Here is a 56,504-nt window from a genome sequence, read left to right as displayed (position 1 = left end):
CCGCGGCGACGTGATCGACGTCGAGGCTCGCGAGATCCGCTAAGCGCGGTTTCGCAGGCGCCCAGCCGGCGCGCCTTGCGCGCACCGGCCGCCGCGCCGCATCCGCCTGCCCGGCCTCGGTCCGGCCCCCTGACCGGCACCCGGCCCGTTTCTCGCTGCCTTCCCCCAACCCGCCTGGCGCCTGTCCGCGACCATGCGGGTTGTGTCGTTTCAAGCACGCGCCCCGGCACGTCGCCGCCGTTGCCCTAAAATGGCCGGCCAACCCCTCTTTCCCCTCAACCTCTATCGACAACCATGTCTCGCACCCTTTTTGTCACCACTGCGCTGCCCTACGCCAACGGATCTTTCCACATCGGCCACATCATGGAGTACATCCAGGCCGATATCTGGGTTCGTTCGATGCGAATGGCGGGCCACACGGTGCACTTCGTGGGTGCGGACGACGCGCACGGCGCGCCGATCATGTTGAAGGCCGAAAAAGAAGGCATCACGCCGCAGGCGCTGGTCGCCCGCTACGCGGCCGAGCGGCCGCAGTACCTGAATGGCTTTCACATCCGCTTCGACCACTGGCACAGCACCGATTCGCCCGAAAACGTGGCGCTGTCGCATGACATCTATCGCAAGCTCAAGGCCCAGGACCTGATCGAGACCCGCTCCATCGAGCAGTTCTACGACCCGGTCAAGGGCATGTTCCTGGCCGACCGCTACATCAAGGGCGAATGCCCCAAATGCCACGCCAAGGACCAATACGGCGATTCCTGCGAGGTCTGCGGCGCGGTCTACGCGCCCACCGACCTGATCAACCCGTACTCGGCCCTGACCGGCGCCACGCCGGTGCTGAAGTCGTCCGACCATTTCTTCTTCAAGCTGTCGGACCCGCGCTGCGTGGAATTCCTGCAGAAATGGACCAACGGCAGCAACGTCAACGGCGGCAAGCACCTGCAGCCTGAAATGCTGGCCAAGACCCGCGAATGGCTGGGCGCCGAAGACGGCGAGGCCAAGCTGGGCGACTGGGACATCTCGCGCGATGCGCCGTACTTCGGCATCGAGATCCCCGACGCGCCGGGCAAGTACTTCTACGTCTGGCTGGACGCGCCGGTGGGCTACCTGGCTTCGCTGAAGTCGTACTGCGACCTCAAGGGCCTGGACTTCGACGCGCTGCTGGACCCGGCCGGCACCACCGAACAAGTGCACTTCATCGGGAAAGACATCGTCTACTTCCACGCCCTGTTCTGGCCTGCGATGCTGAAGTTCGCCGGCCGCAAGACGCCGGACGCGGTCAATGTGCACGGCTTCATCACCGTCAGCGGCGAGAAGATGTCCAAGAGCCGCGGCACCGGCATCTCGCCGCTGCGTTACCTGGAAATCGGCATGAACGCCGAATGGATGCGCTACTACATCGCCGCCAAGCTGAACGCCCGGGTCGAAGACATGGACTTCAACCCCGAAGACTTCATCGCCCGCGTCAACAGCGACCTGGTCGGCAAGTACGTCAACATCGCCAGCCGCGCGGCCAGCTTCATCACCAAGCACTTCGACGGCGCCCTGGCCTATTCGGGCGACACCGCCGCGCTGTCGGCCGAATACGCCGAACAGGCCGAGTCGATCCGCGCCGCCTTCGAGGCCCGCGAGTACAACCGCGCCATCCGCGAAATCATGGCCTACGCCGACCGCATCAACCAGGCGTTCGACACGGCCCAGCCGTGGGTACTGGCCAAGGGCATCGCCACCGCCGACGACGCGCAGAAGGCCGCCCTGCAGGACATCTGCTCGCGTTCGCTGGCCGGCTTCAAGGCCCTGTCGGTGATGCTGGCCCCGGTGCTGCCGGCCCTGGCCGAGCGCGTGGCGCGCGAACTGTTCGCCGCCGACGCCAACTTCACCTGGGCTGACGCCGCGGTGCTGCCGCAGCGCGTGGCGCCGTTCAAGCACCTGATGCAGCGCGTCGAACCGCAGATGCTCGAAGACCTGTTCGAACCGCCCGCCGCCCCCGTGGTGGTGCCCGGCGGCGAGCCGCTGGCCGAGACCATCTCGATCGACGACTTCGCCCGCGTCGACCTGCGCATCGCGCAGATCGTCAATTGCGAGCACGTCGAAGGCTCGACCAAGCTGCTGCGCCTGACGCTGGACGTGGGCGAAGGCCGACACCGCAACGTGTTCTCGGGCATCAAGTCGGCCTACAAGCCCGAAGACCTGATCGGCAAGCTGACCGTCATGGTGGCCAACCTGGCCCCGCGCAAGATGAAGTTCGGCGTATCCGAAGGCATGGTGCTGGCCGCCAGCCACGCCGATGAAGCCGTGGACGCCGGCATCTACGTGCTGGAGCCCTTCCCCGGCGCCAAGCCCGGCATGCGCGTGCGCTAAGCCGGTTTTCGGCGCCCGCACCAACGACAAGCCCGCCATCCGGCGGGCTTGTTGTATTTGGGGCGGCCCGCGCAGGGCGGCCCGCGTAGGGCGGTCAGCGTGGCAACTGCGGCCCCAGGGTCAGTCCTTGCTGGGCGCCAGCGCCGGGTCCAGCGAGATGCGCTCGTCGAACACGAAGCACTTGCCGTCAAAGCCCGGGCCGCCGGTTTCCTCGAAGTACTTGAGAATGCCGCCGTCGAGCTGGTAGACGTTCGGAATGCCGGCCTCGTTCATGTAGATGGCGGCCTTCTCGCAGCGGATGCCGCCCGTGCAGAAACTGACCACGGTCTTGCCGTCGAGTTCGGCGCGATGCGCCTGTACGGCGGCGGGAAACTGGGTGAAGCGGTCGATGCGCCAGTCGATGGCGTTCTTGAAGGTGCCTTCGTCGACCTCGAACGCGTTGCGAGTGTCCAGCATGACGACGGGGCGACCGTCGTCGTCGACGCCCTGCTCAAGCCAGCGGGCCAGCGTGCGCGCATCCACGCCCGGGGCACGGCCGGCCTCGGGCCGGATCGTGGGGTGGTCCATGCGGATGATCTCGCGCTTGATCTTGACCAGCAGCTTGCGAAACGGCACCTGCGCGCTTTGGCTGAACTTGACTTCCAGGTCGGCAAAACGCGCGTCGGCCCGCAAGGCCTGCAGAAACGCGTCGATACCGTCGGCCGATCCGGCCAGGAACAGATTGATGCCCTCTTCGGCCAGCAGCACGGTGCCCTTCAGAGCGGCCTCGCCCGCCTGCGCCAGCAGCCGGGCGCGCAGCTCGGGCAGGGCGTCCAGCGAGACGAATTTGTAAGCGGCGATATTGACGACGGAAGACATGGCAAAGCGGGGCGTAGGACGGCGAAGGCCGTAATAGTAATCGCTGCCCCGCCCTGCCCGCTTGCCGCAGGTCAAACCGGGCGGTCAGCGCCGGACAATTTCCTGTTCCACCACGGCGTCCAGCACCCAGCGCAGGCCGGAGGTGTCGGCAGGCGGATTCGGGTCCTTGATCTCGACCACACGCAGGCGGTAGCGGATGCCGGGCTGGAAGTTGAAACCGGTGATGTCGCCATACCAGAGCTGCCAGGGCTGCGACTGGCTGTCGCGCACCTGGTAGCAGGTGGTGCGGCCGGCGCCGGCATTGCAAGGCACGCGTTCGGCGTTGACGTACACCAGCTTGGTCGGCCCGACCTGGCCGCCCGCGACGGGGTCGATGCGGCGGCCGAAGTCCAGCGTGTCGCCGGTGCTGAGCACCCAGCTCATGCGCTGCGGGTTGTTGGTGTTGTCGAACGACGTGGCGGTGATGCGCGTCAGGCTGGCCAGGAATTCCTGTTCAAGCTGCATGTTCACGGGTGCGCACGCCATCATCGTCGCCACGGGGTTGGACGTGATGATCAACTGGCCGTTGGCCACGGTATAGGGCGCGTTGTACGCGTTGCAGCCCGAAAAGCCGCTGGCGCGCGTGGCGCCCTGGTCGTGGATGAAGCTGATGGTGAGCGGACGCGAATTGGACGACGGGTGCGGGATTTCACGCAGCGCGCCGCCCGGGCGGGTCCAGCGGGCCAGGTCCCAGCTGGTCTGCGCCAGCACGTCCGAGGCCGAGGCAGGCTGGAAGCGCGGGTCCCGTCCATCCGCGGTGCGCTGCGGCGGCGCCGCGCAGGCCGCCAGGCCAAGACTGAGCACGCAAGGCGCGATCCAGCGCAGGGATGAAGACAAGGGCATGGGATTCTCCCGCAAGAAACTAGGGCTTGGTCAAAGCCGGCGGCCCCTTGCACGGTGCCATGGCGGCAGTCGGCCGGGGCCCCGGGCAGCGCCCATTGTAGGCGCGCCCCGGGCGGGCGCCGCGCCGTGCAAAACAGACTGAAACACCTGGCCCGGCGGGCCTCAGGGCGTGGGCGGGTCCTGGCGGCGTTCGAATTCCAGCACGTCGCCGCCGCGCAGGTTGAAGGTCAGGTGGCGCGGCGCGCCGCCGCTGTCCAGCGTGAAGGTATCGATGGCGCCCAGACTGCGCAGGTAGTCGTTTTCAAGGGCCGCGCGCTCGGCCGGCACGCAGGCCATGCGGGTGGCGCCGCGCGCCTCGATGAAGAGCTTGCCGGCCTCGAGCTTGTACGTGCCCATGTAGCGATTGCAGCCCGAAAAACCGCCCGCGCGGTATTCCTTGCCCTGCGCCAGGAAGGTCAGTTGTATCGGTTCGCCGTTGTCGCCATGGGGAATGTTGCGCAGCCCGCCCGAGGCCTGGGTCCAGCGCACCAGCTCCCAGCTGGTCTGGGCCAGCGAATCGGCGCTGCTGGCCGCGTTGGCCGCAGCCGCACCCTGGGCGCGCGCGCCCCCTGTGGAACCGGCGCAGCCCGCCAGCGCCGCGGCCAGCAGCCCGACGCCCAACAGGCGGCAATGCGAAGACAGGAAGGAAGACATGGAACAGCACTCCTGAATAGACACACCCCCAACTGTAACCGCCATGGGGCCGGCGCGTCCCGGGGCCTCCCCCTGACAGCCGAATCCGAAAGCGGCAAGCGGCGTCCTCCCTGCGCAGGGGGGGCCTGCATCGTACGCCGCATGGCGGCGGCCCTTTGCGGCGCGCAGAATCGGCTGACCCCCGTACGCGTCTGGCGTGAAGCCGGCGGCGGGCCCGGCAGCACATAACAACGACGACCGGAGACACGGCGATGGGCTTTTTGCGAACCTTGCTGGCGCTGTCCGTGGTGCTGGACCACCTGGGCGGCGGCACGACCGATTGGCTGGTGGGCGGCCGCCTGGCCGTACAGCTTTTCTATGTGATTTCCGGCTTCCTGATTTCCTATGTGCTGACCGCCACCGACCACTACCAGGGGTCGGTCGGACGGTTCTATGCCAACCGGGCCCTGCGCCTGTATCCCGTGTACCTGGCGGTGGCGGCGCTGACGCTGCTGGCGCATGCGGCGGGCGGCGGCGCGTTCTGGCGCTTCTACGACCATCTGCCCTTTGCGGCGGAATTGTTCCTGGGCGTGTCGAACCTGCTGATCCTGGGGCAGGACTGGCTGATGTTCTTCGGCATCGAGCACGGTGCGCTGGCATTCACCGGCAGCTTCGCCCACAGCGAGGTGCCGCTCTACCAGGGCCTGTTGGTGCCCCAGGCCTGGACGCTGGGCGTGGAGATGAGCTTCTACCTGATCGCGCCCTTCGTGCTGCATTCGCCGCGCCGCCTGCTGGTGCTGCTGGCGGCGTCACTGGCGCTACGCGCGGTGCTGGTGGCCACCGGTGTGGGCCTGGCCGATCCGTGGACCTATCGCTTCTTTCCGACCGAACTGGCGCTGTTCCTGATCGGGTCGCTGTCGCACCAGGTGCTGCTGCCGCGCTGGCAGGCCTGGACCCACCGCCTGCCGCGGCTGCCCGAGATCGGCACCGGCGTGCTGCTGCTCTACGCGCTGGCCCACTTTTCCATCGGCCTGCCGCACACGGTGCGCGATGCGCTGGCAGTGGTGCTGTTTGCCGCCCTGCTGCCGCTGGCCTTCCTGTTCCAGTCGCGCCATCGGCTGGACAAGGCCATCGGCGAACTGAGCTATCCGATCTACATCTGCCACGCGCTGGTCATCCTGTTCTTTGGCTGGCTGCTGGACGGCGCGCAGACACGCCAGCCGGTGATGTTCACCGTGCTGGTGGTGGTGGGCTGTATAGGCTTTGCGGCGCTGCTGAACGCACTGATCGCGGACCCGGTCGAACGGCTGCGGCGGCGGTTGCGCGCCCGCGGCGAGGCGGCCGATTCGGCAGTGGCCGAAGGCAGCCGCGATGGGCGTGCGGATACCATCCACCCTCCCGGCAAGGCGGAAACGGCGCGCAGGATGACGCCCGCGTCGCACGCCCGCGCGGTCCCTTCCGGGCGCACCGTGGGGACTATTCGCCGCGCGCCTTGATGTAGGCCGCCAGCACCTGCTCGATCTGGCGCTTTTCCTGCAGGCTCAGGCGGGCATAGGTGGCGTAGGAGACGGTTTCGAAGGGCCAGGGAGGCGGGGGTGCGAGGCACTCCCCCACAGTGGACGGCGGTTCGGCATAGGCCGGGCTGGCCATCGGGCCTTCGCCGGTGCTGAGCCACATGGGATTGACCCGCAGCGCCCGGGTCAGCTTGATGAGCGCATCGCTGGAAGGCTGCAGGCGCTGGCCGCTTTCGTAGTTGCCGATGGCGCTTTGCGACAGGTTGCTCGCGACTGCCAAGTCCTTCTGTGTCCATCCCTGAAGCATTCTTGCGTTGCGCAGACGATGGCTAAACGTGTCCAATCGATCAACCTGAGACATTAATATGAATTTATTTATTTGATTAAAACATCTCAATACTGCCGTCAAATAAACGGATTACACCCCAATTCCCGGGCTAATCCGTAAATCGCGGCGCGCACGCCCACCCGCCTGCCACGGCGCGGCCGCGGCCTCGCCGAGCACACCGGGCATCTTGCAAAAAGACCATTGCTATCATCGGCTTGCGGGCTACGGCGGGCGCTTGGCCTGTCGCCCCGGCCCTGAGCAGGCCCGGTCGACCGTGCCATTAAAGCCCGCCCGAGTTTATGTCGCCTCGCCATAAAAAATAAAAAATAATGTATCGGTAATACTTAATATCTTATGGTCGCAAACACGTGAACGAACAGCGTTTCAGGCGCTTGCCATCGATTGGCCTTGGCACGCGTGTTACTACCAGAAACTACAGAAACGTATCTTCACAAAAAAACACGCCCGTGTTTAAATGAAACACGGGCGTGACTTCCATGCGGAATCGGATCATCGGCGGCCAGAGCGCAACACGCTTGAGCCAGGCGCCGCCCCAGACCCCGACCGCGGCCTCGACCGGCCGCGGCCCAGACGCTGATCGACAGTCCAGTTCATTTCAGGGCGGTCGACACTGAAAGCCCTAGCCCGCCACCAACAACACCGCCAGATGCCGCCACATCATGGCGCGCAGCAAAGGGAGAGGGGCATGATACGCAATGATCACGCTGTGGTTGGCGCAGGCGGGCATCCATGAACAACACGCTGGATGTCATCTTTCTCGGCCAGGACGACGCCCGGCATGCCCGGCTGGTCGAGGCCTTGTCCCATCTGGGTTTCAGCGTGCGCCGCTGCCATGACCTGGCCGACGTCTACGACCGCTACTCGCGCCGCCCCAGCCCCCTGGTGATCCTGGAAGCGCCCCTGCCCGACATCCACAACGCCGCGGTGCGGTTGCGCGCCATCGACCGCAGCCTGGGCATCGTCGCCATCGCGCCCTTTGGCGCCGAGGAAAATCGCATCCGCACGCTGCTGTGTGGCGCCGACGCCTGCCTGCCGCCGGAAGTGACCGGGCTGGAATTGGCCGCCGTGCTGCAGGCGCTGGTGCGGCGCGCGGTGGGGCTGGACGGGGCCGATAACGTCGTGGAGCCGCCGCTGCCCGACGAGCCGCTGCTGGAATCCTGGCGGCTGGCCAACAAAGGCTGGACGCTGATCAGCCCCACCGGCCGCCAACTGGGCCTGACCACGGGCGAGCGCGACTTCCTGACCAAGCTGGTCAAGGCGCCCGACCGCAAGGTCAGCCGCGACGCCTTCTACCCGGACGGCGCCGAAGATGCGGACGGCGCCATCACCCGGCGCCGCTTCGTCGACGTGATGATCAGCCGGCTGCGGCGCAAGGCGACCGCCAACCACATGACGCTGCCGATCCGCGCCGTGCATGGCTGGGGCTATATGTTCGCGGCGGATATCGCGCTGGAACTGGACAATCGGGAGGGGGCTGAAGAGGGGCGTCCGGACGGACTGGAAGATTCGCGGCGTTATGCGCTGGATGCCAACGCGCCGTCTTACTGATACGCTACGGGCCAGGACGCTGGCGCCAGACGAAAAAAACGCGGCGCTGCCCCGAAGGTAAGACGCCGCGCTAAAACAACACGTGAGCCTGGAGTCATCAGCCGGCACTGATGCCTTCTACCTAGATCACGCGATTCCAACATTCGTGCCTCATACTACTCACGCACGGACTGGCCGTGAGCCCGGGCGGGGTCTCTAGTCCCCACTCAAGCTGCAGCGTGATCAACGCCCGGGTGATTCGTCCGCCCTAGCAGCTGGCGGGCTTGTCGCCCGTATCAGCGGTGTTCCTCTCGGATAGCCGCGTGATGAAAGAAGTTTAGGACGTCGGGCGCAATTCAAGTAATTCTTTGTTGATAGCCTTCTATACATATTGGATATAGGAAGCCCACCGCGCTGCCCTATAGAATGAGCGGCAAAGGACGCCCCTGCCATGCCCCATTCCCTGTCCGGCCTTGCGCGCCGATTGCGCCTTGTGCTGACCCGCATTCCCCCCAATTGGTGCCTTGCCATTCTCGTGGCGCTGGACGGCTATGCCTTCATGCATCCCGTGCTGCGCGAAGTGCGCGCGCGCGAGTATTCATTCTGGCTGGCGCTGGATAACTGGCACGACGTGATGCAGGTGGTGGGCCTGCTCGAGATTCCGCGCCTGGTGCTGGGCGTGGGCCTGCAGGTCATCGCGCTGGGCCTGATCCTGAAGGCGCGCATCGCGTGGGCCTTTTCGCTGGTGCTGCTGATCGGCGTGGGCACCTTCGCCATCCTGGGCGACAGCGGGCGCGCGGGGCTGGGCGTCTATACCCTGGTATTGGTGATCGCGCTGATCGCCTATTGGCGCCGCTTTGACCGGGCCAGCGTCACGGCCGGCTCGCTGTTCGCGCTGGTCAGCATGGCGTCGCTGCTGATCTACGCGATCTTCGGCACGCTGTACCTGGGCGAGGAATTCAATCCGCCCATCAAGGACGCGGCAACGGCGCTGTATTTTTCGATCGTGTCGATGTCCACGGTGGGCTATGGCGACATCACCCCGCACAGCAACGCGGCCAGGCTGTTCACCGCGTCGATTATCATTCTTGGCATCACCGTCTTTGCCACTTCCATCAGTGCGATCGCCGGCCCGGTGATCGGCGGCAACCTGAAACGGCTGGTCAAAGGCCGGTTTTCCAGCGCCATGAGAAAAAACCACATCATCATCGCCGGCGCCACGCCCCTGGCCATGAGCGTCTACGAAGGCTTGCGTCGCCGCGGCGACGAGGTCACCGTCATCGTGCCGCCCGGCGCGCCGCAGGAATACCCGGCCGCCACCGACCTGATCGAAGGTGACCCGTCCAGCGTGGAAGTGCTGCGCAGCGCGGGCGTGACTCGTGCGCGTTATGTGCTGGCGCTGCGCGAGGACGACGCCGAGAACGCCTTCATCGTGCTGGCCGCCAAAGAAGCCGTGGGTGACCAAGGCGCCAAGACGGTCGCGCTGGTCAACACCAGCAAACACCTGGAAAAGATCCGCCGGGTGCAGCCCGACCTGGTGTTCTCGGTGCAATTGCTGGGCGCCGAACTGCTGGCGCGCGCCATCAACGGTGAAGCGCTGGACAGCCAGTCCATCACGGACCTGTTCTTCGCCAAGGCGGCGCCCCAGGCCAAGACCTGATCAGGCGGCCCTGCCAGGTTGACAGGCCCAGGGCCCGTCAACCCGCCACGGCGCCTCGCACGAACCCTAGCCGCAGCGATAGACGTTGCCCGAGAGCGTGACGTTGGTCTGCTCCAGGTGATCCTTGCCGCCCGTCTGCCCCGCGCGCTGCGTCAACAGGTACACCACGTTGCCGCCCAGCGCGGCGGCCTTGTTCTTCAGGTCGTTGCGCGCCCCCGTTTCCAGATCCGCATTCGAGGTGATCACGCCCGCCAGGAAATTGCCCTGGCTGCCGGTCACGTCACCCAGGAAGGCGCAGTCCTTGCCCGGTTCGTTGTGCGTGATGCGCACGTTGGAGGAAGCGCCGGGCGACAGCGCCGTGGGCGCGCAGGCAGCCAGTGCGCAGGCCGAGGCCAACAGGGAAGCGACACGCAATGCATCGCGGGAGATCGCAGGCAGGTAGTGCATGGCAAGCATCCATCAAAGGGACGTGGGAACCCGGCGCGCGGGCGAACCCTGCGCGACAGGCAGTGAAAAAAAGAAGGTCGAATTGCGGCCGCCGCGCGGAGGTCGGGCGGCCCGATGCGGGTCACGCGACGGCCGCCCGCCGCGAAAGTGGTTCGACGCGGCGATCGAGGCCGGCCGCGACGCCTAGTCGACGCCGGTGCCCTCGCTGGCCGCGGGCTCGCCGGGTTGGTACTCGAGCAGGTCGCCGGGCTGGCATTGCAGCACTTCGCAAATGCGCTCCAGCGTGTCAAAGCGCATGCCCTTGACCTTGCCCGATTTGAGCAGTGACAGGTTCGGCTCGGTAATACCGATTTCCTGGGCCAATTGGCGCGCCTTCATCTTGCGCTGGGCCAGCATCACATCCAGCCTGACCACGATCGCCATCAGATGAATCCCCGGTTTTCTTCGGCGACCTGGGCCGCTTCTTCCATGGCCCAGGCCAGCGTGAACAACAGGCCGCCGAGCAGGCCGAGCAGGATGTCGCTGATGTCGATGCCGATCATCATGTGGCGCTCGCCCGGCCCATTGGCCAGCGTCAGGGCCAACATCAAGACGGTCTTCAAGGCCGGCACCGCGACGCTGAACACCGTGATCAGCAAGGCAATGCCGCGCAGGCGCCTGGCCGTGGCCACGGTCAGCACATCGCCGCGGCTGAAGTCGGAAAACATCGCGTGGGCATGGGCGATGGCGCGCAACGCCAGCGCCGCCAACACCCCGAACAAGGCGAAACCCAGCACCCGATACGCGGGCCCCAGGTTCAGGCGCGGCAGGGTGACGGGCGCGGCGGGTTCGGCATAGGCCGGCGCCGTCACGCCAAGAAAGGAATACAGACCGCGGGCCAGCACGGGCTCGGACGTGAAGAACCACATGCCGACCAGTGCGGCAATGAGGATCACCGCGGCCACGACCAGCAGGCCGCGCATCCAGCGCGACAGCCCACGGATGCGGGCCAGGCGCCGGGCGCCGCTCGCGGGTGGCGAAGTCTCGTGGACGGATGAAAAGGTCGGTGCGGCTGCCATGGCGGTCTCCGGATGGCGTTGCTAGGGCTATGAAGTTGCTGTAGTGTAGCAACAAATTATCGTTTTACAATAATTTTTTATCCCGATGAGGAAAGTCATGCGGATCACCCTGGTGGTCGCGTCGCTGCTTGCCGCGCTGTTGTACTTCATGCTTTCAGACCCCTGCGCATGCGCCGCCGCCCCCGGTGAACGGATCTGCCGCGACACGACATGCCCGCAGGCGGCGCGTGGCGCCAGCCTGTGGTCGCTGGGCAACCGCTTTTCGTTGTTGAACCTGCCGCTGCGCGCGCTATGACACCGCGAGCACCGGCGGCTGCGCCGCCTTCTCGGCATACCAGCGCACGAAGTCGGCCGACGGCATGGGCCGGGCAAACAGATAGCCCTGGATGAACGCCACGCCGCGCTGCGCCAGGTACGCGAACTGCTCGGGCGTTTCGACGCCTTCGGCCACCACCGCCAACCCAAGGCGATGCGACAGCGTGATGATCACGTCCAGCACCGGCGCGTCTTCACCGGTGGGCTGGATGGCGTGAACGAAGCCCTTGTCGATCTTCAGGTAATCGACCGGGAATTTCTGCAGGTACGACAGCGAGCAATGACCCGTGCCGAAATCGTCGATGGCCACGAACACGCCCTCGGCCCGCAGCGCGTCGATGTTGCGACGGGCCTGGCCATTGTCGGCGATGAGGCTGCGCTCAGTGATTTCCAGCACCATCAGCGAGGGCCGGATGCCGGCGCGAAAGGCCTGCACGTCGGCCAGCAACGTCGGGCTGGACAGGTGTGCGGGCGCGAAGTTGACCGCGATATGGAATTCGGGCGGCGTGGCCCAGTTGCGCATGTCGCGCTGGATCAGCTTGAGCAGATGCTGGGTCAGCGGCACGATCATGTCCTCGACCTCGGCTGCCGCAATGAAGATGTCCGGACGCACCGGCCCCACGCCAGGACGGTTCCAGCGCATCAGCGCCTCGACGCCTTCGCAGCGGCCCGTGGCCTTGCCATAGACCGGCTGGTATTCGACGTGGAATTCGTCGGCCGCCATGGCGCGGCGCAACTGCTCTTTGAAGGACTGCCGGTTCACCTGCAAGCGGTAGGCCCCGAAGGCCAGCAGCGCGCCGAGCAGCAAGGCCACGGGCAGGTAGGTCACCAGCAATTGCTGCCAGGCCCGCACGACGGCCTCTGGCGGGGCCAGCACCCGCACGTCCAGATCGGCACGATCCGCCACCCTGTCGGCCTGCTGGAACAGCAGCGCCGGCGTCGCCGAGGCATGGCCCCAGGAATCGCTGCGGATGGGCGCGCCCTGCCCCAGCGTGACTTCCAGTTGGTATTCGCCCAGCGAGGCCACCGAATTGAGGATGTCCTGCACATAACGCCCATCGATGGCGACCACGCCGCCGCGGCCGTCAGCAGCCGGCATGCCCAGCAGCAGCGCCGGCCGCTCGGGCGCCATGGGTGTGCCCGCCACGCTGAAGAACCACTCTGCAGGCGGAACGTCCACCGGCCACTTGCGGAATTCACCCGTGAGGTAATCCACTTCACCCAGCACCGACGAGCAATAGATGTGGTCGCGCTCGACCAGGATCAGCGCGCGGAAGTACGGGTTGAGCGTGCCCCAGCGGTACAGGTCGGGCAGCGCCTCTTCACAGGACTTGGCGGTCAGCGCTGCCACGCGCGGCAGGATGTCGACCGCGCGATCCACGATCTGCTCGGTCTGGGCCCGGACGATGCGTGCCACCGTGGCCGCTTCGGCGCGTTCGGTGGATTGAGCGTGCAGCCAGGTCCACGCGACGCAGCCCAGCACCGGCAGCATCAAGGCCAACGCCACCGGAAAATATCGCCAGGAGGGTACGCGGACGGTCATTCCGGAGTTAGGCAAAGCGCCCTCGCTGCGTGAGTCGTGGAAGTGACGCAAGAATACAGGGCGGCGCGCAGACGCGGATACCGTCCGCGACGGATAGCCTGGGATGCCATTTTTCCCATATACTGAATGATACTTATTCCTATTTTTCTACTGCTCGGTATGGTCCGCATGGGCAAGCACCCCGCTTTTTCCACTCTCGCTGCCCTGTACGTGGACTATCGCCCCTGGCTGGTGAGCCGCCTGCGCTTTCGGCTGCGCAACCATGCCGACGCGGAAGACCTGGCGTCGGAGACTTTCCTGCAGGTGGCCACGGGCCGCGAGCCCGCTGACATCGCCGAGCCGAAGGCGTATCTATCCACCATCGCGCGACGCCTGCTGTTCCATTTCTGGCGCCGGCGCGAGCTGGAACAGGCCTATCTGCACTGGCTGGCGCTGCACGCGGCCGACACCGCCCCGTCGCCCGAGGCCCAGGCCCTGGGCATGGAGATGCTGCTGCGGGTGGACGCCATGCTGGCCGGGCTGCCGCCCGCCGTGCGCGCCGTGTTCCTGTACAGCCAGTTGGACGGCCTGGGCTATGCCGAGATTGGCCAGCGCATGGGACTGTCTGTGCGCACCGTGCAGCGCCATTTCGCGCTGGCATTGGAGCGCTGTCTGCGGCTGCAACGCGAGGACCGCGCATGACGCCCGACGCCGACCACCAGGCCATCCAATGGATGGTGCGGCTCAGTTCCGGCAGCGCCAGCGCTGCCGACCAGGCCCAGTTCCAGCAGTGGCGCGACGCAGCGCCTGCCCATGCGCGGGCCTGGCAAACGTTGCAGGCCGGTATCGGCGCGCCGTTGCAGGCGTTGCGCGCCGCGGGCCTGTCCGCCGCCGACGCCACGCCGATCCGTGACCTGCTGGCGCGCGGACCGTCGCGGCGCCAGTTCCTGGGCAAGACCCTGATGCTGGCCGGCGCGGGCGTGGGCAGCGCGTGGCTGGGCGCCCGTTTGTGGCGTGACCGCAGCGACTGGAGCACGACCACCGCGCAGCGCCTCGCAATCGGCCTGGAAGATGGCAGCCGCCTGCTGCTGGACGCCTGCAGCAAGGTGCGCCTGGAATTCACGGACGCCGTGCGGCGGGTGCGGCTGCTGCAAGGCGCACTGGTCGCCAGCGTCGCGCCCGACACCGACCGGCCATTCGGCGTCACCACCGAAGATGGCACGGCGTGGGCGCGCGGCACCGAATACATGGTGCGCAAGGAAGCAGATCACAGCGTGGCGGCGGTACTGCAGCACGAGATCCGCGTGAGCAGCCGTTCGGGCCAGCAACTGGACCTGACCGAGGGCCAGGCGGCGCGCTATGACACCGCCGGCATCGCGCGGCTGGACGCCGCATCCGCCCGCGCGCTGACGGCCTGGCGCCAAGGCCGCCTGGACGTGCTGGATGCGTCGCTGGCGCAGGTGGCCGATGCGCTGCGTCCGTACATGCCGGGCGCATTGCACGTGACGGCCGGCGCCGCCGCGCTGCGCGTGCAAGGCGTGTTTTCGCTGGACCGGCCCGAGCAGGCCTGGGCCGCGCTGGCCGCGACGCTGCCATTGAAGATCAGCCGCTACGGCGGCTGGCTGACCTGGGTCGACGTGGCCTGATCGCGCCATCCGCCATCAAGAAATAATTAATTACACAATGGCTGTCCGGTTTTCCGGCGCCGATACACCTCCGGGTAATCCCACTTCTCTTCACGCCCCCGGAGATCAACCGTCATGCCTCGTTTCCCCCGCGCCAGCCTGTTCTTCATGGCCGCGCTGATCGCGCCCGCCGCCATGGCGCAGTCCGCCCGCCTCACCTACGATTTACCGGCAGCACCGCTGGCTACCACGCTGAACCGCATCGCGGTGCAGAACGACCGCGTCCTGTCGGTGGACCCGGCGCTGGTGCGCGGCCTGGATGCCCCGGCGCTGCGCGGCAGCTACACCCTGGACGAGGCGCTGCAACGTGTCACCGCAGGCTCGGGCCTGGAGCCGGTGGTGCTAGCCGACGGCGCGCTGACGCTCAAGCGCAGCACGCAGCCGGTCGCCACGCTGGCGCCGATCAACGTGACCGGCGCCGTGGAAACGGCATGGAGTCCGGTGCAGGGCTACGTGGCCCGCCGCAGCGCCACGGCCACCAAGACGGACACGCCCATCATCGAGACGCCGCAATCGATCTCGGTGATCACGGCGGACCGCTTCAATGCCCAGGGCGCCACGAACATCAAGGACGCGCTGGCATACTCGCCCGGCGTGGCCACTACCACCTATGGCGCCGACTCGCGCTATGACTGGATCTCGCTGCGGGGCTTCGACGCCTACACGCCGGGCTTCTACCTGGACGGCCTGCCGCTGCGCAACACCGGCAACTGGGGCATCTGGCAGACGGAAAACTACGGCGCCGAGCGCATCGAATTGCTGCGCGGCCCGGCCTCGGTGCTGTTCGGGCAGACCGGCCCGGGCGGCGTGGTCAACGTCGTCAGCAAGCGGCCGCAGGAAGAGCCGTTGCACGAACTGCAGGCGCAGCTGGGCGACCATCAGCGGCGCCGCATCGCGGCGGACTTCACCGGGCCTGTCGACGAGGACGGCAAGTGGCTGTACCGCTTCGTCGGCATGGGCCTGGATGCCGAGCTGCCTTCGCATGGCATGAACAACGACCGCCTGTACCTGGCGCCGTCGCTGACATGGCGGCCGTCGTCCGACACCACCCTGACGCTGATGGCGCAATACGCCAGCAAGCGTGGCGGCACCTATACCCGGGTGCGCCCCGCCGAAGGCTCGCTGGTGCCCACGCCCGCCGGCACCCGCATCCCGACGTCGCTGCTCGTCGGCGAGCCGGGCTATGACCATTTCGACCAGACCCAATGGATGGCGGGCTACGAGCTGGAGCATCGCGTCAGCGATGCGCTGACGCTGCGCCAGAACCTGCGCTATGGCCGCCTGAAGGTGGACTATGCCGCGGTGCAGTCCCCCGGCTACGTGACCGTCAATGACGACATCACCGACCCCGCCAACTACCAGGCCCTGCGGCGCACCGTGTCCGGCAGCCGCGAACACATCTCCAGCTTTACCGTGGACAACCAGGCGCAGACCGACCTGACGCTGGGCGACTGGCGCCACCGCATCCTGGTGGGCGTGGACTACCAGCGCAGCCGCATCGACCAGTTCAGTTTCAACGGCGGCAGCGCGCCCGACCTGGACATCTACAACCCGGTGTATCACCGCGGCCCGATGGTGCGCCCGGCGCCCTGGATGGACGCGGACCTGACCCTGACCCAGACGGGCCTGTACGTGCAGGACCAGATCAAATGGAACGAGCGCTGGGTCGCAACCTTGGGCGGCCGCTACGACAGCGCCGACAGCAAGATCCGCAGCCGCATCGACGGCAGCAACACCCGCTACCCCGACCACAAGTTCACCGGCCGCGCCGGCCTGGTCTACCTGGACCCGACGGGCTGGGCGCCGTATGTCAGCTACTCGGAATCGTTCATTCCCACGGTGACGCTGGACCCGCTGACGGGCCAGCCGTTCAAGCCCGAGACCAGTCGCCAGTACGAAGCCGGCCTGCGCTACCAGCCGCCCGGCACCAAGGACAGCTACAGCGTCGCGGTGTTCGACCTGCGGCGTCAGAACTACATCAGCTACGACGCCGAATCGATGCCCAAACAAACCGGCGAAGTGACCGTGCGCGGCGTGGAATTCGAAGCCACGATGCAGCCGATTCCACGCATGAATGTCATCGCCTCGTATTCATGGACGCCCAAGGCGGTGGTGACGGCCAGCAGCAACCCCGCCGAAATCGGCAAGCAGGCCACCGCAGTGCCGCTGAACCGCGCCTCGCTGTGGGTGGACTACCGTTTCGAATCGCGGGTCAAGATCGGCGCGGGCGCGCGCTATACCGGCGCCAACTACGGCGATGGCGGCGGCACGCCTGCACAGGTGCCGTCGTTCGTATTGATGGATGCGATGGTCGGCTACGACGTCAGCCACTGGAGCCTCGCGCTCAATGTACGCAATCTGACCAACAAGACCTACATCGCCAACTGCGGCTACGGCAACTGCTATTACGGCGAGCCGCGCACCGTCGTGGCGACGGCGACCTACCGCTGGTAGCCGCCTGGGTTGGTGGCCGCGGCGGCTATAGCAGGCCGCAGATCAGCGCCACGTGGGCGTCGCGCCGCTCCGGCAGGTTGATGCGTTCGTCCGGCCCCAGCAGGATCGCCATGAAAATGGCATGGACCACCGGCGACAGCAACAGCCACGGATGCCGCAGCGCCACGCCGTCGCCGCACAGGCCGCGTTCGCGGGCCAGCTGCAGCAGGTGGGCGATGTCGGCCTGGTGGGCATCGGCCGTGTCCTCGCGCCAGCGGCGCGCCAGATGCGGCACGCGGTCGCTTTCGGCCAGCAACAGCCGCATGGTGGTAACCATGGCCGGATTGGCCAGGCTGGCATAGAGATGGTTGACCAGGCGTTCGGCCAGGTGCCTGGGCGTGGCCGCGCCCGCAACCAGGGCGTGGGCGTCCAGGCGCGGCGGGCAAAGGTGACGCGCGAGCAAGGCTTCGAAGACCTGTTCCTTGCTGGAAAAATGGGCGTACAGGCCGCCCTTGGACAGCCCGGCCCGCAAGGCGATGTCGTCCATGCGGGCGCCGGCATACCCGGCGGCCGAGAATTCCTGCAACGCGGCGTCGAGGATCTGCCCGACGCGCACGGTCGGGGGGAGACGCTGACGCTGCGTACCCATCACCACTGCTCCCTGTGCGAATTGGCGCGGCATCAAGGCCGGCCAACAGCTTCATTAAAAACCGACCGGTCAGTCGCTAGCTTGATCTGGATCAAGGAAGCCGCAGGGCGGGCGGCGCACAATCGATTCAAGACGTTTGCCGTCGGATCGCCGCGACGCCGGGCCACAAGCTCGGCAGGGCGATGATCCGGCCCCCTTGAGCGCGGCGATGTCGCCGCCCGAACGCCACGGAGCCCACATGTCGGATACGACCCAGCCAGCACGCAAGGACATTGCGATGACCGCAGGCCGGTTCGATGACGCCGCCTGGGGGCAATGGCCGTATTCCTGGTGGCGCCAGGCCTTCATGCAGGCCCGCAACGCCTGGGACGCCCAGGCCCGCCTGCTGCCCCTGGCCAACGACCACCAGCGCGCGCTGGCCGCGTTCGCCGCGCGCCAGTGGCTCGAACCGCTGGCCCCCGACAACCAACCGTTCACCCACCCCCTGGTGCTGCGCCAGACCTGGCAGGAAGGCGGCGCCAACCTGCTGCGCGGTGCGCAGGCCGCCTGGGAAGACGGGCTGCGCCAATGGGGCGGCCTGCCGCCGGCCGGCGCGGAACACTTCCGGCCCGGCCACGAAGTCGCGCTGACTCCTGGCAAGGTGGTGCTGCGCAATCACCTGGCCGAGCTGATCCAGTACCAGCCTGCCACGGCGCGGGTCCGGCCCGAACCGATCTTCATCGTGCCGGCCTGGATCATGAAGTACTACATCCTGGACCTGTCGCCCCACAACTCGCTGATCCGCTACCTGGTCGAACAGGGCCACACCGTGTTCTGCGTGTCGTGGAAGAACCCCGGCGCGGCCGATCGCGACCTGGGGATGGACGACTACCTGCGCCTGGGCGTGCGCGAACCGCTGGCGGCGATCAATGCCATCGTGCCGGGCGCCGCCGTGCATGCCACCGGCTACTGCCTGGGCGGCACGCTGCTGGCCATGGCCGCCGCCGCGATGGCCCGCGAAGGCGACACGCGCCTGGCCAGCCTGAGCCTGCTGGCCGCGCAGACCGACTTTTCCGAACCCGGCGAGCTGGGCCTGTTCATCGACGAATTCCAGGTGGCGCTGCTGCAGGCCGAAATGCAGGCGCTGGGCTACTTTCCTGCGCAGCAGATGAGCGGCGCGTTCCAGCTGTTGCGTTCGCAGCAGCTGGTGTGGGGCCGGATGATCAACGACTACTGGCTGGGCCAGCGGCGGCCGATGACGGACCTGCAGGCCTGGAATGCCGATGCGACCCGCCTGCCGGCGCGCATGCATGGCCAATACCTGCGCGGCCTGTACTTGAACAACGACCTGGCCGCCGGCCGCCATGCCGTGGACGGCCAGCCCGTGAAGCTGGCCGACCTGCGCCTGCCGCTGTTCTGCGTCGGCACCGAAACCGACCACGTGGCCCCCTGGCGTTCGGTCTACAAGCTGCACGGCCTGACGCCCGCGCCGCTGACCTTCGTGCTGACCCGCGGCGGCCACAACGCCGGCATCGTCAGCGAACCCGGCCATCCGCGCCGCGACTTTCGCAGCCTGACGCGGCCGGCGGACCAACCGGCATTGACGCCCGAGCAATGGTTCGAGGCCGCGCCCAAGCACGAGGGTTCATGGTGGCCGCATTGGCAAGCCTGGCTGGCCGAGCGTTCGGGCAAGCCGGCCAAGCCGCCCGCCCTGGGCGCCGCACGCCAGGGTTATCCGGTGCTGGGCGATGCCCCCGGCGCCTACGTGATGGAGAAATGAAGCATGACTCGCCCCCCCCTTGCGCCATGGACCGTCGCCCGCCTGGCGCCGGCCGCCCTGGCCGTGCTGCTGGTGCAGGGCTGCGTGTCGATGGCCCCGCAATACGACCGCCCGGCGCTGCCGGTGGCGGCCACCTATGCCGCCGAAACTGCCGGGCCCGCCTCTGCCGCGCCGACGTCGACGCCGGCCGCGCAGGTCGACTGGCGCGACTACTTTTCGGAACCCACCTTGCAAGGCCTGATCGGCGAGGCGCTGGCGCATAACCGCGACCTGCGCGTGGCGCTGCTGCGGGTCGAAGAAGCGCGTGCGCTCTACGGCATCCAGCGCGCCGACCAGTTTCCGACGCTCGGTGTGCAAGCCGAAGGCACCCGCGCCCGCACGCCGGGCGACCTGAACCTGACCGGCCGGCCCCAGGTGGCCAGCCAATACCAGGCCGGCGTAGGCATGGCGACCTGGGAGCTGGACTTCTGGGGCCGCGTCCGCAGCCTGAAGGACGCCGCGCTGGAAAACTACCTGGCCTCCGATGCCGCCGCCCGCGCCGCCACGCTCAGCCTGGTCACCCAGGTGGCCGACAGTTACCTGTCGCTGCGCGAGCTGGACGAGCGCCTGGCCCTGACCCGCGCCACGATTGCATCGCGCGAGGAATCCCTGCGCATCTTCCGCCGCCGCTACGAAGTCGGCTCGATCTCCAAGCTGGACCTGACCCAGGTGGAAACGCTGTGGCAACAGGCCCGCGCGCTGGGCGCCGATCTGGAGCAGGCCCGCGCCACGCAGGCCCACGCCCTGGAACTCCTGGTCGGCAAGCCGCTGGACCTGCCCCTGCCGCAGGCCGGCCTGGCCGACGACGCGGTGATGCGCGACCTGCCAGCCGGGCTGCCGTCGGACCTGCTGGCCAACCGCCCCGACATCGTCGCGGCCGAACACCAGTTGCGCGCCGCCAACGCCAACATCGGCGCGGCCCGTGCCGCGTTCTTTCCCCGCATCACGCTGACGGGCGCCGTCGGCACCGCCAGCGCCGAACTCGACGGCCTGTTCGGCAGCGGCAGCCGCGCCTGGAACTTCACGCCCAGCCTGGACCTGCCGATCTTCGATGCCGGCCGCCGCAGCGCCAACCTGGATTTGGCCGAAGTGCGCCGCGACCAGGCCGTGGCCGGCTACGAACAATCCATCCAGAGCGCGTTCAAGGACGTCTCGGACGCGCTGTCGGCGCGCCGCTGGCTGGCCGAACAGGTGCAGGTGCTGCGCGCCACCGTGGCCGCCCAGGCCGAGCGCGCGCGCCTGGCCAAGCTGCGCTATGACCATGGCGCCTCGCCCTACCTGGAAGTGCTGGACGCCCAGCGCGACCTGCTGGCGGCGCAGCAGACGCTGGTGCAGACCCGCCGCGCGCTGCTGTCGGCCCGCGTCGGCCTGTATGCCGCGCTGGGCGGCGGCACCCAGGCGCCCGCCGCGCCCTCCTCGATCCCCCCCGGAAACGCATCATGAAGCTGCCTACCCGAAAACTGATTCCCGTCCTGATCGTCCTGGCTGTCGCCGCCGCCGGCTATGGCGGCTGGCGCATGCTGTCCGACAACGGCCCCGGCGAAGGCTTCATCAGCGGCAACGGCCGCATCGAAGCCACCGAGATCGACGTGGCCACCAAACTGGCCGGCCGCGTGCAGGACGTGCTGGCCGCCGAGGGCGATTTCGTCGCCGCCGGCCAGCCGCTGGCGCGCATGCAGATCGATACGCTGACCGCGCAGCGCGAAGAAGCGCGCGCCCAGCATCAGCAGGCCATCAACAACGCCGCCAGCGCCAGCGCCCAGATCGCGCAACGCGAAAGCGACAAGCTCGCGGCCGAAGCCGTGGTAGTGCAGCGCGAGAGCGAACTGGATGCTGCCCGGCGCCGCCTGGCGCGCTCGGAAACGCTGTCGCGCGAAGGCGCATCATCGATCCAGGAACTGGATGACGACCGGGCCCGCGTACGCAGCGCCCAGGCCGCCGTCAATGCGGCGCGCGCGCAGGTCAAGGCCGCCGAAGCCGCCATCGACGCGGCCCGCGCCGCCCAGGTGGGCGCACAGTCGGCCGTGAACGCCGCACAGGCCACCATTGCCCGCATCGACGCCGACATCGCCGACAGCGAACTGCGCGCCCCGCGCGCCGGCCGCGTGCAATACCGCGTGGCGCAGTCCGGCGAAGTGCTGGGCGCGGGCGGCAAGGTGCTGAACATGGTGGACCTGGCCGACGTCTACATGACCTTCTTCCTGCCCGAGCAGGCCGCCGGCCGCGTGGCGCTGGGCCAGGACGTGCGCATCATCCTGGACGCCGCGCCGCAGTACGTGATTCCGGCCAAGGTGTCGTTCGTGGCCAGCACCGCGCAGTTCACGCCCAAGACGGTCGAGACCGCCACCGAACGCCAGAAGCTGATGTTCCGCGTCAAGGCGCAGATCGACCCGGCGCTGCTGCAGCAGCACCTGACCCAGGTCAAGACCGGACTGCCCGGCGTGGCCTGGCTGAAGCTGGACGGCGAGGCCGCCTGGCCCGCCACGCTTGAAGTCAAGGTGCCCTGATGAACACCGCCACGACAGCCTCGTTCCCCGCCCCGGTGGTGCAGCTGTCGGGGGTGGCGTTGCGCTATGGCAAGACCGTGGCGCTGGACGGCATCACGCTGGACATTCTCGCCGGCCGCATGGTGGGCCTGATCGGCCCCGACGGCGTGGGCAAGTCGAGCCTGCTGGCCCTGGTGGCCGGCTCGCGCGCGGTGCAGGAAGGCTCGGTGCAGGTGCTCGACGGCGACATGGCCAGCAAGCGCCACCGCGACGACGTCTGCCCGCGCATCGCCTACATGCCGCAAGGGCTGGGCAAGAACCTGTACCCCACCCTGTCGGTGGAAGAAAACCTGCAGTTCTTCGGCCGCCTGTTCGGCCACAGCGAGGCCGAGCGCCGCCGCCGCATCGACAGCCTGACCCGCAGCACCGGCATGGACGCCTTCCTGTCGCGGCCCGCGGGCAAGCTGTCCGGCGGCATGAAGCAGAAACTGGGCCTGTGCTGCGCGCTGATCCACGACCCCGACCTGCTGATCCTGGACGAACCCACCACCGGCGTCGACCCCTTGGCGCGCGCCCAGTTCTGGGACCTGATCAACCAGATCCGCCGCGAACGCAGCGGCATGAGCGTCATCGTCGCCACCGCCTACATGGACGAGGCGCAGCGCTTTGACTGGCTGATCGCCATGGACGAAGGCCGCGTGCTGGCCACCGGCACGCCCGACGAACTGCGCGCCCGCACCGGCACCGATTCGCTCGAAGCCGCGTTCATCGCCTTGCTGCCCGAAGAAAAGCGGCGTGGCCACCAACCCGTGGAAATCACGCCGCTGGCGCTGGACGACAACGCCCCCATCGCCATCGAGGCGCGCGACCTGACCATGCGCTTTGGCGACTTCGTGGCGGTGGACCACGTCAACTTCCGCATCCGCAAAGGCGAAATCTTCGGCTTCCTGGGTTCGAACGGCTGCGGCAAGTCCACCACCATGAAAATGCTGACCGGCCTGCTGCCGGCCAGCGAGGGCCAGGCCTGGCTGTTCGGCGCCGAGGTCGACCCGAAGAACATCGACACGCGCCGCCGCGTGGGCTACATGTCGCAGGCTTTCTCGCTGTACGGCGAACTGACCGTGCGGCAGAACCTGGTGCTGCATGCGCGGCTGTTCCACGTGCCCGAGGCCGACATCCCTGCCCGCGTCGACGAGATGGTGGCGCGCTTTGACCTGGCCGACGCGCTGGACGACCTGCCGGACAAGCTGCCGATGGGCGTGCGCCAGCGCCTGTCGCTGGCGGTGGCCATGGTGCACAAGCCCGAACTGCTGATCCTGGACGAACCGACCTCGGGCGTGGACCCGGTGGCGCGCGACAATTTCTGGCGCCTGCTGATCGCGCTGGCGCGGCAGGACCAGGTCACGATCTTCATTTCCACCCACTTCATGAACGAGGCCCAGCGCTGCGACCGCATGTCGCTGATGCACGCGGGCAAGGTGCTGGTGAGCGCATCGCCGGACGAGATCATCCGGCTGCGCGGCGCCAAGACGCTGGAAGAGGCCTTCATTGCGTACCTGATCGACGCGGGTGCGGGCACGCAGCCCGGCAAGACCGAGGAGGTCTCGACGCAAGCTGCGACGGCAGCGGCGGAAAACACGCTGGACACAGCGGCGCCTGCGGTCCACCCGGAACATCGCGGCTTCAACCTGCAACGCATGTTCAGCTACATGTGGCGCGAAACGCTGGAACTGCGCCGCGACCCGGTGCGCGCCACGCTGGCGCTGGCCGGTTCGCTGCTACTGATGTTCGTCATCGGCTTTGGCATCAGCCTGGACGTGGAAGACCTGCGCTACGCGGTGATGGACCGCGACCAGACCACGTTGAGCCAGAACTACAGCCTGAACCTGGCCGGCTCGCGCTACTTCATCGAGCAGCCGCCCATCACCGACTACCAGGACATGGACGCCCGCATGCGCAGCGGCGAGCTGTCGCTGGCGATCGAGATTCCGCAAGGCTTTGCGCGCGACGCCGAACGCGGCCGCAACGCGCAGATCGGCGTCTGGATCGACGGCGCCATGCCGCAGCGCGCCGAGACCATACGCGGCTACGTGCTGGGCATGCACCAGGGCTGGCTGCAGCAGCAGGCGCGCGAACGCCTGGGCGCGGGCGCGACGCAACCCTTCAGCATCGAAACGCGCTTTCGCTACAACCCCGACGTGCGCAGCCTGCCCGCCATGGTGCCGGCCGTGATCCCGCTACTGCTCCTGATGATGCCGGCGATGCTGACGGCGCTGGCGGTGGTGCGCGAAAAGGAATTAGGCTCGATCATCAACCTGTACGTTACGCCGGTGACGCGGCTGGAATTCCTGCTGGGCAAGCAGGGGCCGTACGTGGCGCTGGCGATGCTGAACTTCCTGCTGATGACGCTGCTGGCGGTGACGCTGTTCGGCGTGCCCATCACCGGCAGCTTCCTGACCTTGCTGGCCGCCGCGCTGATCTACAACGTGGTCGCCACCGCCATCGGCCTGTTGGCCTCGACCTTCACCCGCAGCCAGATCGCGGCGCTGTTCTTCACCATGATCGGCACGCTGGTGCCGGCCGTGCAGTTCGCCGGGCTGCTCAATCCGGTGTCGTCGCTGGAAGGCGGCGGCAAGCTGATCGGCCAGGTCTACCCCGCCACCCACATGCTCACCATCAGCCGCGGCGTCTTCAGCAAGGCGCTGGACTTCTCCAACCTGCAAGGCGCGTTCTGGCCCTTGCTGGTGGCGATTCCCGTCATCCTGGGCGCGTCGGTGCTGTTGTTGAAGAAGCAGGAGACCTGATCATGCTGCGACATGCCGCCAATATCTTCCGGCTGGGCGTGAAAGAGCTGTGGAGCCTGGCGCGCGATCCGATGATGCTGGTGCTGATCGGCGTGTCGTTCACGCTGATGATCTACACCGCCGCCACGGCCGTGCCCGAATCGCTGCACAACGCCGCCATCGCCGTGGTCGACGAGGACGTCTCGCCGCTGTCCTCGCGTATCGCGTCGGCGTTCTATCCGCCGCACTTCACCCGGCCGCAGATGATCGATTCGGCCGAGGCCGACGCCGGCATGGACGCCGGGCGCTATACCTTCGCCGTCAACATCCCACCGAATTTCCAGCGCGACGTGCTGGCGGGCCGCCCCGCGCAGATCCAGCTGAACGTGGACGCCACCCGCATGAGCCAGGCGTTCACGGGCAGCAACTATATCCAGCAGATCATCACCGACGAGATCAACGAATTCGTGCAGCGCTACCGCAAGCCGACCGAGCTGCCGGTGGACCTGGCGGTGCGCATGCGTTTCAACCCGAACCTGACGCAGGCGTGGTTCGGCAGCCTGATGGAAATCATCAACAACGTCACGATGCTGTCCATCATCCTGACCGGCGCCGCGCTGATCCGCGAGCGTGAACACGGCACCATCGAGCACTTGCTGGTGATGCCTGTAACACCTACCGAGATCATGCTGGCGAAAGTCTGGTCGATGGGGCTGGTCGTACTGGTGTCCGCTGCGCTATCGTTGACATTCGTGGTGCGCGGCCTGTTGCAGGTGCCAGTCGAAGGATCGGTGGCGCTGTTCCTGGTAGGCGTGGCGCTGCACCTGTTCGCGACCACCGCCATGGGCATCTTCATGGCGACGCTGGCGCGCAGCATGCCGCAATTCGGCATGTTGCTCGTCCTGGTGCTGCTGCCCTTGCAGATGCTGTCCGGCGGCACCACCCCGCGCGAAAGCATGCCCGACTTCGTGCAGAACATCATGCTGGCCGCCCCCACCACCCACTTCGTGGAACTCGGCCAGGCCATTCTCTTTCGCGGCGCGGGATTGAGCGTCGTCTGGCAACCTTTCCTGGCGTTGGCGCTGATCGGCAGCGTCCTGTTCGCCTTCTCTTTGACGCGCTTTCGCAAGACCCTCAGCCAGATGGCGTGAGGCCTGTGTATTCGTTGGCCCTTATTACTCTCTTAAAAGGACGCATGATGAAGAAGACAACCGCCCCCACGCCCCCGGATCTTGCCGGCGCCAATGTCGCCTATTGCAAGCGCCTGGCCGAACTGGCCCAGGAAAGCCAGCAGCGCTGGCTGCAGTTGAGCCAACGCCTGGCCGGCGACACCGCAGGCCAGTACTTTGCCTCGTTCGGACCGCTGAAGGTCGACGGCAACTGGCAGAGCATCGCCCCGGCCCTGGGCGAAGCCACGCGCAAGCACTGGCAATGCCAGCTGGAAGCCAGCCAGGCCATCACCCATGCCGCGCTCGAAGACCAGGCGGCGCTGGCCGCCGGTGTCAGCGAAGCCTTCAGCGGCTGGCTCAGCAATGCCTCGGCTGCGGCCACGGGCGGCCTCACGGCCTCGCCGCTGACGCGCATGTGGTCCAGCTTTTCCGAGCAGATGACCTCGGCATGCTCGGCCATGCAGGAAGCCACCCAGGTCGGGGCGCGCCATGGGCGCTAAGCGCACGGCGCTCGTCACCGGCGGCGCGGGGTGCCTGGGCCGCGCCATCGCCCGGGCGCTGCACGACGCTGGCCACGACGTGATCGTCACGTACCATTCCAGCGAAGAGGCCACCCGTGCCTGGCTGGCCGACGAGGCGGCCCAGGGCCGGCGCTATGACATGGTCAAGGTGGACGTGGCCGACTATGCCTCGTGCCAGGCGCTGGCCCGGCGCCTGGAAGATGATGGCCGCCAGATCGACATCCTGATCAACAACGCCGGCATCACGCGCGACGCCAGCCTGCGCAAGATGAGCTACGAGAACTGGAACGAGGTCATGCGCAGCAACCTCGATTCCATGTTCAACGTGACGCAGCCGCTGTGCGGGCCGATGGCCGACCGTGGCTGGGGCCGCATCGTGAATATCTCATCGGTGAACGGGTCCAAGGGCGCATTTGGGCAGACCAACTACGCGGCGTCCAAGGCCGGCATCCACGGATTCACCAAGGCGTTGGCGCTGGAACTGGCCAAGAAGAACGTCACGGTCAATACCGTGTCGCCGGGCTACCTGGCCACGGCGATGGTCAAGGCCGTGCCCGAAGACGTATTGAAGGAAAAGATCCTGCCGCAGATTCCGCTGGGACGGCTGGGGGAACCCGATGAAATCGCCGCGCTGGTGGCGTTCATCTGCAGCGATGCGGCGGCGTTCATGACCGGCAGCAATGTCGCCATGAACGGCGGGCAGCATATGTACTGAGGCCTGCTCGCCTGCCTGGAGCACGGGCGCTTGCGATGGCGTGCGCCCGTGCGCCTGCTCACGACGGGCGCGGCCGGCTCACGCCGCCGGCGCGCCCAATTCCTCGACCAGGAAATCCACCAGCGCCCGCACCTTGGCCACCATGTGGCGGCGCGACGGATACACCGCGTAGACCTCCGTCTGCACGGGCACCCAATCCGGCAGCACCGCCTGCAAGGCGCCGCGGTCCAGGTCGGCCTGCACATACACGCGCGGCACCAGGCTCACGCCAAACCCTGCCCGCAAGGCATCGCAGACTGCCAGGCTGGAACTGACCTGGTAGCGGCCCCGCGCCGGGATGCGTTCCACCTGCCCCGCGCGCTGGAAAGTCCATTCATCGGCATGCCCCGACAACGTGAAGCGCACGCATTCCAGGCGCCGCAGGTCGGCGGGCTGGACCGGCACCCCATGCTGCTGGAAATACGCCGGCGCGCCGCACAGCACGTGATCCAGCGTCAGCAGCTTGCGGGCCACCAGACTGGAGTCTTCCAGCCGGTCGCTGCCGCGAATGGCCACGTCGAAGCCTTCCTTCACCAGGTCGATGCGGCGGTCTTCCAGGTGCAGGTCCAGCGACAGGCGCGGATAGCGCGCCAGAAAGCGCGGCATGGCGCCCGCCAGCAGCGTCAGGCTGAGCGACAGCGGCGCGCTCACGCGCAGCGTGCCGGCGGGTTCTTGTTGCAGCGGCCCCAGTGACGACTCGGCCTCGTGCAGGTCATCCAGAATGCGAGCGACCTGGTCGTAGTACTGCCGCCCCGCCTCGGTCAGGCTCATGCGGCGGGTGGTGCGATTCAAGAGGCGCGCCGCCACGTGGGCTTCGAGTTCGGCGATGTTCTTGCTGACAGCGGCCGGCGACAGCCCCAACTGGCGCGAGGCCGCCGCAAAACCGCCCTGCTCCACCACCTGGCGAAACACCTTGAGCGCGGTGAGATGATCCATGGATTCCCCGGGGATGATCATTCACTGCCAGTGAATGATGTTGCCATTGGAATGGATATTATCGCGGCCTGGCGATTCAATTAGCCTGTCGGTATGGATGCCGCGCCCATGCCCGGCCCGTCTTGCCCTTCCAAGGAATTCTCGCCATGAGCCGCAGCACCGACCTGCTCCTGACCGCGGTGGCCCCGGCCATCTGGGGCAGCACCTATGTCGTCACCACCCTGATGCTGCCGCAGGGCTACCCCCTGACGGTAGCCATGCTGCGCGCCCTGCCCGCCGGCATCCTGCTGTTGCTGGCCGTGCGGCAACTGCCGCAGGGCATCTGGTGGCTGCGCGCCTTTGTCCTGGGTGCGCTGAACTTCTCGGTGTTCTGGGCGCTGCTGTTCGTAGCCGCCTACCGCCTGCCCGGCGGCGTGGCCGCGACGCTGGGCGCGATCCAGCCGCTGGTGGTCATCCTGCTGGCGCGCGCCTTGCTGGGCTCGCCCGTGCGCGGCCTGGCGGTGCTGGCGGCGCTGGCCGGCATCGGCGGCGTGGCCTTGCTGGTGCTGGGCCCCAAGACCGCGCAGGACCCTGTCGGTGTGACGGCCGGCCTGTTCAGCGCGGCGTCCATGGCCCTGGGCACCGTGCTCAGCCGCCGCTGGCAGCCGCCGGTGTCGGCGCTGACCTTTACCTCGTGGCAGCTGACGGCGGGTGGCGTGCTGCTGCTGCCGGTGGCGTTGCTGGCCGAACCGGCCCTGCCGCCGGTCACGGCCCTGAACGTGCTGGGCATCGCCTACCTGGGGCTGATCGGCGCGGCGCTGACCTACGTGATCTGGTTTCGCGGCATTGCTCGGCTGGAACCCGCGGTGGTGTCGTCGCTGGGATTCCTGAGCCCGGTCACCGCCGTGCTGTTGGGCTGGGCGCTGCTGGACCAGCGCCTGAGCGCGGCGCAGATGGCCGGCATGGTGATCGTGGTGGGCAGCGTCTGGCTCAGTCAGCACGTGCAGCGCCGCGCCGCAGTCAGTGCCACGGCTAGCGCCGCAGCCGTTCCAGCAGGAAATCCACAAACGTCCGCACCCGCAGCGACACGTGGCGCACGTGCGGATAAAGCAGGGTGAACGAACGCGTTGCCCCGCCGAACTGCGGCAGCACCTCGACCAGGTCACCACGCCGCAGGTCGTCCTGCACTGTGAAGCGATAGACCTGGAACAGCCCCGCGCCATGGCGCGCCAGGCTCAGCCCGCCCAGCACATCACCCGAGCAGCTGGTGCCGCCCGAGGTCGGCACATCGATCTGGCGGCCACCCAGCATGAAGATCCACGGAATGTTGCGCCCCGTACTGGGCAACTCGAACTGGATGCAGTCGTGCTGCCGCAGGTCTTCCAGCGTCTGTGGCGTGCCCGCGCGCCGCAGGTAGCCGGGTGCGGCCACCAGCACCAGCTCGGCGTCTTCGAGCTTGCGCGCGACCAGGTTCGAATCAGGCGGCAGGCGCCCGCGAACCGCCAGGTCGTAGCCTTCTTCGGCAAAGTCGATATTGCGGTTGCTGATATGCACGTCGACGTGCACCTGCGGATAGCGCTGGCGGAATTCCCCCAGCAACGGCAGCACGCGATGATGGGCATAGGGCGTGGGCAGGCTGATGCGCAGCTTGCCGGCCGGTTCGGCCTGCTGGCCGGTGACTTCACGTTCGGCCTCGGTCAATAGCGACAGCGCCGAGCGGCATTGCTCCATGTACCGCTGGCCTGCCGCCGTCAGGCCGATCTGGCGCGTGGTGCGCACGAACAGGCGCACGCCCAGCCGTTCTTCCAGTCGCGACACCGACCGGCTGACCGCCGCCGGCGTCACCCCCGCGGCGTTGGCCGCCGCCGTGAAGCTCTGCAATTCCGCCGCCAGGCAGAACAGCTCGACGCTGCCCAGCATCAGGTCTTCAAAACGTCTTTGCATGGATGGCGCGCCTATTCATTACATGGTGTATGCATTGATTTGATATTTGGTGTGTTTATCACGTTTTAAGTCATAAGTAGAGTGGGGTTTCCTTCTTCTCACCCCGGAAATCCATCATGTCCAAACCAGCCAAGACCATCATCGTGACCGGCGCCTCCAGCGGCATCGGCCTGGCCATCGCCCGCGCCTATCTGGAACGCGGCGACAACGTCGTGGGCAATGCCCGCAGCGCCGAACGCCTGGCACAGGCTGCCCGCCAATTGGGCAACCCGCCGCGCTTCCTGGGCGTGGCCGGCGACATCGGCCAGCCCGACACCGCGCGCCTGCTGTTCGATCGGGCCACCGAAGCCTTCGGCCGCGTCGACGTGCTGGTCAACAATGCCGGCATCTTCATCGCCAAGCCCGTGGGCGACTACAGCGTCGACGACGCCGAGGCGCTGTTCAGCACCAACCTGAAGGGCTTTTTCTACCCGTCGCAGCAAGCGGCCGCGCACATGGCGGCGCACGGCGGCGGCCATATCGTCAACATCACGGCCAGCATCGGCCTGCAACCGGTGCAGCAAGTGCCCGCGCTGCTGCCGGTACTGGTCAAGGGCGGGCTGAACCAGGCCACCAAGGCGCTGGCGCTGGAACTGGCGCCGCACAACATCCTGGTCAACGCGGTGGCGCCGGGTATCATCGCCACGCCGATGCATGACGGCGGCGACACCGATTTCCTGGACCGCCTGTCGCCGTCCGGCCGCCGTGGCGCACCGCGCGACGTGGTCGATGCTGTGCTGTATCTGACCGACTCGTCGTTCACGTCCGGCGCCATCATCCCCGTCGACGGCGGCGCCACCGCCGGCCGCTGGTAAGCCCGAACCCACCGGCGCCGGCCGTCAGGCCAGCGCCGTTTTCCCAAGGAGACCGACATGCCGTACATCAACATCCAGATCACCCGCGAAGGCGTCACGCGGGAACAGAAGGCCGAACTCATCAAAGGCGCCACCGACCTGATGGTGCGCGTGCTGGGCAAGGACCCGCAGGCCACCTTCGTCGTCATCGAAGAGGTCGACACCGACAGCTGGGGCGTGGGCGGCGAGACCGTCACGGTGCTGCGCCAGCGCCAGCGCGCCGCCAAAGACGCGCCATCGACATAGTCGTATCCATCGATAACAAACCGCCGAAAACCCATGGCGCGCCGCGTGTCGCCGTAGCATGATCGTGGCTCCATACACAGTCGGGAGACTCACCATGGGCAGCACACCAACCATCATTCTGGCGCACGGCTTCTGGGGCGGCGCCGCGCATTGGGGCCGGGTCATCCTGGCCCTGTCGCGTCTGGGGCACAAAGACCTGCACGCGGTCGAGTTACCGCTGACCTCGCTGGCCGACGACGCCGAGCGCACCCGCAAGATGATCGCGCAGCAATCCGGCCCCGTGCTGCTGGTGGGCCATTCGTATGGCGGCGCCGTCATCACCGAGGCCGGCAACCAGCCCAACGTCGCGGGCCTGGTGTACATCGCCGCGTTCGCGCCGGACGCGGGCGAAAGCCCGGGCGGCATCACCGAACAGCACCTGCCCGTGGCCGCCCCCAACCTGGCGCCGGACAGCGACGGCTATCTGTGGCTGCGCGCCGATAAATTCCATGAAAGCTTCTGCCAGGACCTGAGTGCCGACGACGCCCTGGTGATGGCGGTCACGCAGAAGGCGCCCCTGGCCAGCACGTTCGGCGACAAGGTCAGCGTGCCGGCGTGGCGCAACAAGCCGTCGTGGTATCAGCTGTCCACCCAGGACCGCATGATCGCCCCCGAAAACCAGGAAAAGATGTCGGCGCGCATGCAGCCGCGCAAGGTGGTCAAGCTGGACGCCAGCCACGCCTCGCTGGCGTCGCGGGCCGACGAAGTGGCCGCGCTGATCGACGAGGCGGCGCGCGCCTAGGCCGGCGCCCTGGGGACGCGTCCGGCACAGGCGCCCCCAAGCCCGCGCTTGCATTGCATCGCCCACGATATCAAGCAGCACAGCCTGACCGCTGTGCTGCTTTTTTTGTAACGCGCAAGCCTGTCCCCCACTTCGGAGAATGCCGTTTTCTCCTATGAAGCGCGCCGCGGCAGCCGGCGTCTTCACCAAACTGATCCGCTTTTTTCAGCTCTTTCTGAATCTGTACTAGTCCTCGCCATCGGCCTACCTTGACGCTACAGGCACCAGCCTGTCCGCGCGCGCCGCCTACCGGTGGCCACCCCGCGCGGGTCTTGAGTCAGGAATCATCCGCCATGGATAGCGACGCGCTACTGCTTGCCCGAATACAGTTCGGTTTCACCATCTCTTTTCACATCATCTTTCCCGCCATCACCATCGGGCTGGCCAGCTACCTGGCCGTGCTGGAAGGCTGCTGGCTGCGTACCCGCAACACGGTCTACCGCGACCTCTACCACTTCTGGACCAAGATCTTCGCCGTCAATTTCGGCATGGGGGTCGTGTCCGGCCTGGTGATGGCCTACCAGTTCGGCACCAACTGGAGCTTTTTCTCCGATTTCGCCGGCAGCGTCACCGGGCCGCTGCTGGCCTACGAAGTCTTGACCGCCTTCTTCCTGGAAGCCGGCTTTCTGGGCGTGATGCTGTTCGGCTGGTCGCGCGTGGGGCCGGGCCTGCACTTTTTCTCGACCATCATGGTGGCACTGGGCACACTGGTGTCGGCCACCTGGATCCTGGCGTCCAACAGCTGGATGCAGACGCCCGCGGGCTACGAGATCCTGGACGGCCGCGTGGTGCCGACCGACTGGCTGGCCGTGATCTTCAACCCGTCGTTCCCGTACCGCCTGGCGCACATGGGCATCGCCGCCTTCCTGGCCACCGCGCTGATGGTGGGCGCGTCCGGCGCCTGGCACCTGTTGCGCGGCGACCGCAGCCCGGCCGTGAAGAAGATGTTCGCGATGGCGATGGCCATGCTGGCGATATCGGCGCCGCTGCAAGCCGTGGTGGGCGACTTCCATGGCCTGAACACGCTCAAGCACCAGCCGGCCAAGATCGCCGCCATCGAAGGCCACTGGGACAACGAGCCCGGTGCGGGCGTGCCGCTGACGCTGTTCGGCATTCCCGACATGGAACGCGAAGAAACCCGCTACGCCGTCAACATCCCGCGCCTGGGCAGCCTGATCCTGACCCACAGCTGGGACGGCCAGTTTCCCGGCCTGAAGTCGTATCCGCCCCAAGACCGGCCCAATGCCACCGTGGTGTTCTGGTCGTTTCGCGTGATGGCCGGGCTGGGCATGCTGATGATCGCTTTGGCAGCCTGGGCGCTGTGGGCGCGCTGGCGCGGCAAGCTGTACCAGTCGCGGGCCTTGCAGCGCTTTGCGCTGTGGATGGGGCCGTCCGGCCTGGTGGCGATCCTGGCGGGCTGGTATGTCACCGAGATCGGTCGCCAGCCGTGGATCGTCTACGGCGTGATGCGCACAGCCGATGCCGCCACGCGCCACGGCATCGGCGAACTGACGCTGACCCTGGCGCTGTTCGTGGTGGTGTACCTGTTCGTGTTCGGCGCCGGCGTGTCGTACCTGCTGCGCCTGATCCGCATGGGTCCCACACCGGCGCCTGGCCATGCGCCGCTGTCCGGCGGCCCGGGCGAACCGCGTCAACCTTCGCGGCCGCTGTCGGCCGCCTCCACCTCGGCGGATGTTCCGTCCGCCTCACGCAACGCCAAGGGAGCCTGACGCCATGGGTATCGATCTTGCACTGATATGGGCCGTCATCATCCTGTTCGGCGTGATGATGTACGTGGTGATGGACGGCTTCGACCTGGGCATCGGCATCCTGTTCCCGCTGGTCACCGATGCTGAGGAACGCGACGTCATGGTCAACACCGTGGCGCCCGTGTGGGACGGCAACGAGACCTGGCTGGTGCTGGGCGGCGCGGGCCTGTTGGCGGCGTTTCCGCTGGCGTATTCGGTGATCCTGAGCGCGCTGCACCTGCCGCTGGTGTTCATGCTGCTGGGGCTGATCTTTCGCGGCGTGGCGTTCGAATTCCGCTTCAAGGCGGACCCGCACCACCGTCCGCTGTGGGACCGCGCGTTCGTGCTGGGGTCGCTGTGCGCGACGTTCTTCCAGGGCGTGACGCTGGGCGCCTACATCGAAGGCATACCGGTCGTGGACCGCGCCTATCAAGGCGGCGCGTGGGACTGGATCAGCCCGTTTTCGCTGTTCACCGGCGTGGGCCTGGTCGTTGGCTACGCGCTGCTAGGCTGCACCTGGCTGATCATGAAGACCGAAGGCCGCCTGCATCGCCACATGTGCTCGCTGGCCCGGCCGCTGACGCTGGCGCTGCTGGGCGTGATCGCCGTGCTCAGCCTGTGGACGCCGCTGGCGCAGCCGCAGATCGCGCAGCGCTGGTTCAGCCTGCCGAACATGTTCTGGTTCCTGCCCGTGCCGTTGCTGGTGGCGGCCGCCGGCTTCGATCTGGTGCGGCGCGTGCGCGGTACGCCCAACGCCGGCCCCTTCGTGCTGGCGCTGTGCCTGGTGTTCCTGGGCTATAGCGGCCTGGGCATCAGCATCTGGCCCGCCATCATTCCGCCCGACGTGTCCATCTGGACCGCCGCCGCGCCGCCGCAAAGCCTGGGCTTTGCGCTGGTCGGGGCGCTGGTCATCATTCCGATTATCCTGATGTACACCGCCTGGTCCTACTACGTGTTCCGCGGCAAGGTGCGCGCGGGCGAGGAGTTCCATTGATGCATGCCGCCCCTTCCCCCTCCTCGTGGCGCAGCCGCTTGCTGTGGCTGGCGCTGATCTGGGCCGGCAGCGTGGCCGCGCTGGGCGTGGCCGCCTATGCCTTGCGCCTCATCATGCGCGCCGTCGGCATGTCGACTTGATTTCCCGCCTTTCACGGACCCGCCATGAAGCGCTATGAACGCCTGACCGAAGACATCACCGCCTCGATCCTCTCGGGCCTGTTGCAGGCCGGCGACCGCCTGCCCTCGGTGCGCCAGACCAGCGCCAGCCGCGGGGTCAGTCCGTCGACGGTGTTCAAGGCCTACTACCTGCTGGAAGCGCGCGGCCTGATCCGCGCACGCGACCGGTCCGGTTACTACGTGCTGCACGCGCCCCATGCAGCGCTACCCGAACCCGACGGTCTGTCCAGCGCCAGCGCGGGCCGCCATCCGGTGGACGTCAGCGACAACGTGCTGCAAGTGCTCAACGCCACCCTGCGGCGCGACATGCTGCCGTTCGGGTCGGCCTTTCCCAGCCCATCGCTGCTGCCCTACGGCCGGCTGGCCAAGTTCATGGCAAGCGCGGTGCAACAGCTGGACCCCTGGAGTTCCATCGACGACCTCAGCCCGGGCGATGCCGCGCTGCGCCGCGCCATCGCGCTGCGCTACCTGGCCGACGGCCTGACGGTGCCGGTGGAAGACATCATCATCACCAATGGCGCGCTGGACGCGCTGAACCTGTCGCTGGCCGCCGTGACACAGCCCGGCGATGCCGTCATCGTCGAATCGCCCACCTTCTACGCCGCGCTGCAATCGCTGGAACGCAACCAGCTGCACGCCATCGAAGTGGCCACGCATCCGCGCGAAGGCATCGACCTTGAGGCCCTGGAACGCGCCATCGTGCAACACAAGCCGCGCGCGTGCTGGCTGATGACGACCTTCCAGAATCCCTTGGGCAGCCTGATGCCCGAGGCCAAGAAAGAAGCGCTGGTGCGGCTCTTGACCGAGCATGGCGTGGCGCTGATCGAAGACGACGTCTATGGCGAGCTCTATTTCGGCGACACCCGGCCGCGCCCCGCCAAGGCCTTCGACCGCGAAGGCCTCGTGATGCATTGCTCGTCGTTCTCGAAAACGCTGGCGCCGGGCTATCGCGTGGGCTGGGTGGCCGCCGGGCGCCATACCCGCGCCATCATGCGCAACAAGCTCACCACCAGCCTGGCCACCGCCGCGCCCACCCAGGCCGCCATTGCCGCCTATCTGGCCCAGGGCGGCTACGATCGCCACCTGCGCCAGTTCCGTCAGACGCTGGCGCTGCAACAAGGCGAGGTCCTGCAAGCCGTGGCGCGCTACTTTCCAAAAGGTACGCGCGCCACGCGGCCGCTGGGCGGCTACTTCACCTGGGTCGAACTGCCCGCGCACATCGACACGCTGCAGCTGCATCGCGCGGCCCTGGGCCACGGCATCAGCATCGCGCCGGGGCCGCTGTTCTCGTCGTCAGGCGCCTTCGGCAACTTCCTGCGCTTGAATTACGGACACCCCTGGAATGCCGGGATGGAACAGGGCATGGCGACGCTGGGCAAGCTCATGGGGACATGAAATCCGCCATATTGATACAGATAGAAACCCCGCCTCGACCCACATCCCTTAGAGTGCGAAGCCTTCGACATCTGGACGGTGCCGCGTCGCGGCGCGTTTCTCATGACTGCTTCGTTCCCCCGAGTTTTGCCGCGCCACGCGCTGGGTTGCTACCTGGGCGCCGCGGCCCTGCTGTACCTGTTCTGCGCGCAACTGCTGGCCGCCATCGATATCTGGCTGCTGCCCCGCAGCCTGCTCGTCGAGATGCTGCGCTACCGCGCCATGTGGCTGGTGTTCTTCCTGACGCTGCCCACCGTGGGCTACCTGCTGTGGCGCGGGTCGGACCTGGTCGCATGGTGGCGCGCCCCGGCCGCGCTCACACTTGACGGCCACGCGCTGCATCTGGGCACGCGCACCGTGCCCTATACCGACATTGCGTCGATGCGCCACCTGCACAACCGCGACCATCTGCTGCTGACCCTGCACAGCGGCGAACGCATCCGGCTGCGCCTGGCGATCTGGCAAGACGCCTATGCACTGGCTGAACACCTGGAAGATGCGGTGGGCGGCAATCTCGAAGCCGATACCCGGCGCCAGCTGCAAGCCGGCGCCACCGTGGCGTTCGGCCCGCTGGGCATGAACGCCGCCGGCCTGGTGCACAAGGGCCAGCAGATTCCCTGGACCGCCATCGACACTATCCGTACGCAATCGGACAGCGAAGACATGGAAACCGACGAGACGCTGATCATCGTCGCCCAAGGCAAGACCCACAAGATCGATCGGTCCAGGATCGTCAATGAATCGGTGATGCTGGCCTGTCTACGCCAATACCTGCCCGGCGCCTGACTTCGATTCCGCCCCGTCACAGGACGGCGGTCCCTTTCCCCTTTTTGCGCAGCCTCGACATGGAAATCTACAGCTCCCCCGCCCAACAATCGCAAACGCTGGCCGACCGTCCCGTGTATTTCTCCCGCAACCGCCTGATCGCGGGCGCGGTCATCTGGACCGTCGCGGCACTGGTCTTCGGTTTCCTGGCCGCGCGCTCGCGCGACAGCATGGGCGCCCTGGCATTCTTTGCCGCCATCGCCGCCATCGGCGTCTGGCTGGTCGTCAAATGCCTGACGCGCGCCTTCGGCCCGGCCACGCCCGTCATCACCTTCACCCGCGACGGGCTGAAGATCACCGACGGCACCGTCATTCCGTGGGACGCCATCAACGAGAACACCTACGTCAATCAAAGCTACGTCGGCATTCCCACCGCCAGGCAGATCCAGCTGAAGACCTCGCTGCCGAACAGAAAACGCGTGCTGATCCAGGCCATGGCGCTGGAGATCAACGGCGACGAATACCTGGCGTTGTGCGACGCCTACCAGGCGCGTTGAAACGCGGCTGACGGGCACGTCAGATCAAGGTCGCAAGCCGCCAGCGGCGCGTGCGCCAGCAAGGAAAACAGCAGGGTCGTCAGCATGCGCGAAATCCTGGTATGCGACCCTGCATGGCTCACCTGACGATCATCAGTTCGCCGTCGCGCCCGAGTCCTTCACGGCCTGCGCCCACGCCACGATCTCTGCCTGGATGAAGGCGCCGAACGCGGCCGTGTTCACATTCGATGCCTGCGCGCCTTCTTCCATCAGGCGCTGGCGCACGGCGGGTGCAGCCAATGCGCCGCTCAACGCGGCATTCAATTTCTGCACCACCGCGTCGGGCGTGCCCGCCGGCGCCACCACGCCATGCCACGACAAGGCCTGGAAGCCTGGCAAGCCGGATTCGGCCATGGTCGGAATGTCGGGCAGCGCGGGCGAACGCTGGGGCGAGGTCACCGCCAGTGCGCGCAACGTACCCGCCTTGATATGCGGCAGCGCCCCCGGAATGGTCGTGAACAGAAAATCGATCTGGCCGCCGATCAGATCGGTGATGGCGGGGCTGCCGCCCTTGTAGGGCACGTGGGTGAACTGCAGGCCGGCCGCGCGCTTGAACATCTCGCCGGCCAGGTGCCCGGGGGTGCCCGCGCCGGCCGACCCCATGTTGCTGCGGTCGCCCTGCGCTTTGATGTGGGCGATCAACGCCTGCACATCGGCGGCCTTCACGTTGGGGCCGATCACCAGCACATTGGGCACCGTGGCCAGCAGCGTGACGGGCGTGAAATCCTTGACCGCGTCGTACGAGATGCGCGAGTACAGCGACGGGTTGATGCCGTGCGTGCTGGCGGTGGCCAGCAGCAGCATGTAGCCGTCCGGCGCGGCCGAGGCCACCTGCTTGGCCGCGATGGTGCCGTTGGCGCCGCCCTTGTTGTCGATCACGATGGTCTGGCCCAGCGTCTTGGCGGCTTCGGCCGCCACGGTGCGCGCCAGGATGTCGGACGTGCCCCCCGCCGAATGCGGCACCACCAGCGTGATGGGCTTGGCGGGAAAGGTCTGTGCGTGCACGGTCGGCAGGGCCGACAGCAGACAGGCGGCAAGCGCCGCGCGGGCGATGCGGGTAGGGAACATGCGGGTCTCCTGATGGATATGGATTGCGGCGCCATCGAGGGCGCCGTCATGCGAGCGGGTACAACGTATCGATGCGCGGCGTCCGGACTGGCGTCCCGGCGCCGTGCGGGTCCGACGTTCAGTCGGCCCCCAACTGCAGCTTGTTGGGCTGGCGTTTTTCGATCGACCACTTCAGCAACGCGGCCGATCGGTAGATGCCGTGCGCGAACTTGCCGTAGGGCAGCGTCAGGAAGAGCGCCATCACCACGCCCAGGTGCACCGCCAGCAGCAGCGCCATGGCGCCGGTGTCGCGTCCGGCCAGCAGCGCCAGGCCCGTGGCGCTGGTCAGGAACAGCAGCGCGATGAAGCCGCGGTCCATCGGCTTTTGCGCGGCGTCGCCATGCTGCGGATGGCGCTTGAGGTTCAACCACAGCAGCCCCGCCGGCCCGACCAGCAGGCCGATGCCGCCTACCGTGCCCAGCAGCACCGGCGCGCTCCAGAACGGATATGGCGCCTGCTGGCCCAGCAGGTAGTGGTACAGCGTGGCCACGACCGTGGCGGCAAAGCACAGCATGAAGCCGTAGAACGTGAAGTGGTGAAAGCGGCGGCGCCACAGGGTGAAGGCGTCGTCGGCGTTGTTGCAGCCCTTGCCGTGGCCGCCGTCCAGATAGCGCAGCCGCAGCGCATCGTGCGCGGCCTCGGCCACGGCGGCGCCGCTGGCCGCGCCCGGGCTGACGTCGCGCCAGAACTTCGCCACCCCCACGCCCAGCGCCAGCATGGCAAAGCCGAATACCGCGCCGAACATCAGCGCCAGCGTGTTGTGCGGAAACACCGCATAGAAATTGCCGGCCATCGGCGCATGCCACAGGCTGCCGGTCAGCAGCACCGCCAGCGCCAGGAACAGCGCAAGACTCGCCGCGGCAGCCAGCGACAGCGTCAGCCCGTTGCGGCGGTACAGCTGGCCCAGCGCGGGCGGCCAGGCGTAGTCGGTGTACGTCTGCATGCGCACCTTGGCCATGGCCTGCGGCACGTTCACCGCGAACTCATGCGGCGGCGCGTATTGGCAGGCGTGCAGACAGGCGCCGCAGTTGTGGCACAGATTGGCCAGGTAGTTCAGGTCGGCCTTGCCGAATTCCAAACGCCGGGTCATGGCGGGAAACACCGCGCAGAACCCTTCGCAATAGCGGCAGGCGTTGCAGATCTGCATGACGCGGGCCACTTCGGCCTCGTCGCCGCTGAGCGCATCGGGCGCGGCGGCAACCGGCGAAGAGGCCGGCGCGGCGCCACGGCCATGCCATGTGACGACCTGCTCGGCCATCGCGGCCTGGGGAGGGGTGAACGACTGGGCCTCCTGGGCCAGGGCTTCAAGCTGCCGCATGGCGGGCTCCTTCGGAATGGGCGCGACGCGCGGCGGCCGCGGCGCGGGTGCCGGCGATGCGGCCGAACGCCGTGCCGATGGACATGCCCACCCCCGCCGTATAGCCCTTGCCCAGCACGTTGCCGGCCATCATTTCGCCGGCCACGAACAGGTTGTCGCTGGGCACATCACCAAAGCGCACCGCAGCGGTCTCATCGACCTTCAGGCCCAGGTAGGTGAACGTGATGCCGGGGCGCAGCGCATAGCCGTAGAACGGCGCGGTGTCGAGGGGCCGGGCCCAGTGGGTCTTGGCGGGCGTCACGCCTTCGGTATGGCAGTCGTCCAGCGCGGTATGGTCGAACTTGCCGACCCGGCAGGCCTGGTTGTAGTCGCGCACGGTGCGTTCGAACGCCACCGGGTCCAGGCCCAGCTGCGTTGCCAGTTCGGGCAGCGTGTCGGCCTTGACGCCCGGAAACACCGGCGGCATGAAGCGCCCGATGGCCTTGGCGTCGATGATCGAATAGGCGATCTGCCCCGGCTGCATGGCCGTCAGGCGGCCCCAGATGGCATAGCGCTTGGGCCAGAAATCCTCGCCTTCGTCATAGAAGCGCTGCGCATCGCGGTTGACCACCACGCCCAGCGACACGCAATCGATGCGGGTACAGATGCCGCCGTCGTACAGCGGCGCGCGGGCGTCGATGGCCACGCAATGCGACTGCGACGGATCGCCGATGCGGTCCGCGCCCGCGTCCAGCATGAACTTGAGCAGCACGCCCTGGTTGAAGCGCGTGCCGCGGATCAGGAAGTTGTCGGCCGGCCATTCGCCGCGTTCGTTCTGGCCCCAGGCCTCGCGCAGCCATTCGCGGTTGGACTCGAAGCCGCCGGCGGCCAGCACACAGGCGCGCGCCTCGATGCGTTCGGCGCCGATGCGCGCGGCGATGAAGCGGCCGTCTTGCAGTTCCAGCGCATCCACCGGCGCGTCGTAGCGTATCTGCACGCCCAGCGCTTCAGCGCTGCGGTAGTAGGCATTGACCAGCGCCTTGCCGCCGCCCATGAAGAACGCATTGGTGCGGGCCACGTGCAACGCACCCGACAGCGGCGGCTGGAAGTTCACGCCGTGGCGCCGCATCCAGTCGCGACAGGTGGACGACTCGCGGATCACCAGCCGCGCCAGATGTTCGTTGGTCTGGCCGCCAGTGACCTTGAGCAGGTCCTGCCAGTATTCCTCTTCGGGATAGGCTTCGACCAGCACGTCCTGCGGTGCATCGTGCATGCAGCGCAGGTTGCGCGTGTGCTGCGAATTGCCGCCGCGCCATTCGCGCGGCGCGGCTTCCAGCAGCAACACGCTGGCACCGGCTTCGCGCGCCATCAGGGCCGCGCACAGCGCCGCATTGCCCCCTCCCACCACCAGAACGTCGACCATGACCGCATTTCCTGATTCAAGGAATGCACTGTAGGTCGATGCGCCGCGCTGCGATATCCGCGCGGCGTCAACGGGTCTTCACGATTCGTGAAGGGTCGTGACCGCCCAGGTGCCCGCGCGCGCCAGGCTGCGCGACACATCCGCCAGCACCAGCCGCGCGGCCAGCGCCGCGGGCGACAGTTCGTCTTCGGACAGGCTGGCCAGCAGATTGGGCCGGAACAGGTCCGCATCGTCGATGCGGGCCATGGCCAACTGGCCCGGCGCGATGCGGGCCGTGGCCGAGCTGGGCTGGATGGTGGCGGCGTAGCCCAGCTGCACCACGTCCATCAGCAACGCCAGGCCATCGACTTCGGCCACTACCCGTGGCGTCAGGCCAGACTTCTGGAACGCGTGGTTGACCAGGGCGCGCAGCCCATGGCGGCCGCTGGGCAGCACCAGCGGCAGGTCGGCAATGTCTTCCAGCCGGGTGGTCGCCCCCGCCGGCAGACCGGGCATGCCGCGCCGGGCGCACAGGTACAGCGGTTCGTCCAGCAGCGGCATCACGCTCCAGCGGCGCGCGGCCTCGGCGTGGAACACGATGGCCAGGTCCAGCAGGCGGCCGTTGAGCATGTCGGCCAGATGGCCCGACAGGGCTTCGACCAGGTGCAGGCGAATGTCCGGATAACGCTCGTTCATGGCCTGCACGAACGGCGCCCCCAGGATCGAGGCGGTGGTGGACGACAGCCCCACGCTGACGTGCCCGGCCAGCCGCGCCTGCTGGGCGGCGCGCACGGCATCGTCGGCATGGCGCAGCGCCAGCTGGGCCTGGCGAAAGAACGCCAGCCCCGCGTCGGTGGGCACCACGCCGCTGGCGCTGCGCTGCAACAGGCGCGTGGCCAGCTCGCCTTCCAGGCGGCTGATCTGCTGGCTGAGCGCCGACGTCACCATATCCAGGGACGCGGCCGCGCGGCCGATGCTGCCGGCTTCGACGACGCGGACAAAATAACGCAGCTGGCGCAGTTCCATGGGGCCGGATGATCAGAATGAAGATCAGCCGATTGTAGGGCGGGCAGCACAGGGCTGCCTGTGCAGGCAGGCCTCCGAAGAGGCCATCACAAGGTCCCCCGTGGGGACGACCCGTGATGGTCTTCGGCCAGGATCACCTCAATAACGCGCGTCCTTGGGCTTCTTGCCGTTCGGCCAGTCCTTTTCCTTGCCCGGGAAGTCCGGGCGCGGCATGTGGGTGAAGTATTCCGCCACGTCCACCGCGTCCTGGTCCGACAGCACGCCGCCCTCGCCCCAGGTGCCGTGGGTGTTCACGCCCATCGGCATGCTGTTGCGGATGAAGGCCGCGGCCTTGTAGGTACGCGCCAGGCCCGCGCCGATGTTGAACGACTCGTCGCCCCACAGCGGCGGAAACACGACATCGCCCGCACGGTCCTTCTTGCCTTCGCCGTTGGCGCCGTGGCAGGCGGCGCACTGCGCCGCATACAGGCTTTTCCCGCGCACGGGGTCGCCGATCAGCTTGGTGTCGATCGGCCAGGCGTTTTCGATCTGCACCTTGGCGCCGTGCGGCACGTCCTGCGCCAGCCACTTCATGTAGGCCACCATGGCCTGCATTTCCGGCGACGTCTTGTCCAGCGGCTTGCCGTTCATCGAGCGCATGAAACAGCCATTGATGCGGTCTTCCAGCGTCACCACGCGGTTGGCGCGCGGGTTGAACTGCGGAAACGAATTGACCGTGTTGATGTACGGCGCGCCCAGCGGCTTCTTGCCCTGCTGCACGTGGCAGCTGTTGCAATTCATGCTGGCGCCGGTGTTCTGCGGCAGCAGGCGGCGGGTTTCGTTGAGCAGGCGCTTGCCGTAGTTGATCTGGTCGGCGTTGGGTTCCTTGGCAATCAGCGTGTCGGACGGAATGGTGTAGTCGGCCAACCGCTTGCCGTCCTTGTCCAGCACGGCGAAGGTCTTGCCGTTGGGGTCCGCAGCCGGCGTATCCTGCGCCGCCATCGCGGCCATGCCGCCCCCGACCGTGGCCGCCAGCACCAGCGCCGCGGCAATCTTGAGCCTGTTATTCATGTTTGCCTCCCGACACGATGTTCGGTTTCTTGCCCGCCAGGAAGTCGCGGATGTGCGCCACATCGCCATCGGCGATGGCCGGCGCCTGGTTGGTCCAGGCCGTACGGATGAAATTGATGACGTCGGTGATGTCGCGGTCGCTCAGGTGGTTGAACCCGGGCATGGCGAAGGCCATGGCGTCATGGTCGTTGGCGGGCATCTTGCCGCCTTCCAGGGTGATCTGGATGATGGACTGCGGGTTCTGCGCGAAGATGGCCGAATTGCCTGCCAACGCCGGGAAAATGCGCGGCATGCCCTGGCCGTCGGCGCGGTGGCAGACCACGCACTGTTCCATGTAGATCACCGCGCCGCGCGAGTCGTAGCGGCCATCGAGCAGGGCCGCCGTGGTGGTGTCGGCCTTGGCGGCAAACACCGGCAGCTTGCCCTGCACCGGCGGCAATTGCTTCAGGTAGGCCGCGATGCTGGCCAGGTCGTTGTCGCTGAAATGGCGCGTGCTGTGCTCGACCACGTCGGCCATCGCGCCAAACGCCGCCACCTTGTCGGTGCGGCCCGTCTTCAGGAACAGCGCAATGTCTGCCGCCGTCCACGATTGCAGGCCCTGGGCTTCGCCGCGCAGGCTCTTGGCGCGCCAGCCGTCGATCACCGCGCCCGACAGGAAGGCATCGCCATCCGCCATGGACAGCGCTTTTTCCTGGTAGGCCAGGCCGCGCGGCGTATGGCAGGCGCCGCAATGCCCCGGCCCTTCCACCAGATAGGCGCCGCGCGTCAGCATTTCGTCGGCGCCGGCCGGCGCCGCAAACTGCCGCTTGCCGGCAAACAACGCCTGCCACCAGGCCATGGGCCAGCGCATGTTCAGCGGCCAGGGAATGGTGGAGTCGGCGCTGGGCTTGCTGTCGGGCTTCACGTCGGCCATGAAGTAGGCGTACAGCGCCTGCACGTCGGCGTCGGGCATGATGGCGTACGACGGATAAGGCATGGCCGGATAGAGCGGCGTGCCGTCCTTGCGGATGCCGTACTGCACCGCGTTCTTGAAATCGGCGTAGCTGTAGGCGCCGATGCCGGCGGTCTTGTCGGGCGTGATGTTGGACGAGTAGATCGTGCCCACCGGCGTCTGCATCGCCAGGCCGCCCGCAAAGGGCTTGTCGCCGGGCACGCTGTGACAGGCCACGCAATCGGCCGTGCGCGCGATATAGGCGCCGACCTCGGCCATGCGCCGATCCTGCGGATCGACGGTGGCCGTCGTTTCCGTCTTGCGATGGGCGGTAAGCACCTGGGCGCCGCCGATGGCCCCGCCTGCCAATACCAGCAGCGCCACCACCGCCTTGATCCCGAACTTCTTCATCTGACCCTCCGTTACGCGCCGGCAAGCGCGTACGTCGGGTGTTCGTACTGCGTTGTCCAGCTTATGAGGCCAGCTTACGCGTTTTAGTAATAAGCATATGACTGAAAAGCATGAAAGTATCGGGCTTGTTTGATCGGGCGCAAAGGGCGTTCAGACAACGGTGCCGCGGCCAAGAACGAAGGCCCCCGAAGAGGCCCCGTAGTCTGGCGTCTGTTACCTCCGCTTTTGGCGGAACCGCTCAAGCCGGAATAGTCAGACCCTTTACCACTGCCGGACGCGCCACGAAAGCTTCCAGCACGCGGGCGACGTTCTTGAATTGCGAGAACTCGACCAGGTCGCCGGCGCCGTAGAAGCCGATCAGGTTGCGTACCCACGGCAGGATCGCGATGTCGGCGATGGTGTACTGGTCGCCCATGACCCAGGCGCGCCCTTCCAGGCGCTTGTCCAGCACGCCCAGCAGGCGCTTGGATTCGGCCACGTAACGGTCGCGCGGGCGCTTGTCTTCGTAGTCCTTGCCGGCGAACTTATGGAAAAAGCCCAGCTGGCCGAACATCGGGCCGATGCCGCCCATCTGGAACATCACCCATTGCAGCGTTTCATAGCGGCCGGCGGTGTCGGCGGGGATGAACTGGCCCGTCTTGCTGGCCAGGTAGACCAGGATGGCGCCAGACTCGAACAGCGCCAGCGGTTTGCCGTCGGGGCCGTTGGGGTCCAGGATCGCCGGGATCTTGTTGTTCGGGCTGAGCGACAGGAATTCCGGCGAGAACTGGTCCTGGGAATCGAAGCTGACCCGGTGCGGCTCATAGGGCAGGCCCAGCTCTTCCAGCAGGATCGACACCTTCACGCCGTTGGGCGTGGGCAGCGAATAGAGCTGGATGCGGTCGGGGTGCTGGGCGGGCCATTTTTGGGTGATGGCGAACGAGTCTAGGGAAGACATGCGTAGGAACTCCTGGAGATCCGGGGGGTGGCGATTGGGAACGCGGTGGCGGCGCGGGCGACGGGCAATCCGGCGCCTGCGGGCGTCGCGCAAATTTAACGCAAATCACCCGCTTGGCAAGCGCTCGGCGGCCGGCCCGTGGGCGGCCGACGCGCAACAGACTGTTCCAGGCCTACAGGCCAGGCGCCCAGGCGGGTCGGGCGTCCCGGTTCTGCCGCAGGAATGCCGTGGCCGCGATGATGTCGGCGTCGTTGCGGCGGTCTTCGGCCAGATGCGGCACCTGCTTGCGGAAATCCCGCCACAGGACGGCGGTGCCCTGCCCCAGGGCGGCGGCCGGCCCCTGCGGATAGCGCAGGTCCACGGCCTGGGCCGCATGCATCAGTTCCACCGCCAACAGCCGGGTCAAGGCTGTGATCTGCCCGGTGACGCGCAGCCCGGTCAGCGGCGCGTTGGTGCCGATGTCTTCGATGTTGCCGGCCTGCGCCTGCACGTCGGTCACGACCGGGCCGGACAGGGCCCGCACGTCGGCCGCCAGCGCCGACACGGTCTTCTGGATCGGGCCGTATCCGATGGCGCCGTTGCCCGGGCTGAGAAAGCGCGGCAGCCGCGTGAAGGCCGGGTCGGTCAGGCGCAAGGTGCGCTGCGCCGACAGCTGCGCCACCTGCGACAGGGCCACCGCCGTGCCCTGCAGCGGCAGCACCCAGGCGCTGGGGTCAAAGCCGGCGCTGGGCAGCACGGCCCCGCGCACCGGGCCGTCCGTCACGAAATACTGGGTTTCGTAGGCGGATGCGCCGGGGCTGGGCGTGGCGTCCAGCACCACGGTCGGGTTGTCATCGGAACTGTTGATCTGCACCTGCAACTGGCCGTCCAGCAGCGCCAGCATGTCGCGGGCGGCGCCATGCGCCTGGCTGACGGTGCGAAAGCTGAGCGGATCCTGCAGCGGCCGCTGCGCATCGGTTTTCCATAGCGCGCTGCCTTGCAGCAGCCCCAGCATGCGTTCGGCGGTGGCGCGCTGGCCGGCGTAGGGCCGCTGCGACTGCGCCGGGGCGAGCAGCGGCGCCAGGTTGCCGTCGAGCCCTTCCAGCGACAGCGCCGCCACCGCATCGGCCTGGGCCAGCAGCGCCCGCGCATCGTGCGCGGCCAGCACCGCCACCGCGGCGCCGTAGGCGTTGGAACTGACCATGGAAAGCGCATCCTTGCCGAACGGCCGCACCGGCGCCAGGCCCGCCTCTTGCAGCGCCTGCGCGGCGCCCAGGCGCCGCCCGCCGCGCCAGGCCTCGCCCTCGCCCATCATGACCAGGCCGATCTGCGGCAGGATGGTGATGTCGGCTTCGCCCACCGAGCCTTCGCCCAGCATCACCGGCGTCACATCGCGGTTCAGAAAGGCGGCGTATTGGTCCAGCACCGCGGGCTGCATGCCCGCCCCGCCGAACAGCGCGGTGTTCAGGCGGATCAGCATGGCCGCGCGGGTCACATCGCGCGGCGCCTCGTTGCCGTAGGCCGCGCTGTGCGAATGCAGCAGGTTGCGGTTGAACTGCTCGGACAGGCGCCGCACCTCGGGCGAAATGTCGCCGCCCTGGAAAATGGTCTGGTCCTTGTTCAGGCCCACGCCCCGATTCAGGCCGTACACCGGCTTGTCCAGGCGGGCGTAGGCCAGCAGCAGGTCGTAGGCGCGGGCCGCGCGTTGGGCGGCTTGCGGGGCGATGGTGACGGCGCAGTCCTGCCGCGCCACCGCCACGACCTGGGCGGCAGTCAGCGAGCGGCCGTCCAGGGTGACGGCGCATTCGGTGGACTTGGCCACGGCGGCCGATCCGGTCACCGCAGCGGAAGCTGCCTCTGCCTGCCCCGCAGCCATGCCACAGGCCAGCAGCGACACTGCCACCACCCTGGACAGCCTGCCGCGCCGCGCCCCGCCCTTCGACACCGCTTGAAAAACCGTCATCCCGCCGTCTCCGCTCAAGGTTGCTTGACTGCCTGCGTCAAGGGAATTTGCATCAGGGGAATGCGCATCAGGTCCTGCCCCAGCACCACCGGCCCCTTGAAGGTGTCTTGCGCCGACAGCCAATGCGCCGCCGGGGCATCGCCGGGCACCAGGTGCGACAGCACCAGGCGCTTCACGCCCGCCCGCGTTGCCGCCTCGCCGGCCTGCTGCGGCGTGGTGTGGGCTTCGAGCAGTTGCCGGGCCAACGCCTGCTGGCGTGCATCCCAGGGCTTGGGGCCGACGATGTGGTCGACCCACGCGGGGTCGATGGCCTCGTGCACCAGGATGTCGGCGCCGCGCGCCAGGCGCTCCAGGTTGGGGCTGACCGCCGTATCGCCCGAGAACACCACCGACCCCGCGGCAGTATCGAAGCGATAGGCGAAGTTGGGATACACCAGCCCGTGCGGCACCAGGATGGCCGTGACCGTCACGCGCTCGTCGCGCCAGACCTCGAAGGGGTCCATCGGCGGCGCCGGATTCGTGTTGGGGTCCTGCACCACGCCGGGCGGCACCGGGATGTTGTGCGCCTGGAAAAAGCCGCGCACGTCGGGCACGCCTTCGCTGCGCACCCGGATGTTCAGGTCGGCGGCCATGCCGGCCACCACCGAATCCACCAGATCCGCCGTACCCGCGCCGGGGTTCTCGGCGTGTATCACCGGGTCGCCCGCCAGGCCGGCCGCCAAAGGCGGCAACGCCCCGCGCCGGCCCGGCCCGAAGATCTGCAACGAGGCCTTGGCCCGGCGACGCGCGCTGGGGTCGTACATCAGCAGGCTGGCCAGGTCGATGATGTGGTCGGTATGCAGGTGGGTCAGGAACACGGCCTGCTCGGCGCCCGGCTTGATGCCCGCGCGGCGCAGTTGCCGGTAGGCGCCCGACCCCAGGTCGACGATGTAGGCCTTGCCGTCCACCACCAGCGCCGACGAGATGCCGTGCGGCGAATCGGCGCCGTACCAGGTGGGCCCGCCGGCCACGCCCAACAGCACGAGTTCGGCGGCAGGCGCGGCCGTCGTTGCGGCAACCGGCGCGGCGGCGGGAGACGTGGCGGTCGGCGCAGCCAGAGCGGCTGCGCTGCCCAACACCGACAAGACCAGCGTCGCGGCGGCCGCCAACCTGCCCGGCGCCGCCTTTCGCATCATTTTTCGTGCCGCCCGTTGCGCCACGCTTTGCGCCAGCGTCACCCGGCCGTCAGACATGACGGCTCTGCGGCAACACCGTCAACGCCACCAGCGCCACCACGCAGGCGCCCATCACATACAGGGCCGGCGCGAACGACACACCGGTGGTGTAGGTGATCCAGGTGAGGATGGCAGGCGCAAAGCCGCCCAGCACCGTCACCGCCGTGTTGTACGACAGGGACATGCCCGACGAACGCACGGCGGTCGGGAAGACCTCGGACAGGGCTGCTGGCGCCGTGCCGACATACAGCGCCACCAGCAGGCAGAACAGCGACTGCACCACGATCAGCGCGAATTGCGTGTGGTTGGCCTGCAGCCACATCATCAGCGGGTACACCGTCACCAGCAGCAGCAACGCCGAGCCGCGCAGCACCGTGCGGCGGCCGTAGCGGTCGGACAGCGTGCCCGAAAAGAAGCAGCCGCCGATCAGGAACAGGTTGCCCACCAGCGCCCCCAGAAACGCCTGCGAGCTGGTGAAGCCCATGCTTTTCTGCACGTAGATCGGCATGAAGATGATCAGCGCGTATGGGCCGATCGCCCACAGCACCGACATGCACAGGCCGGTGAACAGTTCACGCGGGTAGTCGCGCAGCACCGCCAGCAGCGGGGCCTTGACGTGGTTTTTAGTGGCCGCCTGACGGGCCTGTTCTTCGCGGAAATGCGGCGTTTCGTCGAGCGTGCGGCGCATCCACAGCCCCACCGGGGCAATCGACAGGCCCACGATGAACGGAATGCGCCAGCCCCACTCGCCCACCTGGTCTTCGGTCAGGAACGTGGTCACCAGCGTGGCAACCAGCGCGCCCAGCAGGTTGGAAATGCCCATGCTGGCCTGCAGCCACGACGCATACTGGCCGCGCTTGCCTTCGGGTGCATGCTCGACCAGGAACGCGGTGGCGCCGCCCACTTCGCCGCCGGCCGAAAAGCCCTGCAGCATGCGGCCGCAGACGATCAAGAGCGGCGCGCCCACGCCGATGGCCGCGTACGGCGGCGCAATGGCGATCAGCAGCGTGCCCAGCGCCATCAGCATGATGGTCATGGTCAACGCGGCCTTGCGTCCGGCGCGGTCGCCATAGGACCCCAGCACCAGCGCGCCCAGCGGCCGCACGATGAAGCCCAGCCCGAAGGCCAGGAACGAGGCCATCAGCTGCACCGTCGGGTCTGCGTTGTGAAAGAAGTTCTGCCCGATGTACACCGCGAACAGCGCGTAGACCGAGAAGTCATACCATTCCAGCGCATTGCCGATGGATGCGGCGATGACGGCCTTCTTGGCGCCCTTGTGTTCGTCGGCGCCGGCATGGGGGGGATTGCCCCCCAATACCCCGGCGCCCGGGTTGATTGCGATGTTCTTCATTGACGTTCCCATTGAATCGCCCCGTATCCGGGGCTGTTATGTCCTGCCGTTCAAGCCCGCACCGACGTATCGATGCGGCCTATGCCTTTTTTGCTGACCTCGTCCAGCGCCTCTTCGTAGCCGGCGTCCGCATAGCGCAGCACGCCGCTGGCCGTGTCGTTGGTCAGCGACAGCGACAGGCGCTGCGCCGCCGCGTCGGTGCCGTCCGCCACCACCGTGACGCCCGCGCTGGTCATGTAGCCGCTGTAGCCGCCGCCCCCGGAATGAATCGCCACCAGGTCGGCGCTGGACGCGCAGTTGATCATTGCGTTCAGCAAGGGCCAGTCGGCGATGGCGTCCGAGCCGTCGCGCATGTTCTCGGTCATGATGTTCGGGTGCGCCATGGCGCCGGCATCCAGGTGGTCGCGGGTGAATGCCACCGGCGCGGCCAGGATGCCTTCCCGCACCATGCGGTTCACTTCCAGCGCCAGCTCGGTGCGTTCGCCGTGGCCCAGCCAGGCGATGCGCGCCGGCAAGCCTTCGAACGGCACTTCCTGGCGCGCCAGGCGAATCCAGTTGGACACGATCAGGTTGTCCGGGAAACGCTGCAGCAGGAAGTCGTCGATCTTGCGGATGTCGTCGGGGTCGTTGGACAGCGCAATCCAGCGGAACGGACCGATGGCGCGCGCAAACAACGGCCGCAGGAAAGCCTCGGTGAACACCGGAATCTCGAACGCGCGGTCCACGCCGCCCTGCTTGGCGTGGGTGCGGATCAGGTTGCCGTTGTCGAACACCACGGCGCCGCGGTCCTTGAAGCCCAGCATGGCGGTGACGTGGCGCACGATGGACTGGCGGCTGGCGTTCATCAGCCCGGCCATGTCGTCCTGGCGCATGCGCGCCACCTGGTCCAGCGTGTAGCCCGACGGCACGTAGCCGTACACCAGGTCATGCGCGGACGTCTGGTCGGTGACGATGTCCGGCACGATGCCGCGCGCCAGGATTTCGGGATAGACGTCCGCCGCGTTGCCCAGCAGCCCCACGGAAATCGGGCGGCGCGCCGCCTGGGCCTCGCGGATCAGGGCCAGCGCCTCGTCCAGCGACTCGGCGCGGCGCTCCAGAAAACCCGCCTTCAGGCGCTTTTCGATGCGTTCCGGGTTGATCTCGACGGTCAGGATGGCGGCGTTGGCCATGCGGCCGGCCAGGGGCTGGGCCCCGCCCATGCCGCCCATGCCGGCGGTCAGGATGAAACGGCCGCGCAGATCGTTGCCGAAGTGGCGTTCGGCGATGCGGCAAAAGATTTCATAGGTGCCCTGGATGACGCCCTGCGAGCCGATGTATTGCCAGTCGCCGGCAGTCAGCCCGCCCCAGCAGATCAGGTTGTCGTCCTGCAACTGGTAGAAGTTTTCGGCGTGGGCCCACTGCCCCACCATATTGCAGTTGGCCATGATGACGATGGGCGCCTGCGGATGGGTGCGCAGCACACCGATGGGCTTGCCCGACTGCACGATCAGGGTCTGGTCTTCTTCCAGTTCGAGCAGCGCGCGCACGATCGCATCGTGCGACGGCCAGTCGCGCGCGGCGCGGCCCAGCGCGGCGTAGACCACCAGGTTGTCCGGGTCTTCGCCCACTGCCAGCACGTTTTCCAGTAGGCGCAGCAGGGCCTCCTGGCGCCAGCCCTTGCACCGCAGCGCCGTGCCGCCGGGAACGTTGAATTCGCGTTTCATCGTAAGGTCCCTCAGCGCGCCAGCGCGTAGCCGGTGAAGTCCATGCCCAGCGCCTTTTCGACGATGGGGTACACCGACGCGTCGGTGACGCTGGAAGACAGCGGAATGTGCTGCTTGGACACGTGCAGGATGGACACCTGCAGGCCTTCTTTGAGCTTGCCCGCGCTGACCGGGTTGCCGTCGGCGTCCAGCGTGGTGATGACGTCGGGGTAGCAGGCGATGCGTTCGCCTTGCGCGTCGGTCACGGCCATGTGTTCGTTCATCACGTGGATGACGCGCTTGCCCGCGCCCTCGCCGATCTCGACGGTGCCGATGTCGAAGGCTTCTTCGGTGTACTTGAGCGTGTTGCGCACCACCCGGCCCGAGCCGATGATTTCGCCCTGCGTGGCCTTGCAGATGGCGTCGATCACGGCGCTGCCGCCCTTGGGCTGCGCCGCCAGGATCGCCTCGCCCAGCGCCAGCGCGCGGCTGATGCCGCCCAGCGCCGCATGACGCCGCACGTACGACGCGCGGATCGGGTTGCGGCAGCTGGCAATGAAGCCGCCGGCCATGTCCGCCGCCTTGCGCAGCACCGGCGACACCTTGCCGGTGGCGCCGTGCACGGTCAGTTCCATATAGGCGTTGTTGGCGCGGTTGCCGCCCACGGCGCACTGGATCATGGGCTCGGGGCTGCCGGCCAAGCCCAGCGACCCCATGTCGCCCGTGGGGTGGGCGCGGATGTCGCCCACCGCGTCCACCACCTTGGTGCCCAGCACCGCCGACGGCAGCCAGCCGTTGAGCGTGCTGGACATGCCGTTCTGGCCGATGATCAGCCCATACAGGCGTTCGCCCAGGGCATCCTGCAGGCGTTCGGCCGCCTTGACGTAGTCGATGCCCAGCATCTGCCAGTCGGTCAGGCCGCCCGGCGCGCCGATGGCGGCAGCCGTGGCGATCCAGGCGTCGTCAGGCACTTCGTCCATCGAGACCAGCTCGGGCCGGCCGATGGTCACCGCCAGCGCCCCCAGTTCGCGGCCATGATCGGCCCAGCCGCCCCCGCCACAGGCAAACACCGAACCGCCCCTGACCGCGGCTTCGACGTCTTTCATCGTCAAGATTCTTCCCATTTCGCCCTTCCTTTCCCGATAGCGGTTTAGCTGGTCCAGCGACGCATGGCGCTGGAGATTTCGGGGAATCATAGGAAGCAATCTTGTTAATGTCGTATTACCTTTTATGCCTTGTATATAACGCTGTGTTAATTGCTGGCCGCGCCCAGAGAGAGGCGCGATCCGGGGCCGCGCCGCACCTAGGGATATCCCCAGGCGAGATATCAGTGGGATTCGGGGGAAGCCGGCAGGTCCAGCTTGTGCAGCACGTCAATGAACGCCTGCGCCAACCGCGACAGGGGCTGCAATTGCAGGTGGAACACATTGACCGGCGCATGCACCGTATCCACGATCGGCACCGTCACCACGTCGGACCAGATCGGCCCCGCCACCGTGATCTCGTCCACCAGCGCCACCCCGGCCCCGGCCTGCACCAGCGCACAGGCCACGTGCGCCTGCTGCACCTCGATGCGCGGTTCGGGCTGGGCGTCTTCGGTGCCGAACAGCTTGTGAACCAGCATGCCGAACGGAATGTCGGCGCTGTAGCCGATCAGCGGTTCGCGCGCCAGTTCGGCCGCCGTGACCTGGCGCCGCGCGGCCAGCGGATGCCCTGCCGGCAGCACCGCCACGATCTTGTTTTCATAGAGCGGCCGGGTGGCCAGGCTGGGGTGGTTCACCGGCATGTACGCCACCCCCAGCTCGACCTGCTGGGTCAGCAGCGACTGCTCCATCACCGCCGGAATCAGCGTCTGCAACACGATGCGGATCTCGGGAAACTGGCGGCGGAACCGGGCAATGGCGCGCGGCAGCAGCGACTGCCCCAGGCTGGGGCTGCAAGACAGCCGCAGCTGGCCCTCGCGGTTCTCGGCCAGGTTGTCGGCCACCTCGTTCACGCGCTGCACGTTCTGATAGAGCGCAGTCACTTCCACGAACAGCCGGCGCGCTTCCGGCGTGGGGTACAGCCGGCCCTTGATGCGTTCGAACAGCATCAGCCCCAGGCGCTGCTCGGTATAGGCGATGAGCCGGCTGACGGCGGGCTGCGACACGAACAACAGCTTCGAGGCGCCGCTGATCGAGCCGCTGATCATGATGGCGCGGAACACCTCGATCTGCCGCAGATTCAATTTCATATGCTTAACCTGATGTTAATTCCCATGTACATATAAGCATAAGACGTTTTGATCTGCGGTTACTACACTGCCCTTCAATCCTTAGTCTGAATGGAAGTGGTCATGAGCGATTTCGATTGGGTGGTGCGCGGCAATATCGTCGATCCGCACGGCATTGTGGAAAACGGCTGGCTGGCGGTGCAAGGCGGCAAGATCGCCGCCCGCGGCACCGGCGCGGCCCCCGCGGCGCGCGAGAGCGTCGACGCCACCGGCCAGTGGATCATCCCCGGCGTGGTCGACGGCCAGGTGCATTCCGGCAGCCAGGCCAACCAGGAAGGCCTGGGCTGGGCGTCCCGCGCCGCAGCGGCGGGCGGCGTCACCGTCATGGTCGACATGCCCTACGACGACCCCGAACCCGTGGCCTCGCGCCCGCACCTGGACGCCAAGATCGCCGAGGTCGAACGCGACTGCCACGTCGACGTGGCCCTGTTCGGCACGCTGAACACCCAACACGGCCTGGCGGCCGCCGCCGGCCTGATCGAGGGCGGCGTCTGTGCCTTCAAGTTCTCGACCTTCGAAGCCACGCCCGGCCGCTTTCCGCGCATCGAAGAAGACGATCTGTACGACGCCTTTCGCCTGATCGCGCCGTCGGGCCTGGCCTGCGGCGTGCACAACCAGATGCAGGAAATGACGCGCAAGAACATCGCGCGCCTGGTCGATGCCGGCGACACCGGCTGGGACGCCTTCATGCGCGCCCACACGCCGCTGATCGAAAACCTTGCCACCGCCCTGATCTACGAGATCGGCGCCGAAACCGGCGCCCGCGCCCACGCCGTACACGTGTCCACCTCGCGCGGCTTCGAGATCTGCAACATGTACCGCCGCAACGGCCACCGCGCCAGCATCGAGACCTGCGTGCAGTACCTGATGCTGAACCACGAAGAACACACCCGCCGCTTCGGCGCCAAGACCAAGCACTACCCGCCCATCCGCCCCAAGGCCGAGGTCGACCTGCTCTGGACCCACATCGCCAACGACGAATGCACCTTCGTCTCGTCCGACCACGTCAGCTGGGGCCTGGAGCGCAAGCAGAATCCCAACGTCTTCAAGAACTCATCCGGCGGCCCCGGCCTGGAAACCTTGCTGCCGGCCTTCTGGACCGGCTGCGAAGAACACGGCATCTCGCCCACCATGGTGGTGCGCCAGCTGTGCAGCAACCCCGCCAAGCACTTCCTGCTCGACGACCGCAAGGGCACGCTGGATGTCGGCAAGGACGCCGACATCGTCATCCTCACCCCGGAACGCTACGCCTTCGATCCGTCCGGCAGCCTGGCCGCCGTGAACTGGAGCTCGTTCGAGGGCCGTGAATTCACCGTGCGGGTGGCCGGCACCTGGTGCCGCGGCCAGCAGGTCTACGACGGCCAGCGCATCGTCAACCAGCAAGGCGACGGCCGCTTCCTGCGCCCGCGCCAGGCATGAAGGCCGCGCCCATGTCCCAGCCTTTTCCGCCCCTGAACGCCGATCGCCTGTGGGCTCGCGTCCAGACCCTGTCGCGCTTCACGCTGCCCGACCAGCCCTGGACCCGCCGCGCGTTCTCGCCGCTGTTTCAAGAAGCGCGCCAGTGGCTGCGCGCCGAATTCGAAGCCGCGGGCCTGACGACGCGTGTGGATGCCGGCGGCAACCTGATCGGCACGCGCGCCGGCCGCAACCCTGGCCGCAAGCCGATTGCCACCGGCTCGCATTGCGACACCGTGCCCAGCGGCGGCCGCTTTGACGGCATCATCGGCGTGCTGGCCGGCATCGAAGTCGCCCACACCCTGCAAGAACACGGCATCGAACTGGAACACGACTTCGAAGTCATCGACTTCCTGTCCGAAGAACCCAGCGACTACGGCATTTCCTGTGTGGGCAGCCGCGCGCTCAGCGGCCAGCTCAGCGCCGACATGCTGGCCGCCCGCAACCCCG

At 67.5% G+C, this 56,504-nt stretch carries 52 protein-coding genes (1 of these 52 running past the window's edge); 28 read left to right on the top strand and 24 right to left on the bottom strand.

Annotation, left to right across the window (positions count from 1 at the left end):
• Positions 1-43, top strand: partial view of a hypothetical protein gene (locus U858_RS0122315; protein ID WP_025139379.1) — the end only. It extends 233 nt beyond the left edge of the window; 43 of the gene's 276 nt are visible here — the last part of the coding sequence; its start codon lies off the left edge, out of view; the stop codon is at positions 41-43.
• A gap of 251 nt (positions 44-294) precedes the next feature.
• Positions 295-2,361, top strand: a complete 2,067-nt coding sequence (gene metG / locus U858_RS0122310; protein WP_025139378.1) for a methionine--tRNA ligase — start codon at positions 295-297, stop codon at positions 2,359-2,361.
• Between the two features lie 120 nt (positions 2,362-2,481).
• On the opposite strand, the gene U858_RS0122305 is transcribed toward metG, so the two are convergent.
• The 3 genes from U858_RS0122305 to U858_RS0122295 form a co-directional block, all read right to left on the bottom strand.
• Positions 2,482-3,219, bottom strand: coding sequence for a sulfurtransferase (locus U858_RS0122305; protein WP_025139377.1), 738 nt, complete (start codon positions 3,217-3,219; stop codon positions 2,482-2,484).
• An 84-nt stretch (positions 3,220-3,303) separates the two neighbouring features.
• Positions 3,304-4,101, bottom strand: a complete 798-nt coding sequence (locus U858_RS0122300; protein ID WP_025139376.1) for an META and DUF4377 domain-containing protein — start codon at positions 4,099-4,101, stop codon at positions 3,304-3,306.
• A gap of 162 nt (positions 4,102-4,263) precedes the next feature.
• Positions 4,264-4,794, bottom strand: a complete 531-nt coding sequence (locus U858_RS0122295) for an META domain-containing protein (protein WP_025139375.1) — start codon at positions 4,792-4,794, stop codon at positions 4,264-4,266.
• 251 nt (positions 4,795-5,045) lie between these two features.
• Here U858_RS0122295 and U858_RS0122290 point away from each other — a divergent pair, with 251 nt between their 5' ends.
• Positions 5,046-6,269: an acyltransferase gene (locus tag U858_RS0122290; protein WP_025139374.1), complete on the top strand. Its 1,224-nt coding sequence runs from the start codon at positions 5,046-5,048 to the stop codon at positions 6,267-6,269.
• On the opposite strand, the gene U858_RS0122285 is transcribed toward U858_RS0122290, so the two are convergent.
• Positions 6,250-6,648 (bottom strand): helix-turn-helix domain-containing protein, encoded by a 399-nt coding sequence (locus tag U858_RS0122285; RefSeq protein ID WP_081821686.1) that lies wholly within the window; start codon positions 6,646-6,648, stop codon positions 6,250-6,252. The genes U858_RS0122290 and U858_RS0122285 overlap by 20 nt on opposite strands.
• A 717-nt stretch (positions 6,649-7,365) precedes the next feature.
• On the opposite strand from U858_RS0122285, the gene U858_RS0122275 reads away from it, so the two are divergent.
• On the top strand, positions 7,366-8,184 hold the full coding sequence (locus tag U858_RS0122275) for a response regulator transcription factor (RefSeq protein WP_025139372.1): 819 nt from the start codon (positions 7,366-7,368) through the stop codon (positions 8,182-8,184).
• 430 nt (positions 8,185-8,614) lie between these two features.
• A complete protein-coding gene (kch, locus tag U858_RS0122270) occupies positions 8,615-9,823 on the top strand; it encodes a voltage-gated potassium channel protein (protein WP_025139371.1) in 1,209 nt (402 codons plus the stop codon).
• Between the two features lie 66 nt (positions 9,824-9,889).
• Here kch and U858_RS0122265 read toward each other — a convergent pair whose 3' ends face one another.
• The 3 genes from U858_RS0122265 to U858_RS0122255 form a co-directional block, all read right to left on the bottom strand.
• Positions 9,890-10,270 (bottom strand): DUF4156 domain-containing protein, encoded by a 381-nt coding sequence (locus U858_RS0122265; RefSeq protein WP_081821685.1) that lies wholly within the window; start codon positions 10,268-10,270, stop codon positions 9,890-9,892.
• 183 nt (positions 10,271-10,453) lie between these two features.
• On the bottom strand, positions 10,454-10,693 hold the full coding sequence (locus U858_RS0122260) for a helix-turn-helix transcriptional regulator (RefSeq protein ID WP_025139369.1): 240 nt from the start codon (positions 10,691-10,693) through the stop codon (positions 10,454-10,456).
• Entirely contained in the window at positions 10,693-11,328 is a 636-nt protein-coding gene (locus tag U858_RS0122255) for a DUF2975 domain-containing protein (protein ID WP_025139368.1), read from the bottom strand. Before U858_RS0122255 ends, U858_RS0122260 begins: the two co-directional genes overlap by 1 nt.
• A gap of 97 nt (positions 11,329-11,425) precedes the next feature.
• Here U858_RS0122255 and U858_RS0122250 point away from each other — a divergent pair, with 97 nt between their 5' ends.
• Positions 11,426-11,623: a hypothetical protein gene (locus tag U858_RS0122250; RefSeq protein ID WP_025139367.1), complete on the top strand. Its 198-nt coding sequence runs from the start codon at positions 11,426-11,428 to the stop codon at positions 11,621-11,623.
• Here U858_RS0122250 and U858_RS0122245 read toward each other — a convergent pair.
• Positions 11,618-13,186: a cyclic diguanylate phosphodiesterase gene (locus U858_RS0122245; RefSeq protein ID WP_025139366.1), complete on the bottom strand. Its 1,569-nt coding sequence runs from the start codon at positions 13,184-13,186 to the stop codon at positions 11,618-11,620. The genes U858_RS0122250 and U858_RS0122245 overlap by 6 nt on opposite strands.
• Before the next feature lie 168 nt (positions 13,187-13,354).
• Between U858_RS0122245 and U858_RS0122240 the strand changes: the two genes are divergently transcribed.
• The 3 genes from U858_RS0122240 (at position 13,355) to U858_RS0122230 (ending at position 17,304) form a co-directional block, all read left to right on the top strand.
• Positions 13,355-13,867: a sigma-70 family RNA polymerase sigma factor gene (locus U858_RS0122240; protein WP_025139365.1), complete on the top strand. Its 513-nt coding sequence runs from the start codon at positions 13,355-13,357 to the stop codon at positions 13,865-13,867.
• Positions 13,864-14,811, top strand: a complete 948-nt coding sequence (locus tag U858_RS0122235) for a FecR domain-containing protein (protein ID WP_025139364.1) — start codon at positions 13,864-13,866, stop codon at positions 14,809-14,811. Before U858_RS0122240 ends, U858_RS0122235 begins: the two co-directional genes overlap by 4 nt.
• Positions 14,812-14,925: 114 nt before the next feature.
• A complete protein-coding gene (locus U858_RS0122230) occupies positions 14,926-17,304 on the top strand; it encodes a TonB-dependent siderophore receptor (RefSeq protein WP_025139363.1) in 2,379 nt (792 codons plus the stop codon).
• A gap of 25 nt (positions 17,305-17,329) precedes the next feature.
• Here U858_RS0122230 and U858_RS0122225 read toward each other — a convergent pair whose 3' ends face one another.
• Complete coding sequence (locus U858_RS0122225; RefSeq protein ID WP_025139362.1) at positions 17,330-17,932, bottom strand: TetR/AcrR family transcriptional regulator; 603 nt, start codon at positions 17,930-17,932, stop codon at positions 17,330-17,332.
• A 238-nt stretch (positions 17,933-18,170) separates the two neighbouring features.
• Here U858_RS0122225 and U858_RS0122220 point away from each other — a divergent pair, with 238 nt between their 5' ends.
• The 7 genes from U858_RS0122220 to phbB are packed head-to-tail and all read left to right on the top strand — an operon-like array spanning position 18,171 to position 27,404.
• Positions 18,171-19,691, top strand: coding sequence for an alpha/beta hydrolase (locus tag U858_RS0122220; protein WP_081821689.1), 1,521 nt, complete (start codon positions 18,171-18,173; stop codon positions 19,689-19,691).
• A 3-nt stretch (positions 19,692-19,694) separates the two neighbouring features.
• Complete coding sequence (locus U858_RS0122215; RefSeq protein WP_025139360.1) at positions 19,695-21,173, top strand: efflux transporter outer membrane subunit; 1,479 nt, start codon at positions 19,695-19,697, stop codon at positions 21,171-21,173.
• Positions 21,170-22,237, top strand: coding sequence for an HlyD family secretion protein (locus U858_RS0122210; protein ID WP_025139359.1), 1,068 nt, complete (start codon positions 21,170-21,172; stop codon positions 22,235-22,237). The genes U858_RS0122215 and U858_RS0122210 overlap by 4 nt, the downstream gene beginning before the upstream one ends.
• Positions 22,237-25,020: a ribosome-associated ATPase/putative transporter RbbA gene (rbbA, locus tag U858_RS0122205; protein WP_025139358.1), complete on the top strand. Its 2,784-nt coding sequence runs from the start codon at positions 22,237-22,239 to the stop codon at positions 25,018-25,020. The genes U858_RS0122210 and rbbA overlap by 1 nt, the downstream gene beginning before the upstream one ends.
• Positions 25,021-25,022: 2 nt before the next feature.
• Positions 25,023-26,150 (top strand): ABC transporter permease, encoded by a 1,128-nt coding sequence (locus U858_RS0122200; RefSeq protein ID WP_025139357.1) that lies wholly within the window; start codon positions 25,023-25,025, stop codon positions 26,148-26,150.
• 47 nt (positions 26,151-26,197) lie between these two features.
• The gene (locus U858_RS0122195; protein WP_042885419.1) at positions 26,198-26,668 is read left to right on the top strand and encodes a hypothetical protein; all 471 of its coding nucleotides are present in this window, start codon (positions 26,198-26,200) and stop codon (positions 26,666-26,668) included.
• Positions 26,658-27,404 (top strand): acetoacetyl-CoA reductase, encoded by a 747-nt coding sequence (gene phbB, locus U858_RS0122190; protein WP_025139355.1) that lies wholly within the window; start codon positions 26,658-26,660, stop codon positions 27,402-27,404. The genes U858_RS0122195 and phbB overlap by 11 nt, the downstream gene beginning before the upstream one ends.
• Before the next feature lie 78 nt (positions 27,405-27,482).
• On the opposite strand, the gene U858_RS0122185 is transcribed toward phbB, so the two are convergent.
• Positions 27,483-28,379, bottom strand: coding sequence for a LysR family transcriptional regulator (locus U858_RS0122185; RefSeq protein ID WP_025139354.1), 897 nt, complete (start codon positions 28,377-28,379; stop codon positions 27,483-27,485).
• 146 nt (positions 28,380-28,525) lie between these two features.
• Between U858_RS0122185 and U858_RS0122180 the strand changes: the two genes are divergently transcribed.
• Positions 28,526-29,476: an EamA family transporter gene (locus U858_RS0122180; protein ID WP_025139353.1), complete on the top strand. Its 951-nt coding sequence runs from the start codon at positions 28,526-28,528 to the stop codon at positions 29,474-29,476.
• Here U858_RS0122180 and U858_RS0122175 read toward each other — a convergent pair.
• Complete coding sequence (locus U858_RS0122175) at positions 29,391-30,302, bottom strand: LysR family transcriptional regulator (protein WP_025139352.1); 912 nt, start codon at positions 30,300-30,302, stop codon at positions 29,391-29,393. The two genes, U858_RS0122180 and U858_RS0122175, sit on opposite strands and share 86 nt — an antisense overlap.
• Before the next feature lie 116 nt (positions 30,303-30,418).
• Between U858_RS0122175 and U858_RS0122170 the strand changes: the two genes are divergently transcribed.
• The 9 genes from U858_RS0122170 to U858_RS0122125 all read left to right on the top strand — a co-directional run bounded on the left by U858_RS0122170 (position 30,419) and on the right by U858_RS0122125 (position 37,938).
• Positions 30,419-31,156, top strand: coding sequence for an SDR family NAD(P)-dependent oxidoreductase (locus U858_RS0122170; protein ID WP_025139351.1), 738 nt, complete (start codon positions 30,419-30,421; stop codon positions 31,154-31,156).
• Between the two features lie 57 nt (positions 31,157-31,213).
• Positions 31,214-31,441 carry a 4-oxalocrotonate tautomerase family protein gene (locus U858_RS0122165; protein ID WP_025139350.1) on the top strand — a complete coding sequence of 76 codons (228 nt, stop codon included), beginning with the start codon at positions 31,214-31,216 and terminating at the stop codon, positions 31,439-31,441.
• Between the two features lie 94 nt (positions 31,442-31,535).
• A complete protein-coding gene (locus U858_RS0122160; RefSeq protein WP_029954206.1) occupies positions 31,536-32,222 on the top strand; it encodes an alpha/beta hydrolase in 687 nt (228 codons plus the stop codon).
• 332 nt (positions 32,223-32,554) lie between these two features.
• The gene (locus U858_RS0122150) at positions 32,555-33,991 is read left to right on the top strand and encodes a cytochrome ubiquinol oxidase subunit I (protein WP_025139349.1); all 1,437 of its coding nucleotides are present in this window, start codon (positions 32,555-32,557) and stop codon (positions 33,989-33,991) included.
• 4 nt (positions 33,992-33,995) lie between these two features.
• The gene (gene cydB, locus U858_RS0122145) at positions 33,996-35,003 is read left to right on the top strand and encodes a cytochrome d ubiquinol oxidase subunit II (protein WP_025139348.1); all 1,008 of its coding nucleotides are present in this window, start codon (positions 33,996-33,998) and stop codon (positions 35,001-35,003) included.
• A complete protein-coding gene (locus U858_RS34960; protein WP_081821684.1) occupies positions 35,003-35,143 on the top strand; it encodes a DUF2474 domain-containing protein in 141 nt (46 codons plus the stop codon). The genes cydB and U858_RS34960 overlap by 1 nt, the downstream gene beginning before the upstream one ends.
• A gap of 24 nt (positions 35,144-35,167) precedes the next feature.
• Positions 35,168-36,577, top strand: a complete 1,410-nt coding sequence (locus tag U858_RS0122135; RefSeq protein WP_025139347.1) for a PLP-dependent aminotransferase family protein — start codon at positions 35,168-35,170, stop codon at positions 36,575-36,577.
• 102 nt (positions 36,578-36,679) lie between these two features.
• Positions 36,680-37,402 (top strand): hypothetical protein, encoded by a 723-nt coding sequence (locus U858_RS0122130; protein WP_025139346.1) that lies wholly within the window; start codon positions 36,680-36,682, stop codon positions 37,400-37,402.
• Positions 37,403-37,461: 59 nt separating this feature from the next.
• On the top strand, positions 37,462-37,938 hold the full coding sequence (locus U858_RS0122125; protein ID WP_025139345.1) for a hypothetical protein: 477 nt from the start codon (positions 37,462-37,464) through the stop codon (positions 37,936-37,938).
• 132 nt (positions 37,939-38,070) lie between these two features.
• On the opposite strand, the gene U858_RS0122115 is transcribed toward U858_RS0122125, so the two are convergent.
• From U858_RS0122115 to U858_RS0122055, 13 genes are all read right to left on the bottom strand, one after another.
• A complete protein-coding gene (locus tag U858_RS0122115; RefSeq protein WP_025139344.1) occupies positions 38,071-39,045 on the bottom strand; it encodes a tripartite tricarboxylate transporter substrate binding protein in 975 nt (324 codons plus the stop codon).
• A gap of 118 nt (positions 39,046-39,163) precedes the next feature.
• Positions 39,164-40,402: a tricarballylate utilization 4Fe-4S protein TcuB gene (gene tcuB / locus U858_RS0122110; RefSeq protein ID WP_025139343.1), complete on the bottom strand. Its 1,239-nt coding sequence runs from the start codon at positions 40,400-40,402 to the stop codon at positions 39,164-39,166.
• A complete protein-coding gene (gene tcuA, locus U858_RS0122105; protein WP_025139342.1) occupies positions 40,389-41,804 on the bottom strand; it encodes an FAD-dependent tricarballylate dehydrogenase TcuA in 1,416 nt (471 codons plus the stop codon). Before tcuA ends, tcuB begins: the two co-directional genes overlap by 14 nt.
• Before the next feature lie 78 nt (positions 41,805-41,882).
• Positions 41,883-42,809, bottom strand: coding sequence for a LysR family transcriptional regulator (locus tag U858_RS0122100; protein WP_025139341.1), 927 nt, complete (start codon positions 42,807-42,809; stop codon positions 41,883-41,885).
• 138 nt (positions 42,810-42,947) lie between these two features.
• A complete protein-coding gene (locus U858_RS0122095; protein ID WP_025139340.1) occupies positions 42,948-43,859 on the bottom strand; it encodes a c-type cytochrome in 912 nt (303 codons plus the stop codon).
• Entirely contained in the window at positions 43,852-45,201 is a 1,350-nt protein-coding gene (locus U858_RS0122090; protein WP_025139339.1) for a cytochrome c, read from the bottom strand. Before U858_RS0122090 ends, U858_RS0122095 begins: the two co-directional genes overlap by 8 nt.
• A 238-nt stretch (positions 45,202-45,439) precedes the next feature.
• Positions 45,440-46,138: a glutathione S-transferase N-terminal domain-containing protein gene (locus U858_RS0122085; RefSeq protein ID WP_025139338.1), complete on the bottom strand. Its 699-nt coding sequence runs from the start codon at positions 46,136-46,138 to the stop codon at positions 45,440-45,442.
• A gap of 172 nt (positions 46,139-46,310) precedes the next feature.
• Entirely contained in the window at positions 46,311-47,993 is a 1,683-nt protein-coding gene (gene hutH, locus U858_RS0122080) for an aromatic amino acid ammonia-lyase (RefSeq protein ID WP_042885416.1), read from the bottom strand.
• Between the two features lie 101 nt (positions 47,994-48,094).
• Entirely contained in the window at positions 48,095-49,312 is a 1,218-nt protein-coding gene (locus U858_RS0122075; protein ID WP_025139336.1) for an MBL fold metallo-hydrolase, read from the bottom strand.
• A complete protein-coding gene (locus U858_RS0122070) occupies positions 49,305-50,645 on the bottom strand; it encodes an MFS transporter (RefSeq protein WP_025139335.1) in 1,341 nt (446 codons plus the stop codon). The genes U858_RS0122075 and U858_RS0122070 overlap by 8 nt, the downstream gene beginning before the upstream one ends.
• 50 nt (positions 50,646-50,695) lie before the next feature.
• Complete coding sequence (locus U858_RS0122065) at positions 50,696-52,348, bottom strand: urocanate hydratase (RefSeq protein ID WP_025139334.1); 1,653 nt, start codon at positions 52,346-52,348, stop codon at positions 50,696-50,698.
• Between the two features lie 11 nt (positions 52,349-52,359).
• Positions 52,360-53,451, bottom strand: coding sequence for a DUF917 domain-containing protein (locus U858_RS0122060; RefSeq protein ID WP_025139333.1), 1,092 nt, complete (start codon positions 53,449-53,451; stop codon positions 52,360-52,362).
• Between the two features lie 203 nt (positions 53,452-53,654).
• On the bottom strand, positions 53,655-54,560 hold the full coding sequence (locus tag U858_RS0122055) for a LysR family transcriptional regulator (protein ID WP_025139332.1): 906 nt from the start codon (positions 54,558-54,560) through the stop codon (positions 53,655-53,657).
• A gap of 102 nt (positions 54,561-54,662) precedes the next feature.
• Here U858_RS0122055 and U858_RS0122050 point away from each other — a divergent pair, with 102 nt between their 5' ends.
• Positions 54,663-56,018: a dihydroorotase family protein gene (locus U858_RS0122050; protein ID WP_025139331.1), complete on the top strand. Its 1,356-nt coding sequence runs from the start codon at positions 54,663-54,665 to the stop codon at positions 56,016-56,018.
• 11 nt (positions 56,019-56,029) lie between these two features.
• A partial coding sequence (locus U858_RS0122045) for a M28 family peptidase (RefSeq protein WP_042885413.1) occupies positions 56,030-56,504 on the top strand: 475 nt, incomplete at its 3' end.

The organism is Achromobacter sp. DH1f (genome assembly GCF_000633435.1).
GTDB lineage: Bacteria > Pseudomonadota > Gammaproteobacteria > Burkholderiales > Burkholderiaceae_B > Achromobacter > Achromobacter deleyi.
The sequence above is the reverse complement of the archived record's forward strand: the minus strand, read 5'-3'. Positions and strand labels throughout refer to the sequence as shown.

Excerpts from the sequence above, each read along its gene's own strand:
- U858_RS0122260 (WP_025139369.1), bottom strand. The coding sequence starts at position 10,693 with ATGGCGATCGTGGTCAGGCTGGATGTGATGCTGGCCCAGCGCAAGATG.
- U858_RS0122075 (WP_025139336.1), bottom strand. The coding sequence starts at position 49,312 with ATGTCTGACGGCCGGGTGACGCTGGCGCAAAGCGTGGCGCAACGGGCG.
- U858_RS0122185 (WP_025139354.1), bottom strand. The coding sequence starts at position 28,379 with ATGGATCATCTCACCGCGCTCAAGGTGTTTCGCCAGGTGGTGGAGCAG.
- U858_RS0122290 (WP_025139374.1), top strand. The coding sequence starts at position 5,046 with ATGGGCTTTTTGCGAACCTTGCTGGCGCTGTCCGTGGTGCTGGACCAC.
- U858_RS0122095 (WP_025139340.1), bottom strand. The coding sequence starts at position 43,859 with ATGAATAACAGGCTCAAGATTGCCGCGGCGCTGGTGCTGGCGGCCACG.
- U858_RS0122300 (WP_025139376.1), bottom strand. The coding sequence starts at position 4,101 with ATGCCCTTGTCTTCATCCCTGCGCTGGATCGCGCCTTGCGTGCTCAGT.
- U858_RS0122255 (WP_025139368.1), bottom strand. The coding sequence starts at position 11,328 with ATGGCAGCCGCACCGACCTTTTCATCCGTCCACGAGACTTCGCCACCC.
- tcuB (WP_025139343.1), bottom strand. The coding sequence starts at position 40,402 with ATGCGGCAGCTTGAAGCCCTGGCCCAGGAGGCCCAGTCGTTCACCCCT.
- U858_RS0122090 (WP_025139339.1), bottom strand. The coding sequence starts at position 45,201 with ATGAAGAAGTTCGGGATCAAGGCGGTGGTGGCGCTGCTGGTATTGGCA.
- U858_RS0122055 (WP_025139332.1), bottom strand. The coding sequence starts at position 54,560 with ATGAAATTGAATCTGCGGCAGATCGAGGTGTTCCGCGCCATCATGATC.
- U858_RS0122295 (WP_025139375.1), bottom strand. The coding sequence starts at position 4,794 with ATGTCTTCCTTCCTGTCTTCGCATTGCCGCCTGTTGGGCGTCGGGCTG.
- rbbA (WP_025139358.1), top strand. The coding sequence starts at position 22,237 with ATGAACACCGCCACGACAGCCTCGTTCCCCGCCCCGGTGGTGCAGCTG.
- U858_RS0122225 (WP_025139362.1), bottom strand. The coding sequence starts at position 17,932 with ATGGGTACGCAGCGTCAGCGTCTCCCCCCGACCGTGCGCGTCGGGCAG.
- U858_RS0122065 (WP_025139334.1), bottom strand. The coding sequence starts at position 52,348 with ATGAAACGCGAATTCAACGTTCCCGGCGGCACGGCGCTGCGGTGCAAG.
- U858_RS0122130 (WP_025139346.1), top strand. The coding sequence starts at position 36,680 with ATGACTGCTTCGTTCCCCCGAGTTTTGCCGCGCCACGCGCTGGGTTGC.
- U858_RS0122200 (WP_025139357.1), top strand. The coding sequence starts at position 25,023 with ATGCTGCGACATGCCGCCAATATCTTCCGGCTGGGCGTGAAAGAGCTG.
- U858_RS0122165 (WP_025139350.1), top strand. The coding sequence starts at position 31,214 with ATGCCGTACATCAACATCCAGATCACCCGCGAAGGCGTCACGCGGGAA.
- U858_RS0122305 (WP_025139377.1), bottom strand. The coding sequence starts at position 3,219 with ATGTCTTCCGTCGTCAATATCGCCGCTTACAAATTCGTCTCGCTGGAC.
- tcuA (WP_025139342.1), bottom strand. The coding sequence starts at position 41,804 with ATGGTCGACGTTCTGGTGGTGGGAGGGGGCAATGCGGCGCTGTGCGCG.
- cydB (WP_025139348.1), top strand. The coding sequence starts at position 33,996 with ATGGGTATCGATCTTGCACTGATATGGGCCGTCATCATCCTGTTCGGC.
- U858_RS0122195 (WP_042885419.1), top strand. The coding sequence starts at position 26,198 with ATGAAGAAGACAACCGCCCCCACGCCCCCGGATCTTGCCGGCGCCAAT.
- U858_RS0122150 (WP_025139349.1), top strand. The coding sequence starts at position 32,555 with ATGGATAGCGACGCGCTACTGCTTGCCCGAATACAGTTCGGTTTCACC.
- U858_RS0122220 (WP_081821689.1), top strand. The coding sequence starts at position 18,171 with ATGTCGGATACGACCCAGCCAGCACGCAAGGACATTGCGATGACCGCA.
- U858_RS0122070 (WP_025139335.1), bottom strand. The coding sequence starts at position 50,645 with ATGAAGAACATCGCAATCAACCCGGGCGCCGGGGTATTGGGGGGCAAT.
- U858_RS0122170 (WP_025139351.1), top strand. The coding sequence starts at position 30,419 with ATGTCCAAACCAGCCAAGACCATCATCGTGACCGGCGCCTCCAGCGGC.
- U858_RS0122265 (WP_081821685.1), bottom strand. The coding sequence starts at position 10,270 with ATGCACTACCTGCCTGCGATCTCCCGCGATGCATTGCGTGTCGCTTCC.
- phbB (WP_025139355.1), top strand. The coding sequence starts at position 26,658 with ATGGGCGCTAAGCGCACGGCGCTCGTCACCGGCGGCGCGGGGTGCCTG.
- U858_RS0122240 (WP_025139365.1), top strand. The coding sequence starts at position 13,355 with ATGGGCAAGCACCCCGCTTTTTCCACTCTCGCTGCCCTGTACGTGGAC.
- U858_RS0122285 (WP_081821686.1), bottom strand. The coding sequence starts at position 6,648 with ATGTCTCAGGTTGATCGATTGGACACGTTTAGCCATCGTCTGCGCAAC.
- U858_RS0122250 (WP_025139367.1), top strand. The coding sequence starts at position 11,426 with ATGCGGATCACCCTGGTGGTCGCGTCGCTGCTTGCCGCGCTGTTGTAC.
- metG (WP_025139378.1), top strand. The coding sequence starts at position 295 with ATGTCTCGCACCCTTTTTGTCACCACTGCGCTGCCCTACGCCAACGGA.
- U858_RS0122115 (WP_025139344.1), bottom strand. The coding sequence starts at position 39,045 with ATGTTCCCTACCCGCATCGCCCGCGCGGCGCTTGCCGCCTGTCTGCTG.
- U858_RS0122060 (WP_025139333.1), bottom strand. The coding sequence starts at position 53,451 with ATGGGAAGAATCTTGACGATGAAAGACGTCGAAGCCGCGGTCAGGGGC.
- U858_RS0122235 (WP_025139364.1), top strand. The coding sequence starts at position 13,864 with ATGACGCCCGACGCCGACCACCAGGCCATCCAATGGATGGTGCGGCTC.
- U858_RS0122085 (WP_025139338.1), bottom strand. The coding sequence starts at position 46,138 with ATGTCTTCCCTAGACTCGTTCGCCATCACCCAAAAATGGCCCGCCCAG.
- hutH (WP_042885416.1), bottom strand. The coding sequence starts at position 47,993 with ATGGCTGCGGGGCAGGCAGAGGCAGCTTCCGCTGCGGTGACCGGATCG.
- U858_RS0122100 (WP_025139341.1), bottom strand. The coding sequence starts at position 42,809 with ATGGAACTGCGCCAGCTGCGTTATTTTGTCCGCGTCGTCGAAGCCGGC.
- U858_RS0122180 (WP_025139353.1), top strand. The coding sequence starts at position 28,526 with ATGAGCCGCAGCACCGACCTGCTCCTGACCGCGGTGGCCCCGGCCATC.
- U858_RS34960 (WP_081821684.1), top strand. The coding sequence starts at position 35,003 with ATGCATGCCGCCCCTTCCCCCTCCTCGTGGCGCAGCCGCTTGCTGTGG.
- U858_RS0122175 (WP_025139352.1), bottom strand. The coding sequence starts at position 30,302 with ATGCAAAGACGTTTTGAAGACCTGATGCTGGGCAGCGTCGAGCTGTTC.
- U858_RS0122215 (WP_025139360.1), top strand. The coding sequence starts at position 19,695 with ATGACTCGCCCCCCCCTTGCGCCATGGACCGTCGCCCGCCTGGCGCCG.
- U858_RS0122275 (WP_025139372.1), top strand. The coding sequence starts at position 7,366 with ATGAACAACACGCTGGATGTCATCTTTCTCGGCCAGGACGACGCCCGG.
- U858_RS0122160 (WP_029954206.1), top strand. The coding sequence starts at position 31,536 with ATGGGCAGCACACCAACCATCATTCTGGCGCACGGCTTCTGGGGCGGC.
- U858_RS0122210 (WP_025139359.1), top strand. The coding sequence starts at position 21,170 with ATGAAGCTGCCTACCCGAAAACTGATTCCCGTCCTGATCGTCCTGGCT.
- U858_RS0122245 (WP_025139366.1), bottom strand. The coding sequence starts at position 13,186 with ATGACCGTCCGCGTACCCTCCTGGCGATATTTTCCGGTGGCGTTGGCC.
- kch (WP_025139371.1), top strand. The coding sequence starts at position 8,615 with ATGCCCCATTCCCTGTCCGGCCTTGCGCGCCGATTGCGCCTTGTGCTG.
- U858_RS0122125 (WP_025139345.1), top strand. The coding sequence starts at position 37,462 with ATGGAAATCTACAGCTCCCCCGCCCAACAATCGCAAACGCTGGCCGAC.
- U858_RS0122050 (WP_025139331.1), top strand. The coding sequence starts at position 54,663 with ATGAGCGATTTCGATTGGGTGGTGCGCGGCAATATCGTCGATCCGCAC.
- U858_RS0122230 (WP_025139363.1), top strand. The coding sequence starts at position 14,926 with ATGCCTCGTTTCCCCCGCGCCAGCCTGTTCTTCATGGCCGCGCTGATC.
- U858_RS0122135 (WP_025139347.1), top strand. The coding sequence starts at position 35,168 with ATGAAGCGCTATGAACGCCTGACCGAAGACATCACCGCCTCGATCCTC.